The following is a 57,671-nucleotide window of genomic DNA, read 5'->3' on the forward strand; positions in this document are numbered from 1 at the left end:
ACAACCACAAGGGCTGTCTGGGGTTTTTGGCATTTGACATTGTGCACGCTGTTGAGTTCTCAAGGATCGGACACCATAAAACCAGGCCGTCAGGCCGCCGTTCCAGGCAACTTCTCTACCCTAGCACTTGCTTTCGGGCTGTCAAATCGACGCGCCCAGCTCGTGGAAGGGGTTTAATCCTACGCCTCTGCTTCGGAGTCTTCAAGAGACTCATCGAAGCTGATGGAGGATTGATGTCCCGCTTGAGGCCGGTAAGCTCTTCCGCTTTCCGCACCTGTGGGGTGACGTGTAGAAACATTACGGGCAGGTTTCCGACAGGGCAAATCCCGCTGAACACCCGGGCGTGTCGCCCCGGAATCCCGCGGGATTCAGCCGATCAGCTCGACGACCAGCGGCAGACCGGGGGCGTAGTCGTCGGCCTCGCCGATCTCCCAGGCACCCTCGACGGCTTCCAGCGCCCGAGCGAAGCGCTCGGGCTCATCGGCTGAGAGCGTGAAGAGGGGCTGCCCCGCCGTGACCGAGTCTCCGGGCTTCGCGTGCAGGTCGATGCCGGCGGCGTGCTGCACGGCATCCTGCGCTCGGGCACGTCCGGCCCCGAGTCGCCAGGCCGCGATGCCGAAGGGCAGTGCGTCCTGTCGGAGGAGCGTGCCGGAGCGCGGCGCGAGGATCGTCTCGGTCTCGCGGGCCGTCGGAAGCGGCGCCTCCGGGTCTCCACCCTGGGCGCGGATGACCCGGTTCCAGGTGTCCATGGCGCGACCGTCCCGGAGTGCTTCCGCCACATCCGCGTCGGGCCGGCCCGCCAGGCGGAGCATCTCAGTGGCCAGCGCGATGGTGAGTTCGACCACGTCGGCCGGGCCGCCACCGGCGAGCACCTCCACCGATTCGCGCACCTCGTTGGCGTTGCCGATCGCGAGCCCCAACGGCACGTTCATGTTCGTGAGCAACGCGGTAGTGCGTACCCCGGCGTCATTGCCCAGGTCCACCATGGTGCGGGCGAGCTCCCTCGAACGCTCGATGTCCTGCATGAAGGCACCCGAGCCGAACTTCACGTCGAGCACCAGCGAGTCGGTGCCCTCGGCGATCTTCTTCGACATGATCGACGAGGCGATCAGCGGGATGGCCTCGACCGTGCCCGTGATGTCACGGAGCGCATAGAGCTTCTTGTCGGCCGGAGCGAGCCCGGACCCGGCTGCGCAGATCACGCCGCCCTCGTCACGCAACTGCGCGAACATCTCCTCGTTCGACAGTGAGGCGCGCCATCCGGGAATCGACTCCAGCTTGTCGAGCGTTCCGCCCGTGTGCCCGAGTCCGCGACCCGAGAGCTGCGGCACGGCCACCCCGAAGGTGGCCACCAGCGGCATCAGCGGGAGAGTGATCTTGTCGCCCACTCCCCCGGTGGAGTGCTTGTCGACGGTCGGCTTGCCGAGGCCGGCGAAGTCCATCCGCTCGCCCGACGCGATCATCGCCAGCGTGAGGTCGCGGATCTCGTCGCGCGACATCCCGTTCAGCAGAATGGCCATCGCGAGCGCCGACATCTGCTCGTCGGCCACGTAGCCTCGCGTGTAGGCGTCGATCAGCCAGTCGATCTCCGGGGTGGAGAGGGTGCCGTGGTCGCGCTTGGTGCGGATGAGGTCGACGACGTCGAACTGCTCGGTGGCCATGGGGTGGTTCCTAACTCGTGCCGCCTGGTCGGCGAAGGGCTCGTTACTCGGCGAGGGTCTCGGCGCGGTACTCCACGAGCGTCCGGGGACCGAACGCATCCGGGATGACCTCGTCGATGGTCTTGATGCCCGACACCGTCTCGAGCAGCATGCCCTCGGCGGAGTGCTCGAACAGCAGCTGCCGGCACCGGCCGCACGGCATGAGCGCACCGCCGTGCCCGTCGACGCACGTGAAGGCGACGAGTTTGCCGCCGCCCGTCATGTGCAGCGACGACACCAGGGCGCATTCCGCGCAGAGCGTGAGCCCGTAGGAGGCGTTCTCGACGTTGCAGCCCGAGATCACCCGGCCGTCGTCGACGATGGCCGCGACCCCGACGGGGAACTTCGAGTACGGCACGTAGGCCTTCTCCATCGCCTCGAGGGCGACGGCTCGGAGGGCGTCCCAGTCGATGGCGCCGGCGGCATCCGTCGTCTTCTGTGCATCGGTCAGCTGTGCATCCGTCATCTGTGCATCCGTCATCGGGGCCACCTCACGATCCCACATAGGGTTTGCCGGATGCCGCGGGCCCGCGCACCCGGCCGACGAGGCCGGCGACCGCGAAGATCGTGACCACATACGGCAGCATCAGCATGAACTCGCTCGGCACGGGCGAGCCGATGATGCCGAGCACGTTCTGCAGGTTCGACGCGAATCCGAACAGCAGTGCCGCGAGTGTGGCACGGATGGGGTCCCATCGGCCGAAGATCACGGCTGCCAGGGCGATGAAGCCGGCGCCGGCCGTCATCTCCTTGTTGAACGCTCCGACCGAGCCGAGCGTGAAGTACGCGCCACCGAGACCGGCGATCGCGCCGGCGAGCGACACGTTCCAGAACCGGGTGCGGTTGACCTTGATGCCCACGGTGTCGGCAGCCTGCGGATGCTCGCCCACGGCCCGCACGCGCAGGCCCCACTTCGTCTTGAACAGACCCCAGAACACCAGCGCCACGGCGATGTACATCAGGTACACCACGATGGTCTGCCGGAACAGGGTGGGCCCGATCACCGGGATCTCGCTGAGCAGCGGGATGGGGATGCGGTCGAACCGGGGCGGGGAGTTGAGCACGTCGGGGTTGGCCGTGAGCACCTGCGAATACAGGAAGCTGGTGAGACCGGTGACGAGCACGTTGAGCACCACGCCCACGATCACCTGGTCGACCAGGTACTTGATCGAGAAGGCCGCCAGCACGAACGACACGAGGGTTCCGGCGATCACCGCTCCGACGAGACCGATGAACGGGTTGCCGGTGACCGAGGCCACGACGGCCGACACGAAGGCTCCGGCGAGCAGCTGGCCCTCGATGGCGACGTTCACCACGCCGACGCGCTCGGAGATCACTCCGCCGAGGGCACCGAAGATGAGCGGCACGCTGAGCGACACCGTGCCGATCAGCAGGCCCGGCACCGGGATGGTCTGGCCGGCCGCGGCCCAGGTGAGGAAGGCGATGAGGAACAGCACCGCGAACACGGCCATCAGCCACAGCCGCACCTTGCGGCCGGAGGCGACCAGCCACGCCGAGAGCGCGGCCAGGGCGACGAGCAGCACGGTGACCACGATGCCGGTGGCCCTCGTGGGCAGCAGCACATCGGGCAGCTGGATGAGGTCGGAGTCGGTGGACAAGCGGAACGTGCTCTCGCCGTCACGGCCGAAGACCACGAAGAGGATCAGGGCCACCAGCGCGAAGACACCGAACGCGATCGGGGCCTTCCAGCTCTTCACGAGCACCACCTGCAGCGCCTTGCCCGAGGTGTCCGGGTGGTTGTGCTCGGTGGGCGGCACCCCGCCGCTGGACGCGAGGTTGTTGGTCGACACGTTCTGGCTCATTTCGACGCCACCGCCTCACGGGACTGGACCACCGGCAGCTTGGGGGCCTTCGGCTTCTTGGGCTTCGACGGGTCGGGCAGGCGGAACACCGTGCGGATGAGCGGCGGGGCCGCGATGAACAACACGATGAGCGACTGCACGACGAGCACGATGTCGATCGGAATGCCCTCGGACGCCTGCATGGCGAAGCCACCCGCCTTGAACGCCCCGAACAGGATGCCGGCCACGAAGATGCCCCACGGCTTCGAGCGGCCGAGCAGCGCCACGGTGATGGCATCGAAGCCGATTCCCGCATCGATGCCCGAGCTGAAGCCGGTGGTGACCGTGCCGAGCACCTGCGAGACGCCGGCGAGGCCGACCAGACCGCCAGAGATGACCATGGCGTAGACGTACATGTTCTTGACGTTGATGCCGGCCACGCGGGCCGCGTTGGGGTTGAGCCCCACGGCACGGAACTTGAAGCCGAGCGATGAACGGTTCAGCAGCCACCAGACGAACACCGTGGCCACGATCACCAGGATGAAGCCGAAGTGCAGGTTGAACTGCGGCCCGAGGATGTCGGGGAACACGGCGGTCGGGTCGATCGGCGGCGACTTGGGGTTGTTGGACCCGGGCGCCTGGAGCACCGGCGTGCGGAGGAGATAGGACACCAGGTAGAACGCCACGTAGTTGAGCATGATCGTGATGATCACCTCGTGGGCGCCGGTGCGGGCCTTGAGGAAGCCGGCGATGCCGCCCCAGATTCCACCGCCGACGAGACCGGCCACGACCGCGAGGGCCATGTGCAGCCCGAACGGCAGGTGCAGGGTGAAGCCCACCCAGCCGGCGCACGCGGCGGCGATCAGCATCTGGCCGCGGCCACCGATGTTGAACATGCCGACGCGGAACGCCAGCCCCACGCCGAGACCGGCCGCGATGAGCGGGGTGGCGAAGGTGAGGGTCTCGGTGAGCGGCTTGATCTGCTGCACGAAGTCGTCACGCTTGGGGTTGAAGATCGCCCCCTGGAAGAGCGAGACGTAGGCGCCGGAGACGGCCTTCCAGATCTCGGCGAGGGTGTCACCGGGGCGGGCGAAGAAGTATCCGGCCGCCTTCTGCACGTTCTCGTCGGTGAGGGCGATCAGGATGCCGCCGGCGATCATCGCCAGCACCACCGCGAGGATCGAGATCATCACGCTGCCGCCGATGATCTCGTTGAAGGTGGATCGCCAGCGTGACGGCGGCTCCGCCGCGGGGACGCCGGGTGCCGGCGCCGCGGAGGACGCGGGAGCGACGGGCTGGTTGACGGGCGCGTCGCTCACGCGGCAGCTCCTTCGGGGGTGGAGGTCGAGGGGGTGGGAGTAGGGGCGACGGGGGTGCCCGCGGGCACCTCGCCGGCCATCATCAGGCCGAGCACGTCGCGCGAGGTCGTGCCGGGCACGATGCCGACGATGGCGCCGCGGTACATCACGGCGATGCGGTCGGCGAGCGCGACGACCTCGTCGAGCTCGGTCGACACGACCACCACCGGGATGCCCTGGTCGCGGGTGGCGACGATGCGCTTGTGCACGAATTCGATCGAGCCCACGTCGATGCCACGGGTGGGCTGGGCCGCCACGAACAGGCGCAGCTCCCGGCTGAGCTCGCGAGCCAGCACGACCTTCTGCTGGTTTCCGCCGGAGAGCCGGCCGACCTCGGTCTCGATGCCCTGCGACCGCACGTCGAACTCCCTCGACTTGTCCTCGGCGAAGGTGCGCAGATAGGACAGCTGCAGGCCTCCGGCCTTGACGAACGGCTCGCTCTCGGACCGGTCGAGCATCAGGTTCTCGGCGATCGTGAACTCGCCCACCAGGCCGTCTTCTTTACGGTCTTCGGGAACGAAGCCCACACCGGAGTCGAGCACCTTGCGCACGCTCAGGCCGCGCAGGCTCCGGCCGTCGAGCGTGACGTCTCCGGTGACGCGCTCCTGCAACCCCATCAGCGCCTCGGTGAGTTCTGTCTGGCCGTTGCCCTGCACGCCGGCGATCGCGAGGATCTCCCCCGCCTTGACGTCGAAGGACACATTGTCGACCACGACCTGGCCGCGGGGGTCGATGACCGACAGTCCCTCCACCACGAGCGCGGCGGCACCGGGCTGCGCCGGCTCCTTGTGAACCGTCAGCTCGACAGCACGGCCCACCATGAGCGAGGCGAGCTCGGCGTTGGTGGCGGTGGGGGATGCCTCACCCACGACCTTTCCCAGCCGGATGACCGTGATGCGGTCGGCCACCTCGCGCACCTCGCGCAGCTTGTGGGTGATGAAGACGATGGAGGTTCCGCGCTCCTTCAGGAGGCGCATGATCTGCATGAGCTCGTCGGTCTCCTGCGGCGTCAGCACCGCGGTGGGCTCGTCGAACACGAGCACCTTGGCGTCGCGGGAGAGGGCCTTGATGATCTCGACCCGCTGCTGCACGCCGACGGGCAGGTCGTCGACCAGCGCATCCGGATCGACGTCGAAACCGAACTGGTCGCTGATCTCGCGCACCCGCTTGCGGGCGGCGGCGAGGTCGAGCCGGCCGGCGAACCCGGTCTGCTCGTGGCCGAGCATGACGTTCTCGGCCACCGTGAACACGGGGATGAGCATGAAGTGCTGGTGCACCATGCCGATGCCGGCGTTCATGGCGTCGCCGGGGCCGGAGAAGTGCTGGACGACGTCGTCGAGCACGATCTCGCCCTCGTCGGCCTGGTAGAGGCCGTAGAGCACGTTCATGAGGGTGGACTTGCCGGCGCCGTTCTCGCCGAGCAGACAGTGGATCTCGCCCGGCTCGACCGTGAGGTCGATGTGGTCGTTGGCAGTGAGGGCACCGAAACGTTTCGTGATGCCCCGGAGTTCGAGCTTCATGGGTTCAATCTACCTACTCCCCAGGCGGGGTCCGGTCGGCGACTCTGTTAAGTGAAGCGGCCGGGGGGCCAGCAGTGCTGGCTCCCCCGACCGGATGCGTTCGGAGAACGCGGGGTGTTACTCGGCCGACTTCGGCGTGGACGGCGACTCGACCGTGATCGAGCCGTCGATGATGCCGGCCTTGATGGTGTCGAGCTCACCCTGCAGGTCGGGCGAGACCTTGCTCTCGAAGTCGTGGAACGGGGCGATGTCGACGCCCTCGTTCTCCAGCGTGCCGACGAACGGGGTGGCGTCGAAGTTTCCTGCGGCGGCGGTGTCGACCACGTCGACCACACCGGCCTTGACGCCCTTCAGCACCGAGGTGAGGAAGAGGTCCTTCAGGTCGGCCGCGGTCTCGTAGTTGTCGGAGTCGACGCCCACGAGGGCGATCTCCTTGCCGGAGTCGCGGATGGCCTCACCGGCGGAGAGGAAGATCGGGCCACCGACGGGGAGGATGACGTCGGCACCCTGGTCGATCAGGCCCTGGGCCGCGGTCTTGGCCTCGACGCCGGCAGCGAAGCCACCGGTGAACGAGCCGGTCTGGGCGGCGACGTCCCAGCCGATGGCCTTGACGGAGGTGCCCTTCTGCTCGTTGTAGTAGTTCACGCCGTCGACGAAGCCGTCCATGAAGATGGTGACCGACGGGATCTGCATTCCGCCGAAGGTGCCGACGGTGCCCGACTTGCTGTAGCTGGCCGAGGCGTAGCCGGCCAGGAACGCGGCCTGCGCGGTGTCGAAGACGATGGGCTTGACGTTGGGGAGGTCGATCGACGAGTCGTCGATGATCGAGAACTCGGTGTCGGGGTTCGCCTCGGCCGCGGCCTTGGTGGCGTCGGCCAGGAGGAAGCCGACCGAGATGATCAGGTTGCAGTCCTGCGAGACGAGGTTGTCGATGTTCGGCGCGAAGTCGGTGTCGGCGGCCGACTCGACCGCGTTCGGCTCGACGTTGAGTGCCTTCGCGGCCTCGTTCAGGCCCTCGTAACCGGCCTGGTTGAACGACTTGTCGTCGAATCCGCCCGAGTCGGAGACCATGCAGGGGATGAAGTCGCTCGCGGCGTCTCCGCCCGAGGTGGACGCGGTGTCCGACGGGGCGGACGCGCAGCCGGCGAGAAGGGCAGCCACGCCCAGGGTGGCGAAGCCGGCCACTCCGGCGCGACGCAGGTTGATGCTCAAGATGTCCTCCAAGATGCTGCCCTGCCAAGACGCGCAGGGGCTGTGTGAGGGACACGTTACCGAAAGTTACGGGTCGCGACAGATGGTGGACGCCTTCGGCGCGCAAGCGTTACAAAGCCGCGACCACGCCGAAATCTCCGCGAAATGTCCACGCGGCGCCGGTGGGTCGTCAGGGGGTGGAGGGCGAGTCCACGGCCACGGAACCGGCGACGATCTGCGACTTCAGGTCGTTCAGCTCGGTGGCGAGTTCGGACGGCACCGCCGATTCCAGGTCGTGGAAGGGCGCGAGCCCGACGCCCTCGTTCTCGAGCGTGCCGACGAAGGGTTCGTTGGTGAAGTCGCCGTCGATGTCGTCGCCGACGATCTCGACCACGGCGTCGCCGGTGTTCTTCATCACGCTCGTGAGCAGGATCGGACGGTACTCCTCGGGCAGCGTGTCGTAGCCGTCGTTGTCGACCCAGATGAGCGACACCCCGCCGGCCTCGAGCGCCGCCGCGGCCGCGCCCTCGCCGACCTGGCCGGCAACGGGCAGGATGACGTCGGCGCCCTGGTCGAAGAAGCCCTGCGTCACGGTCTTGCCCTTGTTGATGTCTTCGAAGTCGCCGGTGAACACCCCGTCCTGGCTCGCCTTGCTCCAGCCGAGGGCCTGCACCTGGGTGCCGTGCACCTCGTTGTACTTGGCCACGCCGTCGACGAAGCCGTCCATGAACAGGGTGACGGGCGGCTGGTTGCCGCCGCCGAAGGTGGCCACCTTGCCCGTCTTGCTGACGCCGGCTGCCAGGTAGCCGGCGAGGTACGAGGCCTGGGCGGTGTCGAACAGGATGGGCTTGACGTTCGGGGCGTCGACCGTCTCGTCGACGATGGCGAAGTGCGTCTCCGGGTTGGCGCCGGCCTCGGCCAGCGTGGCGTCGGCGAGCTCGTACCCGACCGTGAGCACGAACGGGCATCCGCTCTGCACCGCCTGGGTGACGTTCGGGGCCAGGTCGGTCTCGCCCGTGGAGACGAGCACCTGGGCGTCGATGCCGAACTGCTGCTGGGCCTGCTCGAGACCCTCCCAGCTCGACTGGTTGAACGAGCGGTCGTCGAGGCCGCCGGAGTTGGTGACCATGCGGGCGCAGTAGTCGCTCGCCTGAGCGGTGCCGGTCGAGTCGTCGCTCGGAGCCGGAGGGGCGGCGCACCCGGCGAGGGTGAGCGCGAGCGCTCCGAGGACGACGGCGGAACGGACGAGTGCGGTGGATCTCATGGTCGGGCTCCTGCGGCTGCCGGGAAGTAGGAAGGAAGGGTGCGGGTCAGAGCACGTCGCCGGAGCCGCCGGCGCGGAGTGCGTCGACGACCGACTTGACCCGCTGGGCGTGCTCGCTGGTGGTCACCAGCAGCGCATCCGGAGTGTCGACGACGATGATGTCGGTCACGCCGATGAGGCTGATGACCCGCTTCGACTGCGAGACCACGATGCCGCTGGAGGAGTCGGCCAGCACCCGGGCGTTCTTGCCCAGGATGGCCAGGTCGGTGCCGCGGCCGGCGCTGTGCAGCTTGGCGATGGAGGCGAAGTCGCCCACGTCGTCCCAGTCGAAGTCGCTCGGGATGACGGCGAGGGCCCCGGCGGCCGCGGCGGGCTCGGCGACGGAGTAGTCGATGGCGATCTTCTTCAGCGTGGGCCACACGCGGTCGACGACCTCGCCGCGGCGCGGGGTGTCCCAGGCCTCGGCGAGCTCCATGATGCCGGCGAGGAGCTCGGGCTCCGAGGCGCCGAGGTGCTCGAGCAGCTTGTCGGCACGGGCGATGAACATGCCCGCGTTCCAGAGGTAGTTGCCCGCTTTGAGGTAGCGGCGGGCCGTGGCCAGGTCGGGCTTCTCGACGAAGCGGTCGACGGTGAGCGCCGCGGGGGCGCCCTCGATCTCCAGCGAGCCGAGCGTACGGATGTAGCCGAAACCGACGGCCGGGTCGGTGGGCGTGATGCCGATGGTGGCGATGTAGCCGGCGTCGGCGACCTGCACCGCCTGGGCCACGGCGGCCCGGAACCGGTCGGGGCTGGTGATGACGTGGTCGGCGGCGAACGAGCCGATGATGACCCCGGGCTCGCGGCGCTCGAGGATGGCGGCGGCCAGGCAGATGGCGGCGGTGGAGTCGCGCGGCTCCGACTCGAGCACCACGTTGTGGTCTTCCAGGGTGGTGAGCTGCTCCTCGACGGCGGCGCGGTGGGCGCGGCCGGTGACAACCATGATGCGCTGCTCGCCCGACAGGGGCGCGAGGCGGTCCCAGGTGTCGCGCAAGAGGCTCTGACCCGAACCGCTGAGGTCGTGCAGGAACTTCGGCGCGTCGGCCCGCGACAGCGGCCAGAGTCTCGAGCCGATCCCGCCGGCCGGAATGACGCTGTAGAGCCGGTCGAGAGCGGAAGAGGTTGAGTTCATGACGCACAGCCTATACAGCGCCCGCGCGAGCCATCCGCTGCTCACCGGCCCGCCACTGCGCGGCCACCGGCGGGCAACCTGCTGCTCGTAGCGTCGATGACGTGGCCGGTCGGCCGCTCTGGCCCGCGGAGGCATGTCATGCGCGTTGCGATCATCAGCGAGAGTTTTCTTCCCACCGTCAACGGAGTCACCAACAGCGTCTGCAAGGTGCTCGATCACCTGGCCGCGAACGGGCACGAGGCGATCGTGATCGCCCCGGCCGCCGGCTCCCCCGCCACCTATCGCGGTTTCGCCGTGCACCAGGTGCCGGCCGTGGCCTATCGGCAGTTCCCGGTGGGCATCCCGAATGCTCAGGTGGCCCGCCTGATCGCGGGCTTCGCGCCCGACGTGGTGCACGCGGCGTCGCCCTTCCTGCTGGGAGCACAGGGCATCGCGGCGGCCAATCGGCTCGGGGTTCCCTCGGTGGCGATCTTCCAGACGGATGTCGCGGGGTACGCCCGCCGCAACAAGCTCGGCTCGGCGTCCCGACTCGCCTGGCGGGTTGTGAAGTGGATCCACGACGGCGCCGACCTCACCCTCGTTCCCTCCAGCGCCTCACAGCACGACCTCGAACAGGCCGGCATCGGGCGGCTCGCCCGCTGGGGCCGCGGCGTCGACCTCGTGCGCTACCACCCGAACAACCGGCTGCGCCCCTCGGCCCAGGCACTCTCCGCACTGCTCTCCCGGGGCGGCCGCGACACCGTGGTGGGTTACGTGGGCCGCGTGGCGCCCGAGAAGGGTCTCGAGCGCCTGGCCGCCCTCCGCGGGATGCCCGGGCTCCACCTCGCGATCGTGGGCGACGGGCCGAGCGACGACCTCATCCGGCGCCAGCTGCACGGCATGCCCGCCACCTTCCTCGGCCGGCTCTCGGGCCAGGACCTGGCCGACGCCTACGCGAGCTTCGACGTGTTCGCCCACACCGGCACCGAGGAGACCTTCGGGCAGACCCTCCAGGAGGCGCACTCCGCCGGCCTGCCGGTGGTGGCTCCCGCGGCCGGCGGCCCGATCGACCTCGTGCGGCACGGCGAGGACGGATACCTCTTCGATCCCGACGACGTGCGGGACTTCCGGATGCGCGTGCAGTCGCTCGTGGCCGACCCGGCGCTGCGCCTGCGGATGGGCGAGGCCGGCCGCCGCGCGGTGATCGGCACCTCGTGGGAATCGGTGTGCGACGAACTCCTCGGCCACTACCGCACGGTGATGGGCGCGCGCACGGCCACCGCGGCGCGCACGGGCGCCAAGCGCACTCGCGTCGGCTCACACGCCTGAATACACCAGGGTATGCGCGGCCCGTCGTTCCCAGCGCTGCCGCGGCTCTGTCCGCGGAGGGGCGCTGTATACAACTAAGGTCGCCCTAATACCCCGCGAGCGCGAAACCGACATAGACTGTGAGCGGTCGACGACCGGATTCGCATCATTCGCATGCGGGCGTTCTCGGCCCCGACTGAAGCCAAGGAGGGTTAGTCCGTGGCCATAAATACGGCAGGGACGATGACACCGAAGCGGCCGGCCGGCACTCTCTACCGCGGCCGTGAAGGCATGTGGTCGTGGGTGCTGCACCGCATCACGGGCGTCGCGATTTTCTTCTTCCTACTCGTGCACATCCTGGACACCTCGATGGTGAGGGTCGCTCCTGAGGCGTACAACGCGGTCATCTCGACGTACCAGAACCCGATCATGGGTCTCGGCGAGACGGCGCTCGTCGCCGCGATCGTGTACCACGCGTTCAACGGCATCCGGATCATCCTGATCGACCTGTGGTCGAAGGGCACGAAGTACCAGCGCGTGATGTTCTGGGTGGTGATCGGCCTCTGGGTCGTCACCATGCTCGGCTTCGCGCCGCGCCACCTGATCAACGTGTTCAGCCATGTCGGAGGTGCCTGATGGCCACGACCATCGAGTCTCCCCGGGCCCCGCACACCGTCCGCCGCAGCCGCGGCGTGAACTGGGAGAAGTGGGGCTGGATCTACATGCGCGCCTCGGGCGTCGTGCTGATCGTGCTGATCTTCGGCCACCTGTTCGTGAACCTGCTCGTGGGAGACGGCATCAAGGCCATCGACTTCGCGTTCGTGGGCGGCAAGTGGTCCGACCCGTTCTGGCAGGTGTGGGACACGCTGATGCTGTGGCTCGCAATGATCCACGGCGGCAACGGCATGCGCACGATCGTGAACGACTACGCCACCAAGGCGGTGACGCGCCGCGTGCTGCAGGGCGCCATCCTCGTGGCCGTCGTGTCGATGATCGTGCTCGGCACGCTGGTGGTCTACACCTTCGACCCCTGCCCCGCAGGTTCGCCGGCAGATCTCCTGCCGTCGTTCTGCGCCACCCGCTAACCACGCCGACGACCCCGGTGCGAGCGATCGTGCCGACCCAACCCGCAGAGTGAGCTCCCCCGTGACAGAGTACGAAGACGGCGCCGTCGTAGACGGCGTTCACTACCACCAGTTCGACATCGTGATCGTGGGCGCCGGTGGCGCCGGCATGAGGGCCGCCATCGAGGCGGGCCCCAAGGCCAAGACCGCGGTCATCTCCAAGCTCTACCCGACGCGTTCCCACACGGGCGCGGCGCAGGGTGGCATGGCGGCCGCCCTCGCGAACGTCGAGGAGGACAACTGGGAATGGCACACCTTCGACACGGTGAAGGGCGGCGACTACCTCGTCGACCAGGATGCCGCCGAGATCCTCGCGAAGGAGGCCATCGACGCGGTCATCGACCTCGAGAACATGGGCCTGCCGTTCAACCGCACGCCCGAGGGCAAAATCGACCAGCGGCGCTTCGGCGGCCACACCCGTGACCACGGCAAGGCGCCCGTGCGCCGCGCCTGTTACGCGGCCGACCGCACCGGCCACATGATCCTGCAGACCCTGTTCCAGAACTGCGTCAAGCTCGGCATCAACTTCTTCAACGAGTACTACGTGCTCGACCTCGTGATGACGAAGGTCGACGGGGTCGACAAGCCCTCGGGCGTCGTGGCGTTCGAGCTGTCGACCGGCGAGATCCACGTCTTCCAGGCGAAGGCCGTGATCTTCGCCACCGGCGGATTCGGCAAGATCTACAAGACCACCTCGAACGCGCACACCCTCACCGGTGACGGCGTGGGCATCATCTGGCGCAAGGGACTGCCGCTGGAGGACATGGAGTTCTTCCAGTTCCACCCCACCGGCCTGGCAGGGCTCGGCATCCTGCTCACCGAGGGCGCGCGAGGCGAGGGCGCGATCCTCCGCAACGCCTCGGGCGAGCGGTTCATGGAGCGCTACGCCCCCACCATCAAAGACCTCGCGCCCCGCGACATCGTGGCGCGCTGCATGGTGCAGGAGGTGGCCGAAGGCCGCGGTGCCGGGCCGCACAAGGACTACGTGCTGCTGGACTGCACGCACCTCGGCGCCGAGGTGCTCGAGACCAAGCTGCCCGACATCACCGAGTTCGCCCGCACCTACCTCGGCGTCGACCCCGTGGTCGAACCGGTGCCCGTGATGCCGACTGCCCACTACGCGATGGGCGGCATCCCCACCAATATCAAGGCCGAGGTGCTCAGCGACAACGACACCGTGGTGCCCGGGCTGTACGCGGCCGGCGAGTGCGCCTGCGTGTCGGTGCACGGCTCGAACCGGCTCGGCACCAACTCGCTGCTCGACATCAACGTGTTCGGCAAGCGCAGCGGCAACAACGCCGCCGACTACGTGCAGACGGTGGACTTCACGCCGCTGCCGCCCGAGCCTGCCAAGGCCATCGTCGAACTCGTCGCGTCGCTGCGGGCCGGAACGGGTACCGAGCGCATCTCGGCCATCCGCAAGGAGCTGCAGGACGAGATGGACAAGAACGCCCAGGTGTTCCGCACCGACGAGTCGCTCGCCTCGGTCACGAAGACCATCCACGGGCTGCGCGAGCGGTACCGCAACATCCAGGTGCAGGACAAGGGCAAGCGGTTCAACACCGACCTGCTCGAGGCGATCGAGCTCGGCTTCCTGCTCGACCTGGCGGAGGTGGTCGTGTACTCGGCGCGCAACCGCCAGGAGAGCCGCGGCGGCCACATGCGCGACGACTACCCCAAGCGCGACGACGACGCGTACATGAAGCACACCATGGCGTATCTCTCGGGAGACCCCCTCTCGAGCGACGCCGCAGACCACATCCGGCTCGACTGGAAGCCCGTCGTCGTGACGCGCTACCAGCCGATGGAGAGGAAGTACTGATGACGCTCGTAGCCGACGCACCCGCTTCGGGCCCCGCGCCCGAGGCCCCGATCGAGGCCTTCACGGTCACGCTGATCATCCGTCGCTTCGACCCCGACGTCGACGACGAGCCGCGCTGGCAGGACTTCGACGTGCAGATGTTCGCGACCGACCGCATCCTGGACGCGCTGCACAAGATCAAGTGGGAGCAGGACGGGTCGCTGACCTTCCGTCGCTCGTGCGCGCACGGCATCTGCGGTTCGGATGCGATGCGCATCAACGGCCGCAACCGCCTGGCCTGCAAGACGCTGATCAAAGACCTCGACATCACCAAGCCCATCTACGTGGAGGCCATCAAGGGTCTGCCGCTGGAGAAGGACCTGATCGTCGACATGGAGCCGTTCTTCGCCTCGTACCGCGAGGTGCAGCCGTTCCTGGTGTCGAACACCGAGCCGCCGAAAGACAAGGAGCGCATCCAGTCGGTGGCCGACCGCGCTCGCTTCGACGACACCACGAAGTGCATCCTGTGCGCGGCGTGCACCTCGTCGTGCCCCGTGTTCTGGACCGACGGGCAGTACTTCGGCCCCGCAGCGATCGTGAACGCGCACCGCTTCATCTTCGACTCGCGTGACGAGGCTGCTGCCACCCGGTTGGACATCCTGAACGACAAAGAGGGCGTGTGGCGCTGCCGCACCACCTTCAACTGCACGGATGCCTGCCCCCGCGGCATCCAGGTGACGCAGGCGATCGCCGAGGTCAAGCAGGCGATCATGCGCGGCAAGCCGTAGGGCGCTGCCCCCGGCCGCCTTGCGGCTTACGACGGAGCCTCAGCCCCCTTTCGGGCTGAGGCTCCGTCGTTTGCGAGATGGGTGCCGATTCTCCGTCGCCATCCTGTCCTGCACGGTGCGGGGCGGCTGGGGGCTCTCCACAGGGTGGGACGCTCCGGCCGTGGTCGGGCGGCCTTCGGGCAGGGTCGGGGGCGTGCAGCAGGTTTCTCTCCTTCGACTTCCCGAGTTCTCGAGCGCCGCGTCGCTGCGACGGCGGGGGCTGACTTCGCATGCCGTGCAGGGGCTGCTGCGGGAGGGACGGCTCATCCGGGTGCGGCGAGGGCGCTACGCGCGACCGGATGCCCGTTCCGAGCTGGTGCGCGCGGTGCGGCTCGGTGGGCGGCTGACCTCGTTCTCGGCGTTGCGTGCCCACGGGGTGTGGTGCCCGCCGGGCGATGAACGTCTGCATGTGTCGGTCGATCCGCACGCGCGGGCGCTGCGGGACCCCGACACGGGGGATCCGCTCCACGTCGGCCGGCGCGATGTCGTCGTGCACTGAACGGTGGCGAGGAGACCTCCGACGTCGAGGGAGTGGTGCCGGTGACGCGGGCGATCCGGCATCTGCCGGGCGACCTCGACGTCGCGTGCCTCGTGGCCGTGCTCGATTCGGCTGTACGGGAGCGCGTGTGCACGAGCCGGCAGCTCGCGGGCGAACTCGGAACCGTGCCGCGGCTGGGGCGGGTGATGCGTCGGATGGATCCGCGGGCGGAGTCGGGCACCGAGTCGGTGGCCCGGGTGAGGTTGATCGACGCCGGGCTCGAGGTGGAACCGCAGGTGCGCATCCCGCCGTACCGCGCGGACCTCGTGCTCCCCGGGCGGCTGGTGGTGGAGGTCGACGGGCGGGAGTTCCACGACACGGCGTCATCGTTCGAGAGCGACCGCCGGCGCGACGCGGAACTCGCGCGGCGTGGCTACCGAGTGCTCCGGTTGAGCTACGCGCAGGTGCTCTACGACTGGCCTACGTGTCTGGCGGCGGTGCTCGCCGCGCTCTGACGGGCCGCGGCGCAACGCGGGCCGGCGCGGCGCGGACGACGGAGGTTCGGGCTCACGACGGACCCCGCATCCGTCGTTCTCGCGTAGGGGCCCGGAACTCCGTCGTTGCGCGGTGGGGGTGGGAAGGGGGTGCGGGCGCGGGGTGGGGGGCGCGGGGTGGGGGGCTCCATGCCAGGATTTCGGTATGAGCGACAAGCGGGGCGGCGGGGCAGCGAACAGCGCTGTGAAGGGCGATCGGGCGACCACCGAGACCGATTCGGTGGGCAAGCCCGGGGTCGAGATCGAGGAGAAGACCTCCACCGACGCTCCTCCGACCGGGATCGCGGCGCTGATCGCCAAGGTCATGGCGCTGAAGCCGGTGCGGGTGTTCCTGCGGTTCGGCGCCGGCGGCGGCGAGATCATGGCGTCGGGGATGTCGTTCCAGGCCGTTTTCGCGATCTTCGCGGGCATCTGGGTGGGCTTCTCGATCTTCGGTATCGTGCTGGCGGGCAATGCCGATCTGATGGCTGCAGTCGTGGCCCAGCTGAGCAACGCCATTCCCGGGCTGATCGGCGAGGGCGGCGCCATCGATCCCGAGGCCCTCGCCGAGGCGCGCATCCTGGGCTGGACGGGCGCGATCGCCCTAGTCGGCCTGGTGCTCACCGCAGTGGGCTGGCTCGCCTCCACCCGCGACTCGATCCGCCGGCTGTTCAAGCTCGATCCGCCGACGACCAACTTCGTCATCCTCAAGCTGAAGGACTTCGGTCTCGCGCTGGCCTTCGGCATCGCGATCGTGCTCTCGTCGGCCGCGAGCCTGATCAGCAACCAGGGGCTGTCACTGGTGTTCGACCTCCTCGGCATCGACACGCAGTCGCCGTTCGCGCTCGTGGTCGCGTGGCTGGTGGGAGTGCTGGTGGTGTTCGTCTTCGACAGCTTCGTGCTGGCCGCGGCCTTCCGGGTGCTCTCCGGGGTCAGGATCCCGATGCGGCGCCTCCTCGCCGGAGCCGCGATCGGCGGCGCCGCCCTCGGCGTCCTGAAGATCCTGGGCAGCCAGCTGCTGGGCGGTGCCACCACCAACCCGCTGCTGGCATCCTTCGCGGTGATCATCGGCATCATGATCTTCCTGAACCTCGTCTGTCGCGTCATCCTCATCTCGGCCACCTGGATCGCCGTGGGCATGGAGGACGCCGGACTCGACCCCCGCGCCCTCTCTCCCGAGCAACTGGAGATCGAGCGGCAGCGACGCGTGGCCGAGGCGCGGGACACCCTGGTGTCGGCCGAGCGAGAGCGACTGCAGAGCCAGCTGGAGACGCTGCACGGACTGGCGCGGCGCCGGGTGCGCAAGAAGCTGGAGCGACTCGACGCGCTCGATCACGCCGACGCGGTGAAGCTCGTCGAGAAGCGCTGAGGCCGGGCTGAGCGACCCCGCGCTGTCGGGGGCCGCCAGTACAGTAGATGCATGCCAGACAAGCCCCTCCGCATCGCCTCCGTGAACGTGAACGGCGTGCGCGCCGCCTTCCGCAAGGGCATGGGCGAGTGGCTCGAGGCTCGCGACGTCGACATCCTGGCGCTGCAGGAGGTTCGAGCGGAGACGAGCGATCTCGAGAACCTCCTCGGCCCGGACTGGAACATCCTGCACGACGCCGCCACGGCCAAGGGCCGCGCGGGGGTTGCGATCGCGAGCCGCGACCGCGCCAACATCCACCGCGTCGCCTTCGGCCCCGACGACTTCGACAGCGCCGGCCGTTGGCTGGAGGCCGACTACGAGTGGGGCGATCGCATCGTCACGGTGGTGTCGACCTACGTGCACTCCGGTGAGGTGGGTACGCCCAAACAGGTGGAGAAGTTCCGCTTCCTCGACGGCATGCTCGAACACCTCCCGCTGCTGCAGCGGCACTCGCCGCTGGCCGTGGTGGTGGGCGACCTCAACGTGGGCCACCGCACCATCGACATCAAGAACTGGCGCGGCAACCAGAAGAAGGCGGGCTTCCTGCCCGAGGAGCGCGCGTACTTCGACCGGTTCGTGGGTGCCGAGGGCGACCCCGACTACAACAACGGGGCCGGCCTCGGCTGGATCGACCTCGGCCGCCGGTTCGCCGGCGAGGTGGAGGGCCCATACACCTGGTGGTCGCAGCGCGGGCACGCGTTCGACAACGACACCGGCTGGCGCATCGACTACCAGCTCGCCACCCCCGAACTCGCCGCGGCCGCCATCTCGGTGACCGTCGACCGCGCCGAGTCGCACGACGCCCGGTGGAGCGATCACGCTCCCGTGGTGGTCGACTACCAGCTGTGACCGTCCATGTTGAATGAAAGACCTGTGATGACCGACTCCACTCTCAAGCCCCGACTGCTGTCGGGCATGCAGCCCTCGGCCGACTCCCTCCACCTCGGCAACTACATCGGCGCGCTGCTGAGCTGGAAGGCACTGCAAGAGACCCACGACGCCTTCTTCTTCCTCGCCGACCTGCACGCCATCACGGTTCCGCAAGACCCGGAGCGTCTGCGCGAGAACACCCGTCGAACCGCGGCCCAGTACATCGCCGCCGGTATCGACCCCGAGCGCTCGACGCTGTTCGTGCAGTCGCACGTTCCCGCGCACGCCGAACTGGCCTGGGTGCTCAACACCATCACCGGTTTCGGTGAAGCCGCCCGCATGACGCAGTTCAAGGACAAGTCGACCAAACAGGGCCAGGACTCGGCCTCGGTGGGCCTGTTCACGTACCCGATCCTGCAGGCCGGCGACATCCTGCTCTACCAGGCGGCGGATGTGCCGGTGGGCGAAGACCAGCGGCAGCACGTCGAGCTCACCCGCGACCTCGCCACCCGCTTCAACTCACGGTTCGGCGACACCTTCACCGTGCCCAAGCCCTACATCCTGAAGGAGTCGGCGAAGGTCTACGACCTGCAGAACCCCGGTTCGAAGATGTCGAAGTCGGCCGAGTCGGCCTCGGGGCTGATCTGGCTGCTCGACGAGCCGAAGGTCTCGGTGAAGAAGATCATGCGCGCGGTGACGGATGCCGACGGCGAGGTGCGCTTCGACCAGGCCGCGAAGCCGGGCCTGGCGAATCTGCTCACCGTCTTCGCCATCCTCGGCAACCGGTCGATCGACTCGGTGGTCGAGGAGTTCGCGGGTGGGGGCTACGGCACCTTGAAGAAGGCTCTCGCCGAGCTGGTGGTGGAGACGGTCGAGCCGATCCGCACCCGCACGCTCGAGCTGATGGACGACCCGGCAGAGCTCGACCGCATCCTCTCGGCGAACGCCGACCGCGCCGACGAGGTGGCCTCGGCCACCCTGGAGACCGTGTACGACCGAGTGGGCTTCCTGCCGCGTCGCCGCTGACCGGAGCCGGGCGCGCTGGACGCCGCTGACGGCGGGTGCGCGACGTGCGCGCCGCACCCGCCGTCAGCGCAGGTCGGCCGACGCGCCCACGATCTCCTCGCGCACGCGGCGGAGGTCTTCCAGCAGCGAGCCGATCAGGATCCAGTGCTGCACGTCGGGCACGAAGGCCTGCAACGGCGCCGTGAGCGCGGGTTCTTGTTCGAGGGACTCGGTGCCGTGCACCGGCTCGACGTGCTCGAGCACGAGCCGCAGATCGTGGGCCGCCCGGCGCAGCTCCTCGGCGATGGCGAGCGAGGTCGCGTCATCCGGGAGCGACGCATCGAAGTGATCGATCAGCGCCCTCGCCATGCCGAGCACCCGGTTGGTGACCACCCCGAGCCGGGTGAGCAGCTCGTCGTCGGTCGCGAGCGCCTCGCGGTTGGCCGAACGGCGCGGGTTGAAGCGCAGGCTCTCGTCGGCCGCTTCGACGGCCTTCTGGGCCTTGGCCTGCATGGGCCGGAGCAGCCTGGCCTCCACGAGCATGCCGGTGCGGAAGGCCTCGTCGGTGGGAGCGCTCAGCACGGTCGCGAGCGAGTCCATGGTGGCGGCGATCTCACGCCCCAGCGCGGTGACGGCATCGTGCGCCGGCTGCAGCGCGACGGGAGGGACGATGACCCAGTTCACCACCACGCCGATCACGGCACCGATGATGGTCTCGACGATGCGCTCGAACGCGTACCCGGGGGTCTGCGCCCCGATCGAGAGCACGAGCATGGCGCTGATAGGGATCTGCACCGTGGACGACTGGGGGAACCGCAGGGCCCAGCCGACCAGCAGTGACAGCACGATGGCGAGCAGGATGAGCCAGCTCGGCGCCCCGAAGACCAGCGACACCAGGTAGGCGACCACCACGCCCACGATCACGCCGATCGACCGCTCGACGGCCCGGCTCAGCGACTGGTTGACGCTCGGCTGCACCACGATGATGGCCGCGATGGCACCGAACACCGGTGGCTCGTCGGCCGCCACCAGGCTGCACACGATCCAGGCGACGACGGCGGCCGCCGCCGTCTTCAGCACCTGCAGCAACGGGGTGCGGGCGGAGGCCTGGAAGGCCCGCGCCGGTGCGAGGGATGCCCGGGCCGCGGCGGCCCAGCGGCCGGTACGGGGCTGGTCGGCAGTCACCCTCTCACAGTAGCCGGAGCATCCGGAGCCCGATGATCGAGCGGATGCCGCCGACTCAGAACGCGGTCGGCACGCTGCCGGTGGGCACGTTCTTCGCCGGGTCGACGACCTTCACGGCCACCGGGGTGCGCTGGCGGTGCTCGCCGAAGACCCAGACGCGGTAGAGCACGAACCGGAAGAGCGAGCCGAGCGCGAGGCCGATCACGTTGCCGGAGATGTTGTCGGCCAGCAGCGAGGTGAAGCCCATGAGGTAGTGCGAGACCCACAGGCAGGCCAGGCCGATGCCCGTGCCGATGACGCTGACGACGAAGAACTCGACGCTCTCGCGCAGCATGTCGGCGCGGCGGCGGTGGCGGAACGTCCAGTAGCGGTTGCCCAGCCAGTTCACCATGATGGCCAACGACGCCGAGATGAGCTTGGCGATGATGGGGCCCTCGTGCACGTTCGAGGAGTTCAGGACGGTGACCACGAGCAGGTTGAACACGGTCAGATCGACGACGAAGCCGAGTCCGCCCACCATGCCGAAGCGGAGGAACTCCATCATGAGCGTTCGAAGCTTCGAACGCGCGTCGGGGGTGCTGCTCATGGAAGATCTACCGTTTCTGATGTTCGTTGACCGAAGAGAACATTCTGTATCTTCCGGGCCAATGCTGAGCGTAACTGGGGAAAATGAACGGAAAGCGACGATACGCTTCTGAGCGCTCCCTCCAGGTGGGGCCCGATTGATTGAAGGACCTGTGGCCAAAACCATCGTCGTGATACCGACATACAACGAGATCGCCTCCATCGAACGCGTGATCGAGCGCATCCACGCGACCGTCTCCGACGGCCACGTCCTGGTGGTGGACGACAACTCCCCCGACGGCACCGGCCGCCTCGCGGACCGGCTCGCCGCCGCCGATTCCCGTGTGCACGTGCTGCACCGTACGGAGAAGAACGGCCTCGGGGCCGCCTACGGCGCGGGCTTCAGCTGGGCGCTGGAGAACGGCTACGACTACATCGTCGAGATGGACGCCGACGGCTCGCACCAGCCCGAGGAGCTGCCACGCCTGATCGGCCTCCTCGACAGCGGCGACGACATGGCGATCGGCACACGCTGGGTCGAGGGCGGCACCATCGTGAACTGGCCGCTGCACCGCAAGCTCATCTCGAAGGCGGGCACCTTCTACTCCCGCATCATGCTCCGCTCGCGCCTGCACGACCTCACCAGCGGCTACCGCGGTTTCCGTGCCGACGCCCTGCGAACGGTCGACTTCACCAGTGTGAACTCTCAGGGTTACTGCTTCCAGATCGAGATGGCGTGGCAGTTCGAGCGCTCGGGCGGCCGTATCGGCGAGTTCCCGATCACCTTCATCGAGCGCGCCGAGGGCGTGTCGAAGATGTCGACCGGCATCGTGGTCGAGGCGCTCACCAAGGTGACGCTCTGGGGTCTGTCGGGCGTCGTGGGCCGCGCCCCCGCCCGGCTGCCGCTGGCCGCCACCGCGGGCCGCTGAGCAGGATCCGCGAACGGGCCCCGACGGGGCCGCTGAACGGAATATCCGTCGCGCCCAGGCGTTGATGGTAGAACTAACACAAGTAACGTGCTCCGGGGTCAGTGAGATTCTGAACCGGCGGTGACAGTCCGCGAACTCCGAGGTCGCTCGAAAGGCGGCGTCGGGGTTGATCCGGTGGAATTCCGGAACCGACGGTGATGGCGAGGTCGTAAGGCCCCGTCTAGTCCGGATGAGAGGCAGCACGGGCGGTTCGCGATGCGCGCCGCCGGCGCTTCGCGCGCATCCCCGGAGACCGTCAGACGACGAGGACCGGATGAGCGAAGCCCCGAACACGCAGAGCGCCGAGAGCGCTGCGATGCGTCGCGCCCTCAGTCTCGCGCTCGGCGGTCCGCGGCACGGCGTGAACCCGCAGGTGGGCTGCGTCCTGCTCGACGCCGACGGCACCGTGCTGGCCGAGGGCCGGCACGAGGGCGCGGGCACGCCGCACGCCGAAGTGGCGGCGCTCACCGCCCTCGCGGGCTCCCACGGAGCCTCGGCCGCCCGCGGGGCCACCGCGGTGGTCACCCTCGAGCCCTGCGACCACCAGGGCCGCACCGGCCCCTGCAGCACCGCGCTGATCGAAGCGGGCGTCAGCCGCGTGGTGTACGCCGTGGCCGACCCCGGGGTCGCGTCGGCGGGCGGCGGCGAACGGATGCGCGCGGCCGGCATCGAGGTCGTCAGCGGCATCGAGGCCCCGGCCGTCGAAGAGGCCATCCGCCCGTGGCTCACGGCGATGCGCCTGCGCCGCCCGTTCGTGACGGTGAAGTGGGCCGCGAGCCTGGACGGTCGTGCCGCCGCCGAAGACGGCACCAGCCAGTGGATCACCGGGCCGGCCGCCCGCGCCGACGTGCACCTCAGGCGGAGCGAGGCCGACGCCATCGTGGTGGGCACGGGAACCGTGCTCGCCGACGATCCGGCGTTGACCGCCCGCGACGCCGGCGGCGGGTTGCTGCCGCATCAGCCCGCACCGGTGGTGCTGGGCCGCCGGGCCGTGCCCGACGATGCGCGCGTGCTCGCGCATCCGCTCGCCCTGCGCCGCTACGACGGCCCGGATCTCGACGCCGTGCTCGCCGACCTGTTCGCCCACGAGGTGCGGTCGGTGTTCGTGGAGGGCGGCCCGGCCCTCGCGAGCTCGTTCGTGGCCGCCGGCCTCGCCGACGAGCTGGTGGTATACCTCGCGCCCACCCTGCTCGGCGGCCCGCACCTCGCACTGGGCGAGGTCGGCGTGGGCACCATCGGGGCCCAGCGGCGGCTCGACCTCATCGACATCACCCGGCTCGGCGACGATCTGCGCATCGTCGCCCGCCCGCAGGACACCACGGCGGCCGCCAGCGGCGCCACGAAGGAGTAGACCGATGTTCACCGGAATCATCGAGGAACTGGGCGAGATCACCGCCCTGGAGCACACCAGCGACGCCGCCGTGATCACCGTGCGCGCACCGCTCGCCGTGAGCGACGCGAAGCACGGCGACTCGATCTCTGTGTCGGGGGTGTGCCTGACCGTGATCGACCGCACCGCCGACGGCTTCCGGGCCGACGTGATGGCGCAGACCCTGCGGATGAGCACCCTCGGCGACCTCGAGGCCGGCGCCCGGGTGAACCTGGAGCGGGCCGCCCGCGTGGGCGACCGCCTCGGCGGCCACATCGTTCAGGGACACGTGGACGGGACCGCCGAGGTGCTCGCCGTGACCCCCGGCGAGGCCTGGAGCGTGCTGCGGTTCTCGCTGCCCGACGATCTCGCCGCGCTGGTGGTGGACAAGGGCTCCATCTCGGTGTCGGGCGTCTCACTGACCGTGTCGTCGGTGTCGCCGCCCGGGGCGACGGAGGCCTGGTTCGAGGTGTCGCTCATTCCCGAGACGCTCAGCGCCACCACACTGGGCGCCCTCGCCGTGGGCGACCGGGTGAACCTCGAGACCGACGTGCTCGCCCGCCACGTCGAACGCCTGGTGGCCGTCGGACGGAGCGCATCATGACCATCTCGTTCTCCCCCATGGACGAGGTGCTCGCGGCACTCCGTGAGGGCAAGCCGGTCATCGTCTCCGACGCCGCCGACCGCGAGAACGAGGGCGACGCCATCATGTCGGCCGCCCACGCCTCCCCGGAGTGGATCGCCTGGATGGTGCGCAGCACCTCCGGGTACCTCTGCGCCCCCATGCCGGGTGCGCTCGCCGACCGGCTCGCGCTGCCCCTGATGGTGGTGAACAACGAGGACACCCGGCGCACGGCCTACACGATCACGGTCGACGCCGCCTCGGGCATCACCACCGGCATCGACGCGCACGACCGGGCACGCACGCTCAACCTGCTCGCCGACCCGGCGTCCACGCCCGCCAGCTTCATCCGGCCGGGCCACGTCGTGCCGCTCCGCGCGGTCGACGGCGGGGTGCGGCAGCGTCCGGGCCACACCGAGGCCGCGGTGGATCTGATGCGCCTGGCCGGGCTGGCTCCGGTGGGCGTGATCGGCGAGATGATGTCGCACGACGGCTCCGCCATGAAACTGCTCGAGCTGCACGAGGTGGCCGAGCGCGACGGGCTGCCCATCACCACCATCGCCCTGCTGGTCGAGCACCTGAACGGGCTCGACCGCAGCGAGCAGACTCCGGATGCCCCGCCGCTCCGCGTCACCCCGGATGCCCCGCCGCTGCGCGTCGAGGAGGCCGCGCGGGTCGACCTCGTGCCGGGTGCCGACGAGACCCCGCGGGTGCAGTTCGAGGTGGAGACCACGGTGCCCACCACCCACGGCTCGCTGCGGATGCGCGCGTACCGCGACCTCCTCACCGGCGCCGACCACGTGGCCATCGTGTCGGGCGACCTCGCCGACCCGCGGGGTCCGATCGTTCGGGTGCACTCGGAGTGCCTCACGGGCGAGGCGTTCGGCTCGCTCAAGTGCGAGTGCGGGCCCCAGCTCGACGCCGCCCTGGACCGGATCGCCGTGGACGGCGGCGCCGTGATCTACCTGCGCGGCCACGAGGGACGCGGGATCGGGCTGATCAACAAGCTCCGCGCCTACCGGCTGCAGGAGGACGGGTTGGACACCCTCGACGCCAACGTGGCCCTCGGCCTGCCCGCGGATGCACGGGACTACGGGGCCGCTGTGGCGATCCTGGGCGACCTGGGGGCTCCGCGCATCCGGTTGCTCACGAACAACCCCGACAAGGTCGCCCAGCTCGAGGCGCACGGCATCGAGGTGGCCGAGCGCGAGCCGCTGATCGTGGGCGTCGGCGACTTCAACCAGAACTACCTTGACACCAAACGCGACCGAATGGGACACGTGCTGCCCTCGGTCGGCCACTGACCGACGCCAACCGAACCACCCGAGAGGACACGCCATGAGCGGAGCAGGAGCACCCGAAGCGAACCACGAGCTCGACGGATCGGGGCTGAAGATCACCATCGTCGCGGGCACCTGGCACACCGAGATCACCGACGGCCTGCTGGCCGGGGCGCGCGCGACCCTCGAGCGGGCCGGCGTGACGGTGAGCGAGGTGCGCGTGCCCGGCAGCTTCGAGCTGCCCGTGGTGACGAAGGCCGTGCTGGAGGCGGGAGCCGACGCGGTGGTGGCGCTCGGCGTGATCATCCGCGGCGGCACTCCGCACTTCGAGTACGTGTCGGATGCGGCCACCTCGGGGCTGACCCAGGTGAGCATCCTCACCGGCAAGCCCGTGGGGTTCGGGCTGCTCACCCTCGACGACGAGCAGCAGGGCCTCGACCGGGCCGGGCTCCCCGGCTCGAAGGAGGACAAGGGCACCGAGGCCGCCGAGGCCGCCATCGTGACCGCGCTGGCCCTGAGGGCCATCCGGGGATAGCTGTACTGCTAGGGGGTGGGCTGGGCGCCGACCCAGGAGACCGAGGCGGCGGCGGCCGCCGAGGCCCCCTGCATGGCGGCCTCGGCCTCGAGACCGGCGGCGAGCGCCGCGGCCAGCGTGCCGCAGTAGCAGTCACCGGCGCCCGTGGTGTCGACCACCGCGGCGACCGGGGCGGCGGCGACCTCCACGTCGCCCCAGCGCGAGCCGCGCGACCCCAGCGTCACCAGTACCGAACGGGGTTCGCGCCCGTCGGCCGCGAGCTGCTCGTTCTCGTGCTCGTTCACCACCACGGGGTCGGCGAGGTCGAGCACGTCGGCCGGCAGCGTGGCGTAGGGCGCCAGGTTCAGGATGACGCGGGCCCCGCGGGCGGCGGCGAGGCGCACGGCCTCGGCCACCACCTCGAGTGACACCTCGAGCGACACCAGCAGCACGTCGCCGGGTGCCAGGGAGTGCAGGGGGGCCAGATCGGCGACGGCCACGCGCGCGTTCGCACCGGGCGACACGATGATGGTGTTCTCGCCCCGGGCGTCGACCGCGATGGCAGCATGCCCCGTGGACACGCCCGCGGTGCGCGCCACGTGGGTGGTGTCGATGTCGAACTCGGCGAGGCGGCGCAGGTACGAGTCGCCGGCGGCGTCGTCGCCCACCCGGCCCACGAAGCCCACCCGCGCACCCGCGCGGGCCGCGGCGACGGCCTGGTTCGCGCCCTTGCCGCCGAAGTGCTCGACGAGGTCTCCCCCGAGCAGCGTCTCGCCCGGCCGGGGGTGACGCTCGACCTCGACGGTCGAGTCGATGTTCAGCGAACCGAGAACCAGCACTGCGCCCACGCGGGCCTCCTTCACAAGACGTACCCCAGCATCCTATTCGCGGCGTAAAATGGCCCTTCGCGAGCGAACCTCGCCCCCTGCCGACGTCGGTCCTGCAGCGCCCGACCGGCGCTCGCTCCGGGCCTAGAAAACTCCACAGCCTTCTGAGAGACCTCCATGTCATCCACCACACTCGACGCGCCCAGCGCAACGCCTGCGAACACGAGGGGCCGCGTCATCCTGGCGAGCCTCATCGGCACGTCGATCGAGTTCTACGACTTCTACGTCTACGCCACTGCAGCGGTGCTGGTGTTCCCGACGTTGTTCTTCGCCAACTCCGACCCCACCATCTCGCTCCTGTCGTCGTTCGCCGTGTTCGGGGTGGCCTTCGTGGCCCGCCCCGTGGGTTCGATCGTGTTCGGCCACTTCGGCGACCGCATCGGCCGCAAGCGCACCCTCGTGGCGTCGCTGCTCACGATGGGCATCGCCACCGTGCTGATCGGCGCACTGCCCACCGGCCAGACGCCGGGCTGGGAGATCCTGGCCCCCGGGTTCCTGGTGCTGTTCCGCTTCTGTCAGGGCCTCGGTCTCGGTGGCGAGTGGTCGGGAGCAGCCCTGCTCGCCACCGAGAACGCCCCGGCCGGCCGACGCGCGATCTACGGCACCTTCCCGCAGCTCGGCGCCCCGATCGGGTTCATCATCGCGAACGTGGTGTTCCTCATCCTGAGCACCACGCTCTCGACGGAGGCCTTCCTCGCCTGGGGCTGGCGCGTGCCGTTCCTCGCGAGCGCCGTGCTGGTGATCATCGGCCTGTACGTGCGGTTCAAGCTCGTCGAGACGCCGTCGTTCCAGAAGGTGGTGGAGAAGGGCGAGGTGGCGAAGCTGCCCCTGGCCCGCGTGTTCAAGTCGAGCTGGCGGCCGCTCATCCTCGGCACGTTCATCATGCTCGCCACCTACGTGCTGTTCTACCTGATGACCACGTTCACGCTCACCTTCGGCACCACCGCCTCGTCGGTCGCGAACGCCCAGGCTGCGGCCGAAGCCGCCGGCAAGCCGTTCGACGCCGCGAACTTCGTGCCCGGGCTCGGTTACGGGCGCAACGAGTTCCTCATCATGCTCGTGGTCGGCTGCGTGTTCTTCGGCATCTTCACCCTGGTCTCCGGCCCCTTGGCCGAGCGTTTCGGCCGCCGCATGACCCTCATCTGGACCACCATCGCCATCGCCGCCTTCGGCCTGCTCTTCGTGCCGCTGTTCGCCGGCGGCTTCGTGGGCGTGATGACCCTGCTCATCGTGGGCTTCACCCTGATGGGCCTCACCTTCGGCCCGATGGGATCGCAGCTGCCGGAGCTCTTCCCGGCGAACGTGCGCTACACCGGCTCGGCCATCAGCTACAACGTCGCCTCGATCCTCGGTGCCGCGGTGGCGCCGTTCATCGCGGTGGCGCTCTGGCAGGCCGCCGACGGCTCTCCCGCCCTCGTGGGCAACTACCTCTCGCTGATGGCGCTGATCACCCTCGGTGCGCTCATCATCAGCACGGAGACCCGCGACAAGGAGTTCGACACTCGCCTCAGCTGAGACGGGGCGGGGAATCAGGCGGGGGAACGCTCCGGCGCCCTCAGCGGGCGTGCGGCGAACACGGATAGAAAGAAGACCATGTCCCGAACCTCCTCCGCGCGCGGTCGCGGCCGCAGCCGCACGCCCGACGACGGGCCCCGAGCCCGCTTCAGTCAGTTACTGCCGTTCCTGCTGGAGCACAAGAAGGTGCTCGGCGTCGTGGTGGCCCTGAGCATCGTGGGCGCGGCCGCGAGCCTCGCCCAGCCGCTGCTGGTGAGCCAGGTGATCACCGTGGTGCAGGACGGCCGCTCGCTGGACATGCTGGTGTGGGCCCTGATCGGGCTCGTCGTGGTGTCGGGGCTGATCAGCGGCTTCCAGCACTACCTGCTGCAGCGCACCGGTACCTCGGTGGTGCTCTCGGCCCGCCGTCAGCTGGTGCGCCGGATGCTGCGCCTGCCGATCAGCGAGTTCGACACCCGGCGCACCGGCGACCTGGTGTCGCGCGTCGGCTCCGACACCACGCTGCTCTACGCGGTGATCACCCAGGGCCTCGTCGATGCGGTCGGCGGCTCGCTGGTGTTCGTGGGCGCCCTGATCGCCATGCTCATCATCGACCCGGTGCTGCTCGGGCTGACCGTGCTCGTCATCGCCGCATCCGTCGTCACGGTGGTGTCGATCTCGGGCCGCGTGCGGGTGGCCAGCCGCAAGCAGCAGGAGAAGGTGGGCGACCTGGCGGCGGCCGTGGAGCGCTCGATCAGCGCCATCCGCACGGTGCGCGCCTCGAACGCCACCGAGCGCGAGATCGCGGCCGTGGAGAAGGATGCGCAGGGCGCCTGGGAGATGGGCGTCAAGGTCGCGAAGATCTCGGCTCTCGTGGTGCCGATCGCCGGCATCGCGCTGCAGGTGTCGTTCCTCGTGGTGCTCGGGGTGGGCGGGTTCCGGGTGGCGTCGGGGGCGATCACCATCGCGAGCCTGGTGTCGTTCATCCTGTTCCTGTTCATGATGATCATGCCGTTGGGGCAGGCCTTCGGGGCCATCAACTCGGTGAACCAGGCACTCGGTGCACTCGGCCGCATCCAGGAGATCGTCGACCTGCCGGTCGAGGGGCAGGACGACCGGGCCCTCGCCGCGAAGGCCGCTCCGGGGGCGGCCTCGGCCGACGCACCCGCCATCGAGTTCGACGACGTGCACTTCGCCTACGCGGCGGCACGGCCCGTGGAGCCGGCTCAGGCGGTGGCAGCCGGTGACGACGCGGCCGCAGCCGCATCAGCTGCCGGCGCTGCCGGCGCGGTCGACCCCGTCACCGACGGCCCCGCCGCCGTGCCCGGGGTGCTGCACGGCGTGTCCTTCGCCGCCGAGCGCGGCCGTCGCACCGCCATCGTCGGCCCCTCCGGGGCCGGCAAGTCCACGATCCTCGCACTGATCGAGCGGTTCTACGACCCGGCGTCCGGCGCCGTGCGCTTCGGCGGCGTCGACGTGCGCCGTCTCGATCGCGACGAGCTGCGCGCCCAGATCGGCTACGTGGAGCAGGACGCTCCCGTGCTCGCCGGAACCCTGCGGCAGAACCTGTTGCTCGCCACCCCCGACGCCACCGACGAGCAGTGCATCCGGGTGCTGCACGAGGTGAACCTCGGCGAGGTGCTCGAGCGGTCTCCCGAGGGTCTCGACGCAGCGGTGGGCGAAGACGGCGTGATGCTCTCGGGCGGCGAACGCCAACGGCTGGCCATCGCGCGCGCACTGCTCGCAGCTCCCCCGGTGCTGCTCCTGGACGAGTCGACCTCGTCGCTCGACGGCCTGAACGAGCAGATGCTGCGTGAGGCCATCGACGCCGTGGCCGAGAACCGCACGCTGATCGTGATCGCGCACCGGTTGTCGACGGTGGTCGACTCCGACCAGATCGTGGTGGTCGACCACGGCCGTGTGATCGGCGTCGGCACGCACTCCGAACTCGTGGCCTCGACGCCGCTCTACCGCGACCTCGCGAAGCACCAGCTGCTGGTCTGACCCCCGCCTGCCGGCTGCTCAGCGGCGCCGGTAGGCGGACCGGGGCGCGTCGAGTCCGAGCCCCTGCTCTTCGAAGGCGTGCACGATGGTGCCGTCGGGGTCGAACTGCCAGCCGATGATCCGCCACCCCCGGGTGCTCACCGTCACCGTCACGTCGCCCACGGTGCCGGTGCTCGGGAGATCGACGGGGCCCTCGAAGTACCAGCAGACCGCGTCGCGGAGTTCTTCAGGGGTGGAGATGACGAGCCCATCGGTGGTTCGGTATTCGAACGAGTCGATGGGTCGGTCATCGAAGATGCGACGCTTGTCGCCGAAGAGAACCGCTCGGTAGGGTGCGAGTTCGTCTGCGCTCTGCTGACTCGCTCTGGTGAGCATCCCGGAAGCGGCAGCGAACAGGGTGGCCATCCTCGCGCCGAGATCTCGCACGGTGATCGGCGCACCGTCGAGGATCAGCACGTGGCCCGACGCGGTTTCGGGCACCGATGCGTGCAGGTCGTCGTAGCCGCCCTTCTCTCTGAGGAGTGCCTCAGCGGCCATGACCTGGCTCTGGTCGAACGGCGCCTGGGCGGTGACGACGTCGTCTTCCCAGGTCATGATGAGCCGCTCGGCGCGATCGAGGAACGCGGTGAGCTTCGCTGTCGCCTCGGGGTCGAGCGCTGCGGCGTCGGGTTCCGGCGGTTCGGTTCGGAGCGCATAGACGTGATCGATCGTCAGCTCGTTCGCGGCCGAGACGGGATCGCCGTACACGGGCGCGGTGACGGCGCCGTGGGGGCCGTCGAGGTCACCGTCGATGATGGCCTCGGTCGGGATGGCCGAGCCGGTCCACGGGTCTGCTTCCACGACCTCGGGCGCGACGATCCGGCCCGCGTGGATCGTGAGGGGGACGGTCCTGGTCACGACGTTGTCTCGGACGAGCTTGATCTCGTAGGGGCCGTCGTGAGCATCCAGCAGGTACCAGTCACCGCCCCACCCGCTGGCGGCGAGGTTGTTCCACCCGCGGACGACGTCGAACGTGGCGACGATGACGTGGCCGACGACGGTCCCGTCGTTGGCGGTGAACGCTTGGCGGCTCTCGACCAGGGAGGCGCGAGCGATGCGGGTGCCGTCGTGGAAGCAGTGGGCCTCGAGCCGATGGACGTCGACGTCTCCCTTGAGGTAGGTCGTGATGACCAGCGGAGGGGCGTCGGGTTCGTCGATCGTGTCGAGACTGATCAGAGCTCGGGTGAGGCGCCAATCTTCATTCACGGCGAACCGGTGGTCGCCGTCGAGCTGGGTGACCGCCAGGGCGCCCTCGTGCAGCAGCACCCCCACTCCGTCGAGCTCGGAGACCAGCCGCAGCGTGAACGGCGCCGTACCTGCCACATCGATGTCGTCGTCGATCTGGCGACGCAGCTCGACGGTGGCGGTCTGCCCCTCGGTCAACTCGGGTGCCTGGGTGCGTTCTTCGAACCACGCTGCACCGTCGGGTCTGGCCATGGCCCAGACCACGTCGGCGCCGGCAGGGGCCGGACCGGACAGCACCACGGTCAGCCGAGGGCTCCACCCCTCGGGCCGGTAACCGCCGGCCGTGCCGACCCCTGCTCTGAGCTCATGTTTGATGATCGTCACCATTGAGCAATCGTCATCTATCGCGGGGCTGGGCGCAAGTGCTCGTCAGCCCTTCGGGGTCGACCGCCGCAGTACCAGGAACCCGACCACCGCGGCCACGAGGGTGGGAACCAGGCTCCAGGCGGCGATGCCGACCGCCCCGGTGTCGGCGAGCCAGGTGCCGACCAGCGGCCAGCTGTCGGTGAGCGTGACCAGCGCGACCGCTCCGAGCAGCACGAGGGTGAGCCCCGCGAAGAACACGAGCATGCCGTTCACGCGCCAGCGCTGGTAGATGGTCGCCACCGCCGCCCCGACGAAGAAGCAGAACAGGAACACCGCGAAGAAGACCAGGAATCTCTGGAACCACGGCGCATCCTCACCGCCGAAGTAGAGCACGGTGAACATGCGGCCGCCCAGACCCCAGCCGTCGGTCGCCTGCTCGATCATCGCGAGCACCGTGATGAACGCACTGTAGAGAGCCGACAGGCCCACGAAGGCGAGCGCGGAGCCCAGCCAGAAGTCGCGCCGGGTGACGCTCATGCCGAGCGCGTAGGGGAACGCGAACGCCACCGCCTGGGCACCGAGGACGATGGCGTAGACGAACACGTAGAACGACGCGCCGCTGTACTGCAGGCCCTCGAGGGTGTCGGCCCGGTCGGCCGGGTCGGTGACGGCGCGGAGGATGAGCCACCAGATCACCAGGTTCACGAACAGGATGAACAGCAGGATGGCCGCGGGGATGATGAAGACCTGCAGCCGGTTGACCACGTGCAGCCGGGCGACCGGCACGATGCGGCCACGGCCTGCGGCGCCGGGGCCGGCCGGCCGGGTGGTGGGGGTGTCGACGGCGGTCATGCGCTCTGCTCGATTCCGGTGAGGGCGCCGGTCTTCTGCACGACCAGCTGTTGAAGGGATACGGGGGCGAGTTCGAGTCCGAGCTCGGAGGCCTCACGGCGTTCGGCCGGGTCGAGCCGGCCCACGGTGACCGAGGCGAGACCGCCGAGTTGATCGCGGTGCAGCACCTCCCGTGCGGCGACGAAGGAGTCGACGGCGGCGCGGGTGCCCACCACCGTGGTGGCCGACCCGCGCAGGTTCTCGGCGTCGTCGTCGACGATGATGCGGCCCTGATCGATCACGAGCACGTGCTCGAGCAGGTTGGCGACCTCGTCGATCAGGTGCGTCGAGAGCACGACGGTGCGCGGATGCTCGGCGTAGTCCTCGAGGAGGCGGTCGTAGAAGATCTGCCGGGCCACCGCATCCAGCCCCAGGTACGGCTCGTCGAAGAACGTGAGCGGTGCCCGGCCGGCGAGCCCCACGATCACGCCCACCGACGAGAGCTGCCCGCGGGAGAGCTTCTTGATGCGCCGGTTGGTGGGCAGCCGGAAGTCGTCGATCAGCCGCTCGGCGAACGCCTGATCCCAGTTCGGGAAGAACCAGGGTGCGGTGGTGAAGACGTGCTTCGGCTTGAAGTCGTCCGGGTAGCGCTGGCTCTCCTTGATGAAGCTCAGCCGCTCGAGCACGCGGGCGTTCTCCAGCGGGTTCTCGCCGAACACCCGGATGCTGCCGCGGGTGGGGAACTCCTGCCCCGTGAGCAGCTGCATCAGCGTCGTCTTGCCGGCGCCGTTGCGGCCGAGGAGCCCCGTGATGGTGTTCTCCTCGATGGCGAACGAGACGTCGGCCACCGCGTCGACGGATCGATAGTGCTTGTGGAGGCCCTCGACCTCGATGACGGCGGTCATTCGCTGCTCCCCTCGCGGATCATCTGCACGAGCTGCGCCTGGGTGATGCCGAGCTTCCCGGCTTCGGCCACCAGCGGCTGCACGTACTCGTTCTGGAACTGGCGGCGCCGCTCGGCGATCAGCCGATCACGTGCACCCTGTGCGACGAACATCCCGATTCCCCTTTTCTTGTAGAGGATGCCCCCGTCGACCAGGAGGTTCACCCCTTTGCCCGCCGTCGCCGGATTGATGCGATGGAAGGCCGCGAACTCGTTGGTCGACGGAACCTGCGTCTCTTCGGGCAGGGTGCCGGCGACGATGTCGTTCTCGATCAGCTCGGCGATCTGCACGAAGATGGGCCGCGAGTCATCCACGACCGCTCCTCGTTGGTTCATTACTCATGTAACTAACCAACCAGGTGCGGATGCCCGTGTCAAGACCTCCGTGCAGCAGCGGCCCCTCAGGGAGCGCAGTCGTAGAGGTCGTTCACGTCGACCTGCGACGACGTGACCGTGCTGCAGTTCGCCTCGACCCACTGCTCGATCTCGCTGGACGCCGTGGTGGAGACGCCGGCGCCCTGCGCGCCCTGGCCGCCGAAACCGCCCTGGCCGCCGATGGCGGTGGTGGCGAGCACGTAGCGCAGGTCGCCGTCGGCGACGAGCTGCTGGAACTGCGCGAGCGTGGGCACGGGGTCGAGGCCGTTGAAGCCGCCCACGGGCAGCACCGAACCGCCGTCGGTGGCGGTGATGATGCTCGCCGCCGCCTGGGCTCCGAAGGTGGCCACGAGGTACCGGGCCGAGCCCTGGTTCTGCTGCAGCCACGCGAGGGTGGTGGCGTCGAGCGAGCCGCCGAAGCCGCCCACACCGGATGGCCGGGCCGTGGGGGCTGCGGCACCCGGCCGCCCGCCACCGTCGCCAACCGCGCCCTCGGCCCCCGCGCCGCCGCCCCCGGGCCGCGCGCCGCCGAAGCCGCCGGCCGCGCCACCCCCGAAACCGCCGCCCCCGAAGGAGGAACCAGCGCCGGCGATCGGATTGATGGAGTTCTCGTGGTTCATCGCATCCAGCGACCACGCGGCGGGCGTGAGCACGAGGGCGGCCGCGGTCACCACGGCGAGCCAGCGCGCATCCGGAACACGGGCCCCCGCACGACGGCGACGCCGCACCACCAGCAGCACGCTCACGGCGACCGCCAGCACCGCCTGCCCCACCGCGACGGGGTAGAGGTAGGCGGGCTGGTAGAGCCCCACGGCGAGCGCCGTGGCCGAGGCGGTGAGCACGAGCGCAACCTGCGGCCAGACGAGGCCCGCCCGGCGTGCGGAGGCGAAGGCCAGCCCCACCAGCAGCGCGAGGGGCACTGCGAGCGCGGCCGTGTAGAACTGGTGCATCCCGGCGACCGCCGAGAACATCGCGAGGAAGGTGATCAGCCACGCGCCGAGCAGCACGGTGAGCGCCCGCGTGCGGCGCTCGACGAGCCACAGCACCACCACGGCCACGAGCGCCGCCGGGATGAGCCAGGCCACCTGCGGAGCCACCTCGGCGTTGAAGAGCCGGAGGGCACCGGCGTCGCCCGAGAAGGGCGGCGTGAACGAGCGGTAGGCGTCGGAGTCGGAGGTGGCCGAGAAGCGCCCGAGGCCGTTGTAGCCGAACACCATCTCGAACGGGTTGTTGCTCTCGGTGCCCCCGATGTACGGGCGGCTGCCGGCCGGCACGAGCCAGACGATCACGATCCACACCAGCGAGAGCGCCAGGCTGATCGCGCCGGCCACCCCCACGTGCAGCAGCTTGCGGCCCCAGGGCTGCCGCGTGCAGAGGTACCCCGCGGCCAGCGCCGGCCACACCGCCCACGACTCGAGCATGTAGAACTGGAACCCGAGTGCCACGAGGGCGCCCGCCACCACCAGCCAGGCACCGGATGCGCGTTGCACCGCCTTGGTCGCCGCCCACGCCACGAGAGCCAGCGCCAGCACGAAGAACGACTCGGGCTGGTTGCTGCGGGCCACCGCCGCCACGATGGGCGTGGACGCGACCACCGCGCCCGCCACCAGCCCGGCCCCGGGGCCGAGCAGGCGCTTGGCCGTGAACGCCACGACGAGCACCGCGGCCACCGTGGCGATGGCGTTCGGTGCGTTCACCGACCAGGTCGAGAAGCCGAAGAGCTTGACGAAGGCAGCCGGAATCCAGAACGAGCCGGGGATCTTGTCGAGGGTGACGGTGCCCGCCGGGTCGAAGGCGCCGAAGAAGAAGTTCGACCAGCTGCGGCTCATCGACAGCGCGATGGCGGCGTAGTACTCGCTGCGCTGGCCGGCCTGCAGGGCCCAGAGGGTGATGAAGCCCGAGGCCGCGGTGAGTGCGGCAAGGCCCAGGGCCCACGGGGTGAGGAGTCGGCTGCGCAGGGCTTTCACGTCGGGAGACGCTACGCCGCTGCGCTGAACCGGTGCCCGGGGGAGCCTATGGCGCCGCTATGAGCGGCATCCCGCTCCCCCAGGCCCGACCGGTCAGCCGTTCGGGATGAGGGTGTACTTCGTGGAGAGGTACTCGTGGATGCCCTCGAAGCCGCCCTCGCGACCGAGGCCGGACTGCTTGACGCCGCCGAACGGGGCGGCGGCGTTCGAGAGCACGCCCACGTTCAGCCCCATCATGCCCGTGTCGAGCTTCTGGATCATGCGCTGACCGCGGGCCAGGCTCTCGGTGAACACGTAGCTCACCAGGCCGTACTCGGTGTCGTTGGCGAGCCGCACGGCCTCGTCCTCGTCGTCGAACTCCACCACGCTCACGACCGGGCCGAAGATCTCCTCGCGCAGGATCTCGCTGTCGAAGGGCACCCCGGTGACCACCGTCGGCTCGTAGAAGCTGCCCGGGCCGTCGACCCGATGCCCGCCGGCGACCAGGGTCGCACCCCGGCCCACGGCATCCTGAACCAGCGCGTCGGCCTTGTCGACCGCCTTGTCGTCGATGAGCGGGCCGATGCCCACTCCTTCCTCGGTGCCGCGGCCGATCCGCAGGGCCCCGACCTTCTCGGCCACCCGGCGCGAGAACTCCGCCGCCACGCTCGAGTGCACGATGAACCGGTTGGCCGCGGTGCACGCCTGGCCGATGTTGCGGAACTTCGCCGCCATGGCGCCGTCGACCGCCTTGTCGAGGTCGGCGTCGCCGAACACCACGAACGGGGCGTTGCCGCCGAGCTCCATCGAGGTGCGGAGCACGTTCTCGGATGCCTGCTTCATGAGCGTGCGGCCCACCGGCGTCGAGCCCGTGAAGCTGAGCTTGCGCAGCCGCGGGTCGGCGATGATGGGCTCGGAGACCGCGCTGGAGTGCGAGGTGGTGACGATGTTCAGCACACCGGCGGGAAGGCCCGCCTCCTCCAGCAGGCGCGCGACGAACAGCGTGGTGAGGGGCGTCAGGGCCGCCGGCTTCACGACCGCGGTGCACCCGGCCGCGAGCGCCGGCGCGATCTTGCGCGTGGCCATCGCGAGCGGGAAGTTCCACGGGGTGATGAGGTAGCACGGCCCCACGGGGCGCTGCGAGACGATCATCTGGCCGGTGCCCTCGGGGTTCGACCCGTAGCGGCCGGTGATGCGCACCGCCTCCTCGGAGAACCAGCGCAGGAACTCACCGCCGTAGGTCACCTCGCCCTGCGCCTCGGCGAGCGGCTTGCCCATCTCGAGGGTCATCAGGAGCGCGAGGTCGTCGCGGCGCTGCTGCATCAGGTCGAAGGCACCGCGGAGGATCTCGCCGCGCTGGCGGGGCGCCGTGGCGGCCCACTCCTCGGCCACGGCCACCGCCGCGTCGAGGGCGGCCATGCCGTCTTCGGGCGTGGCGTCGGCGATCGACTTAATCACGGCGCCCGTGGCGGGGTCGCGCACGTCGAGGGTGTCGCCGGAGCTGCTCGCCACCCAGGAGCCGCCGATGAAGAGGCGGTCGGGCACACCGGCCAGAAGTTCGGTCTCGTTCGTCACTGGAGTACTCCCTTGTCGTGGTTCGTCGTTCTCATCATGCTCCCGCCTGCTGCAGGGCCGCCGCCACCACGTCGAGCCCGTCGGCGATGAGCTCGTCGGAGATGGTGAGCGGGGGCAGGAAGCGGATGACGTTGCCGTAGGTGCCGCAGGTGAGCAGCACCACGCCGGCCGCGTGCGAGGCGGATGCGATGCGCGCGGCGAGCACCGCATCCGGTTCGCCCGTGGCCGGGTCGACCAGTTCGATCGCGATCATCGCCCCGCGGCCGCGCACGTCGCCGATGCGCGCATCCGTCGCCTGCAGAGAACGCAGCCGGCCGAGGAACAGGTCGCCGATGGCCCGGGCGCGCTCGACGAGCCCGTCGGCCTCGAAGCTGTGGATGGTGGCGAGCGCCGCCGCGCAGGCGATCGGGTTGCCGCCGTAGGTGCCGCCGAGGCCGCCCGCGTGGGAGGACTCCATGATCTCGGCCCGGCCGGTGACGGCCGAGAGCGGAAGACCGCCGGCGATGCCCTTCGCGGTGACGATGAGATCGGGTTCGACACCCTCGTGCTCGCACGCGAAGAAGTCGCCGGTGCGGGCGAAGCCGGTCTGCACCTCGTCGGCGATGAACACCACGCCGTTCGCGCGGGCCCACTCGGCGAGCGTCGGGAGGAACCCTTCGGCCGGCACCACGAAGCCGCCCTCGCCCTGGATGGGCTCGATCACGATGGCGGCGAGGTTCGCGGCGCCGATCTGCTTCTCGATCTGCAGGATGGCGCGGCGGGCGGCCGCGGCACCGTCGCCGGCCACCTCGGCACCGCTGAGCAGCCCGTCGCGGTAGGGGTACGACATCGGCGCCCGGTACACCTCGGGGGCGAACGGGCCGAAGCCGCTCTTGTAGGGCATCGACTTGGCCGTGAGCGCCATGGTGAGGTTCGTGCGGCCGTGGTACCCGTGGTCGAAGGCCACCACGGCCTGCTTGCCGGTGAAGTGCCGGGCGATCTTCACGGCGTTCTCCACGGCCTCGGCGCCCGAGTTGAACAGGGCGGTGCGCTTGTCGAAGTCGCCCGGGGTGAGGCGGTTCAGCGCCTCGGCCACCGCCACGTAGCCCTCGTACCCGGTGATGGTGAAGCAGGTGTGGGTGAACTGAGCCACCTGCGCCGTGACGGCGTCGACCACGGCGGGGGCGCTGTTGCCCACCCCGGTGACCGCGATACCCGAGCCGAAGTCGATCAGCGTGTTGCCGTCGACGTCGCGCAGCACTCCCCCGCCCGCCGCCTCGACGAAGATCGGCAGGGTGAGTCCGACGCCCTTGGGCACCGCGGCCGACTTGCGCGCGAGCAGCTCGGTGGAGCGCGGCCCCGGGATCGCCGTGACCAGCTCGCGCTGCTGCCGCAGGGTGGGACCGCCGACGATCGGGTTCTCGGGAGGTGCGATGGTCATGGGCGATCCTTCCAGGCGTTTCGACGACGCTATCCGGTACCCGACGCGCTCTGCGCTGCCAGATCGGCAGATCGGTTCCCAGCTGCTGCCAGAACGGCGGCTATGGTGAGGTGTGCCCACCGATCTCGCCGCCATCCTGAAGCTGCCCGAGCTCGCCCTCGAACTCGTGACGGATGCCGGCTCCCCACTGCCGGCTGTGGACTGGGCGCACGGCTCCGACCTCGACGACCCGTCTCCGTTCCTCGCGCCCGGCCACCTGCTGCTCACCACCGGCCGGCAGTTCGACGGGTACACCCCCCTCGACTACGCGGCCTATGTCGGCCGGGTGGCCAGGGCCGGCGTGGTGGCCATCGGCTTCGGCACCGAGGTGCTCCGCGAGGGCACGCCCCCCGAGCTGGCCGACGCGTGCCGGGATGCGGGGCTGCCGCTCATCCTGGTTCCGTATCGCACGCCGTTCATCGCCGTGTCACGGGCGATCGCCGATCGCGAGGCCGCTTCCGCGCGGGCGAGGGTGGAATGGGCGCTCTCGGCCCAGGACGCCGTGGCGCGGGCCGTCGGCCGCGGTGGTCTGAGCGCCGCAGTCGATGCTGCGGCCGGCCTGCTCGACGCCGAGATCTGGGTGCTCGACGCCGACGCCGCGGTTCTCGAGCACGCGGGATCGACCGACCACGGTGGCGCGGTCGACCCCTCCGGGGAGGTCACCGAAGCGGCTGCGGAGCTGCTGCGGCAGAGGCGCCGGGCGCGGATCGCGCACGCACACGGTCCGGCGACCCTGCGACTGCAGACCCTCGGCTCGTCAGGCCGCCATCAGGGCGTGCTCGGGCTCGCCCGGGTCGACGCCCTCGACGCCGCCGACGAGTCGGTGGTGACCACTCTCACCGCTCTCGCCGAGCTCGCTCTCGAGCACGCCGACGACCTGAGGCTCGGCCACCGCTCGATCATGGAGCAGCTGTTCCAGCTGCTGCGCGACGGCCGGGTCGACCTGGTGCGCCGTGCCGCCGAGGTGCTGCGGATCGACCTGCCCGCCGAGTCGTTCGTGGTGATCGCGGCCGAGTCGTCGGCGGTCTCAGCACCGTTCCGCGACTCGCTGGAACGGCGGTCGTCGGGGCGCGGCGGCCGGTTCGTGGTCGCGGCCGGGCCGCACCTCCACCTGATCGTCGACGAGTCGGCCGCCGCGGCCGACCGCCTCCTGTTCGACGCCCGCTCGGTGTCGGCCGGAGTCTCGGAGCCCTCGCGCTGGAGCGAGCTCGACGTGGCGGTGACCCAGGCCGTTCGGGCGCTGGACGGCGCCCCGGCCGGCCGCTCGGCCGACTTCTCGGCGCTCGTCAGCCGCAGCTTCTTCGGGTTGCTCGCCACCAGCCCGGTGGCCGAGGTCGCCCGCGCCCGCCTGGCCCGGGTGCGCGGGATGCCCGACGGCGACGACCGGCTCCGGGCCGCCGAGGTGTGGCTGCGGCACAACGGGCACTGGGAGCCGGCGGCCCGCGAGCTGGGCCTGCACCGGCACAGCCTGCGCCTGCGGATGGAGTCGCTCGGCGACGACCTGGGTCTCGCCCTCGACGGCTTCCAGGGCCGCGCCGAGCTCTGGGCGCTGCTCGCCGCCACCGATCTCGACGACAGGCCGCCGGGAGCGGCCGCTACTTCTCGACGTGGTCGGACGTGATGAGATCGGCGCCCGCGTGCGCGAGCTCCGCGATCGCCGCACGCGACGCATCCGGTGACACCCCGGCCACCAGGTCGGTGATGATGCGCACCTTCCGGCCGTGCTCGATCGCGTCGAGGGCCGAGGCCCGCACGCAGTAGTCGGTGGCCAGGCCCGCCACGTCGATCTCGGTGACCCCGTTGGCGTCGAGCAGGTCGTGCACGGTGCCGCCCTCTTCGGTGGTGCCCTCGTAGATGGAGTAGGCCGGCTCGCCCATGCCCTTGCGCACGTGGTAGTCGATGGCGCGGGTGGTGAGCTCGTCGTGGTACTCGGCGCCGTGGGTGCCGGCCACGCAGTGCACCGGCCAGGTGGTCTCGAAGTCGGGCTCGCCGTCGGCGAAGTGCCCGCCGTTGTCGTTGTCGGGGTCGTGCCAGTCGCGCGAGGCGATCACGAGCTCGTACGCATCCGGATGCTCGGCCAGCATGCGCGAGATGCCGTTCGCCACCGCGGTGCCGCCCTCGACCCCGAGCGCACCGCCCTCGATGAAGTCGTTCTGCACGTCGATGATGAACAGCGCCTTGGCCATCGCCCGCCTCCCGCTCGTGGGTATGTGGGGCCAGTTTAGGTGTTGGCCAGGTTGCCGCCGCACTCGTAGACACCCGTGACGAGCGCGTCGATCGCGGTCTTCGCGCTGTCGCCCACGTCGTCGAGCGCGAACACGGCGAAGGTGAGCACGGTGCCGTCGGCCGCTTCGACGATACCCGAGAGAGTGTAGCCGGTGTCGATCCAGCCGGTCTTGGCGATCACGTGGCCGGCCGCGGGCGAATCACCGTAGCGCCCCGCGAGGGTGCCGCTCCGGCCGGCCACCGGCAGGCCGTCGCGGATGACGCCGAGCGAGCCCTCGCGGTTCTGGATCTTCACGAACAGCTGGGTGAGGAAGGCAGGTGACACCCCGTTGAGGTCGCTCAGACCGGAGCCGTCGACGATCGTGAGCCCGGCGGTGTCGAGCCCGTAGCCCGCCAGCGCCTGGGGGATGGCGGTGTTCAGCGCGGCGAAGTCGTTGCCCACGCCGAGCTTCACGGCCACCAGCCGGGCGAGCATCTCGGCCTCGGTGTTGTCGGAGCGCAGCAGCGCATCCGGGATCATCGTCGACACCGGGGCCGAGAGCACCTGGCCGAGTTGCGGTGCACCGGCCGGGGCCACGCCCTCGGCGAGGTTCGCCTGCGGAGCGCCGAGCGCGAGGGCGAAGGCCTGCCCGGCGCGCAGCACGGCGTTCTCGCTGCGGGCCGACACGTTGGCCGAGGGGTCGGCGCGGTCGCCGTCGACCTGCAGCCCGGTGACCTCGGAGGAGTAGCCGTCGTAGAGCTCCTTGCGGTTCCAGCTCGACTGCCAGCGGTCGCCCGAGAACACCGAGGCGTCCAGCACGATGCTCGTGATGGAGGTGCCCGCGGTGGCCGGGTCGGCATTCCAGGCGGCCAGCGTCTGGGCAGCGAGGTCGGGCAGGCTTGCCGCATCGGTGTAGATGTTCGAGCCCTGGCTGGCCAGGGTGATGTCGCCGCCGCCCACCAGCACGACCTGGCCGGGCACGCTGCCGCGCACCACGGTGGTGGGCACCCGGTGGTCGGGGCCGAGCACGGCCAGGGCTGCGGCGCTGGAGAGCACCTTCATCACGCTGGCGGTGCGGGCGAAGGTGCTCGCACCTCGGTCGAACAGGAGCTCTCCGGTGGTCGCGTCGCGCACGGCGCCGAGCATGGTGCCGAGCCTCGGGTCGGCGGCGAGGTCGGCCACCGAGCAGGTGCGCACCGGGGCCGGGGCTGCGACGGCCTGCGGCACCGCGCGGGGGTCGGCGGTGGGCGTGGGTGTCGCCGCGGGCTCCGGCGTCTCGGTGGGGGTGACGGATGTCGCGGGCGCCACGGCTGCGGCCTCGGGGCGTTGCGCGGCCCCCACGGCCGCTCCGGCACCGAACGCTCCACCACCGAGCAGTGCGAGCGCGACCGCGGCGGCCCCGACCGCCCAGGCCGTGGGGCGGCGACGGATGCGGTCGCGGAGGGTCACTCGGGCGGCAGCCGGGGCGGCGGCGGGGCTGGCCGGGGGGCTGGCGGGGGCGGCGGCCTGATGGCCGGCCGCGGCTGCCGCGGCGGCTTCGGCCGCAGCGCGGGCCTCGCGGCGCGTCGACGGCACCTCGGGATCGGGCATCCCGCCATGCTACCCCCGAGCGGGTGGCAGGGCCCGGAAACAGGCTCCGCGCTACTCGCCCGGGTAGGCGAGGCCGATCTGGCGGCGCACCTCGTCGAGCACGCCCATGATGGCCACCGACTGGGCCACCGGGAGCAGGGGGCTCTCGAGCTCGCCGGCCGCGAGCATCCGCTCGAATTCCAGCGCCTGGTACTGCATGCCGCGCGAGGCCACCGGCTGCTCGAAGCGCTCGAGCACCTCGCCCGAGGCGCTCGTGACGGTGAAGGATGTGGGCTCGTACCAGGTGCGGTCGAGCTCGATGCGCGCTTCGGTGCCGATCACGGCCGCCGTCACGGGGCCCGCGGCGTCGATGGCACTGTGCGTGACCGACTGGCGGCCGCCCTCGTGCTCGAAGATGATGGCGGTCTGCTGGTCGACGCCGGTGTCGCCCAGGGTGGCGCTCGCCAGCACGCGCGTGGGAACACCCAGCACGTCGATGGCGAACGACACCGGGTAGATGGCGAGGTCGAGCAGGGCGCCACCGCCGAGCGCCGGGTTCTTGATGCGGTGCGCCGGGTCGGCGGGCAGCTTCTGGTTGTGGTCGGCCAGCACGGTGCGCACGTCGCCGATGGTGCCGGCGGCGATGATCTCGCGTAGCCGCACCATGTGGGGCAGGAACCGCGTCCACATGGCCTCGAGCACCGCGACGCCCGCCGCCTGGCCGGCCTCCTGGATGCTGCGCGCCTCACGGGCGTTGATGGTGAAGGCCTTCTCGACCAGCACGTGCTTGCCGGCTCCGATGGCCAGCAGGGCATTCTCGGCGTGGAAGGTGTGCGGCGTGGCGATGTACACCACGTCGACTTCGGGGTCGGCCACCAGCGCCTCGTAGCTCGCGTGAGCGTTCGGGATGCCGAACCGGGTGGCGAAGCCGTCGGCCGACTCCTGGCTGCGCGAACCGACGGCGGTGACGGTGAGGCCGGCGGCCTGCAGATCGGTGGTGAACGACTGGGCGATACCGCCCGTGCCCAGGATGCCCCAGCGAACCTTCTCCGACATCGTCGTCTCCGCTCTCCGAGTCACCCCGTAACGGGCAGAAGCCCGGATCTCCGGGCTTCTGGGGGTGATACGAGGGCCGCCTCCGGGAATCGAACCCGGGACCTATTCATTACGAGTGAATCGCTCTGCCGACTGAGCTAAGGCGGCCTGGCCTCGCTGACGCGCGAGGCACAGCAACAAAGCATAGCCGATCCCGAACCACCCCGCGCACCGGCCGTGTGGCCGCCGATGGCTCAGCGCGCGGTGCCGGCCGCCGGCTCGGTCATGCCTGCTGGCACTGTCACCGGTGACTGCTCGAGCGTTCCCGCCACGACACCCCGCGCCAGGTCGAGCGTGCGCCGCAGCACCCTCGGCAGCGGTTCGTCATCGGGATGCGCCAGCCACTCCACCCAGGCCGCCCGGGCGAGCGACAGCACCAGCACCCCGTACAGGCGGGCGCGCTGCTGCAGCTCGGCCTCGGCAGGGGCGCCTGCGGAAGCCTCGTGCCCGGCGGCCCGCGCATCCGCCTGCAGCCGGCGCAGCACCGACTCGGCGATCTCGGTCTCGAACGAGCGGATGCGATCCATCCGCAGGGCCGAGATCTCGGGGTACTGATGGATCAGCGATCGTCGCAGCTGATGCAGTTCGGGGTCGAGCGTGCCGTCGGCCTCGGTCTGCGCCGCCATGATCTCGATCAGATCTCCGAGCGGATCGCCGCCCGGCGACGCGGCCTCGAAGCCCCGCGCCACGTCTCCGCTGAGCAGGATCGGCAGGTCGCCGGTGAGCGAGGCCTCCTTCGACGGGAAGTAGTTGAAGAAGGTGCGCGGCGACACCCCCGCCTCACGGCTGATGTCGTCGACCGTCACCTGGTCGAGGCCCTTCTCGGCGGTGAGCCGGAGGGCCGCGACCTGGATGCTGCGGCGGGTGGCCCGGCGCTTCCGCTCACGCAGGCCCGGCTCGGCATCGCTCAGCTGGTGCATTGCGGGTCGTTCGCCGGCACGGTTCCCTGCAGGAAGTAGGCGTCCACCGCATCCGCCACGCAGGTGGAGGAGTTGTAGGCGGTGTGACCGTCGCCCTGGAAGGTGATGAGGTGGCCGTCTTCGAGCTGACCGGCCAGGGCCTCGGCCCACTTGTACGGGGTGGCCGGGTCGCCGGTGGTGCCCACCACGAGGATGGGGCCGGAGCCCGCCGCGGTGACGGGGGCCGGAACGCGGCGGCTGGGGTAGGGCCACTGCGAGCAGGTGACGTCGCCGTAGGTCCAGTACGGGCCGACGGTGGGCGAGGCGGCCACGAGCTCCTTGTTCTGCTCGGCGATCACGGCCGGATCGGTGGCGGCCGGGTAGTCGGCGCAGCTGATGGCGTTGAACGACTCGATCAGGTTGTCGGCGTAGGTGCCGTCGGCGTTGCGGCTGTTGTAGGCGTCGGCCAGCTGGAACGCGACATCCGCCTGCCCGTCGCCCACGCTCTGGAACAGCGTGTCGAGGTAGGGCCAGTTGCCCTTGTTGTAGAGCGGGTAGAAGATCGCGGTGAGCAGGTTGGAGGCACCGAGCTCGCGGCCGTCGGTGGCCCGGATGGGGCTCTCCTCCACCTTGGCGAGCAGCTTCTGGATGCCGGTGAGCGCGTCGTCGGCCGAGCCCGAGAACCAGCAGTCGCTGCGGGAGGCGCAGTCGTCGAGGTAGTTCTTGAGCGCCTGCTCGAACCCGGCCGCCTGCGAGATGGAGATGTCGAAGCCGCTGGACGCCGGGTCTTCGGCGCCGTCGAGAACCATCCGGCCGACCTTGTCGGGGAAGTTCTCGGCGTACTCGGCCCCGAGGAAGGTGCCGTAGGAGTAGCCGAGGTAGTTCAGCTTCGGGTCGCCCACCACGGCGCGCAGCATGTCGAGATCGCGGGTGGTGCTGTCGGTGTCGATGAACTGCAGCAGCGGCCCGGTGTTCTGGGCGCACTTGTCGGCGAAGCTCTTGGCCGAGGCGGTGTAGGCGGCGAGCCATTCCGCGGAGCCGCGCTCCCCCGGGATGATGTCGTAGAGGTAGGCGTCGCGCTCGGCATCGGTGAGGCAGTGCACCGCGTCGGAGTGACCGGTGCCGCGCGGGTCGTAGCCGATGAGGTCATAGCCCTGCTGGAGGGAGGGATGCGCCGCGTAGTCGGCCGACTGCTGCACGAAGTCGTAGGCCGAGCCGCCTGGGCCACCCGGGTTCACGAACAGCGTGCCGAGCTTGGTGGAACCCGAGGTGGGCTTCTTGATGAGAGCGAGTTTCACGGTGTCGCCCGAGGGGTTCGACCAGTCCAGCGGCGCGGTCGCGTCGGCGCACTGGAAGGCGCCGCCGCACGAGCTCCAGGTGAGGGTCTGGCCGTAGAAGGGCTGGAGATCGGCGGGCACGTCCTCGGCCGTGGGCGTCGACGTGGTGGGCGCGCTCGTCGACCCCGCCGAGCCGCCGCCCGTGAGGCCGTCGGTGAACCAGGTGCTGCAGCCCGACAGGGCCACGAGCGCAGCGGTGGCGATGGCCACCAGCGCGGTGGCGCGGCGAGCGGAGCGGGAACGGAGGGGACGACTCACGGAGAGACCTTTCGTGCGGAGGCGCGGCCGGCATCGGCCAGCGTGATGAGCATGGCCTCGAGGGAGAGGGCCGGAGCGACGTTCGCCGCAATCCTCCGCCGGGCGGCGGCGATCGCGTCCATCGACGCGAGAGTCGATGAGGAATCGTTACCGGCCGCGACCTCGCGCACCCGGCCGACGATCGATTCGTTCACGAGCTCGACCGTGCCGGGCGCGCCCAGCTGAACGAGCAGGATGTCGCGGTAGAGCGAGAGCAGATCGGTGAGGATGCGGTCGATGCCGTCGCGGAGACTGCGGGTCGCCCGCCGCTTCTGGTCGTCCTCGAGCGCCTTCAGCTGGCCGCGGAGGGCCGGCGGCACCGCCTGACCGGGCTCCACGCCGAGCGAGCGCAGGGCGCCCGCGCGCTCCTCGGCGTCGCGCTCCTCGGTGATGGCCTGGGCGTCGGCGCCGGCGATCTCGAGCAGGCGGGCGGCGGCGCGAACGGCGTCGCCGACGGAGTGCACCCCGAGGGCGAGGTCGAGCGTCTCCGCGCGCCGCGCGCGCGCCTCGTCGTTGGTGGCGAGCCGGTGGGCCATTCCGATGTGGCTCTGCGACTCACGGGCGGCGCGTTCGGCCGTGGCCAGGTCGACCCCGTCGCGCTTGACGAGCAACGCCGCGACATCGGCGGTGGTGGGTACCCTGAGGCGCACCGAACGCACCCGGGAGCGGATCGTGGGCAGCAGATCGGCCTCGCTCGGCGCGCACAGGATCCACACCGTGCGCTCAGGCGGCTCCTCGAGAGCCTTCAGCAGCACGTTCGAGGTGCGCTCCTGCATGCGGTCGGCGTCTTCGATCACCACCACTCGGAAGCGGGCCACCGAGGGCGAGAACTGCGAGGCCGACACCAGCCGGCGCACCTCGTCGATCGAGATGATGACCCGTTCGGTGGCGAGCACCGCGAGATCGGGATGTGTGCGGGCCGCCACCAGCGTGCAGTCGGAGCACACTCCGCAGCCCCCGAAACGGCAGAGCAGAGCCGACGCGAAGGCGTAGGCGAGGTTGGAGCGGCCGGAGCCGGGCGGGCCGGTGATGAGCCACGAGTGCGTCATCGAATCGACGGAGCCGCTGGCCGGGCCCGCCTTCGTGGTGCTCTCGGCGGCCGCGCGGAACACCTCGATGGCGGCCCCTTGGCCGGTGAGGTCGTCCCAAACGGTCATGGCACCAATCTATCGGCCGCCCCTGACAGCTCGGTTCGAGCTCTCGCCGGCTCGGCGCGGCCGGCCTGTGGCCCGCGTCAGAGCAGGTCGGTGACGCGATCCCGGATGAGGGCGGCGATCGTCTCCGGCTCGGCTGTGGCGTCCAGCACGATGAAGCGCTCCGGTTCCCGCTCGGCCAGGGCGAGGAACGCGGACCGCACGCGGGCGTGGAACTCGCCCTTCTCGGCCTCGAGCCGGTCGAAGCGCTTGTTGGCCCCGTCGAGCCGATCGCGCGCGGCCTGCTCGTCGAGGTCGAGCAGGATGGTGAGGTCGGGCAGCAGCCCCTCGGCCGCCCAGAGCGACAGCTCGCGGATCTCCTCACCGTCGAGCACCCGCCCGGCGCCCTGGTAGGCGACCGAGGAGTCGAGGTACCGGTCCTGCACCACCACCTCGCCGCGCTCGAGGGCCGGGCGCACCTTGGTCTGGATGTGCTGGGCGCGGTCGGCCGCGTAGAGCAGCGCCTCGGCCCGCGGGGCGATGTGCCCCCGGCTGTGCAGCACGATCTCACGCACCTCGGCGCCGAAGTCGGTGCCGCCCGGCTCACGGGTGCGCACGACCGTACGCCCCTGCTCGTGCAGCCACCGCTCGAGCACGGCCGCCTGAGTCGTCTTGCCCGAGCCGTCGCCGCCCTCGAGCGTGATGAACAGCCCGGTCACGACGCGGGGGTGGCCTTCGCCCGGGCCGCCGCGGTGGTCTTGGCTGCCGTCGTCTTCGCGGCCGTGGTCTTGGCCGCCGTCGTCTTGGCCGCCGTGGTCTTGGCCGTCGTGGTCTTGGCCGCCGTGGTCTTGGCCGCCGTCGTCTTTGCAGTGGTGGCCTTGGCCGCCGGCTTCTTCGCAGCGGTCGCCTTGGCGGCGGGCTTCTTGGCAGCAGGCTTCCTGGCCGGAGCCTTGGCACGCGGCTTCGCCGGCCCCTTCGCCCGCTTGTCGGCGAGCAGCTGCACGGCCCGGTCGAAGTCGACCTCCTCCACCGTCTCGCCGCGCGGGATGGTGGCGTTGGTCTCGCCGTCGGTGACGTAGGGGCCGAAACGCCCGTCCTTCACCCGGATGGGCTTGCCGCTCACGGGGTCGGCTTCGAACTCCTTCAACGCACTGGAGGCGCGTCGAGCACCGTACTTGGGCTGCGCGAACAGTTCGAGGGCCTTGGGCAGGTCGATCTCGAAGATCAGGTCTTCGTTCTCGAGCGATCGGGTGTCGGTGCCCTTCTTCAGGTACGGGCCGAACTTGCCGCCCTGGGCGGTGATCGGCTCGCCCGATTCGGGGTCGTCTCCCACGGTGCGAGGCAGGTTGAGCAGGCGGAGGGCGGTGTCGAGGTCGATGCTCGCGAGATCCATCGACTTGAACAGCGACGCGGTGCGCGGCTTCGCCGCTGCGGTCTTCTTGGCCGGGGCCTTCTTGGGGGGCGCCTTCGTGCCGGCGGCGGCGGGGGCTGCCGCATCCGTCGACGGCGTGGCCGCATCCGGAGCCGGCTCGGGATCGAGCTCGGTGACGTAGGGGCCGAAGCGGCCGTCCTTCGCCACGATCTGCTTGCCGTTGTCGGGGTTGATGCCGATGACCCGGTCGGTCACCACGGGCGCGTCGACGAGTTCTTGCGCCTTCTCGGGGGTGAGCTCGTCGGGCGCGAGGTCTTGCGGCAGGTTCACCCGGCGCGGCGGGGCTTCGATGTCGCCCGAGGGGTCGAGCACCTCGAGGTAGGGGCCGTACTTGCCGATGCGCAGGGTGATGTCGTCGGTGATGGCCACCGAGTTCACCGCCCGGGCGTCGATCTCGCCCAGGTTGTCGATGACGCTTCGGAGGCCGGGGTGGCCCTCGCTGCCGAAGTAGAAGCTCTTCAGCCAGTCGACGCGGTCTTCTTCGCCGTCGGCGATCTTGTCGAGGTCGGCCTCCAGTGCGGCGGTGAAGTCGTAGTCGACGAGCTCGGAGAAGAAGTCCTCCAGCAGTCGCACCACCGAGAACGCCGTCCAGCTCGGCACCAGGGCCTGGCCACGCGGGGTGACGTAACCGCGGTCGACGATCGTGGAGATGATCGAGGCGTAGGTGGAGGGGCGGCCGATGCCGAGCTCGTCGAGCGCCTTCACCAGGCTGGCCTCGGTGTAGCGCGGCGGCGGCGTGGTGTCGTGGCCGGCGGCGGAGAGGTCGACGGCGGCGAGCACCTGACCTTCCGTGAGCTGCGGCAGCTTCGCCTCGGTGGGCTCGCTCGGCGCGTTGCGCTCCTCGTCGCGGCTCTCCTCGTAGGCGTGCAGGAAGCCGCGGAAGGTGATGACGGTGCCGGAGGCCGAGAACTCGGCCGTGGTGGGGCCGCCCAGTTCGGCGACCTCGACGGGGCCCGCCGCGATGGTGACGGAGGCCGTGGAACCCTTCGCGTCGGCCATCTGCGAGGCGACCGTGCGCTTCCAGATGAGGTCGTAGAGCTTGAAGTCGTTGCCGCGGAGGGAGCCCGACACCTCGGACGGGGTCTTGAAGACCTCGCCGGCGGGGCGGATGGCCTCGTGGGCCTCCTGCGCGTTCTTGCCCTTGCCGCTGTAAAGACGGGGCTTGTCGGGGATGGTCTCGGCCCCGTAGAGCTGGGTGGCCTGGGCACGGGCGGCGTTGATGGCCTGCTGCGACAGCGACGGGGAGTCGGTTCGCATGTAGGTGATGTAGCCGTTCTCGTAGAGCGACTGGGCGACGCTCATGGTCTGCCGGGCCGAGAAGCGGAGCTTGCGGGCCGCCTCCTGCTGCAGGGTCGAGGTGGTGAACGGGGCCGCCGGACGGCGGGTGTACGGCTTGCTCTCCACCGAGGTGACGCGGATGTCGACGCCGTCGGCCTCGAGGGCCGTCTTGAGCGCCGTGGCCGCGGCCTCGCCGAGGGGGATGGCCTTGCCCTTGATGGAGCCCGACTCGTCGTAGTCGCGACCGCTGGCCACGCGTTCGCCGTTCAGGCGCACCAGGCGGGCGTCGAAGGCGTCTTTCTCGGGAGCGGTCTCGGCGGTCTCACCGGGGGCGAGGGTGGCCGTCAAGTCCCAGTAGTTGGCGCTCGTGAAGGCCAGGCGCTCGCGCTCGCGGTCGACCACGAGACGGGTGGCCGCCGACTGCACTCGGCCGGCGGAGAGGCCGGGGCCGACCTTGCGCCAGAGCACGGGGCTGACCTCGTAGCCGTAGAGACGGTCGAGGATGCGGCGGGTCTCCTGCGCGTCGACCAGGGCGTCGTCGATCTGGCGGGTGTTGTCGCGGGCGGCTTCGATGGCCTCGCGGGTGATCTCGTGGAAGACCATGCGGTGCACGGGCACCTTCGGCTTCAGCACCTGCAGCAGGTGCCACGCGATGGCCTCGCCCTCGCGGTCTTCATCAGTTGCGAGATAGAGCTCGTCGGCGGAGGCCAGCGCCTTCTTCAGCTCGGCGACCGTCTTCTTCTTCGCATCCGACACGACGTAGTAGGGCTCGAAGCCGTTGTCGACGTCGACGGAGAACTTGCCGAGAGAGCCCTTCTTGAGCTCGGCGGGGAGGTTCTTGGGTTCGACCAGGTCGCGGATGTGACCGACCGAGGCAAGCACATCGAAGCCGTCGCCGAGGTACTGGGCGATCGACTTCACCTTCGTCGGGGACTCGACGATGACGAGCTTTCTCGGGCTGGGCACTGTTTCTCCTTATATATGCGATCTGTCAGGCACACCATACACACCCCTGACCGTGAGCCGCCTAATCGGTGGCCCGGTCTCAACCCGAACCGACCGGTGGGCTCGCTGATTCCCGGCTGAGCGCTGTCTCGGCGTTGCGTTGCGGCGGAGCGCGGCGGGTGGACAATGGAGATCGACCACTTCAATGACGAAAGGGCAGAGCATCATGTCGCCTGTCGACAAGGGCAGCTACACCGCCAAATTCACCGACGGCCCCCTCGAGGGCAAGACCATTCGAACCGACTTCACGGATGCGGGCGAGCCTCAGGCCCGGCTGAGCATCCCGGCCGCGTCGAGCACCAAGCAGTACCTGTACCGGCGGGCCTCCGGGCTCGAGTTCGCCGATTCCGACCGGCCGAGCGCGGTGGACTACCGCTACGTGGAGGCGGTCGTCTCCTGATCGTCGCCCGGTGACCTGCGGCCCTTCCCGACCTCGGGAGGGGCCGCAGCTGTCTGTACCCGCGGTCGCGGCCACGCGGCCGCCTCGGCGTGGGGAGCCGGTGGGCCGGCCCTCGCCTGCGCCGAGACCCCGAGGCCGGCGATGGATGTCGAGACCGTCACCGTCACCGTGCCGTCACCGGCCACCTCACACGAGCCCAGGTCGACCGCGAGCGCGGCGGCCACCGCTTCGGCCGCCTCACAGGGCACTCCCGGCAGCCGGCCCGACGAGGTGTCGGCGGCGGCGAGCGCCGCCGCATCCGCCGCGCCCTGCAGCCGCTGGTGGGCGGCGAGCGCTGCGCCGAACGGCGCGAACCCCACCACCGCGGCGCACATTGCCAGCACGAGGGCTACCCCGAGCACCGACCCGCCGCCGTCTTCGGTGGCCAGCCCCACCCGCGCCGTGCCCCGGTGTCGGCCTACTCCGCCGGCAGCGAGTGCGGGTCTGTCGGCGCGCACCCCGCGACTCATGGTGGTGGCGTGGCGGTGTCGTCGAGGGCGCAGCCTCGGCCCTCGAGGGCGAAGGCCGCTCCGACGCCGGTCGGCGAGGCCAGTGCCGACACCGTCACGCACACCAGCGGTCCGAGGTGAGCAGTAGCCGAGGTCGCACCCGGATGCGCGGCGGCCACCCGGGCCCCCGCGTCCTGCCCGCGGGCCACGAGCCGGGCGGCGTCGGCCGCGGCATCCGTGAGACGCACCTGCACCGTACCGAGCTGCAGCAGACCCAGCCCCAGCACGAGCACCATCGCGACCGCCGGCAGCAGCACCGCGAACTCCGCGGTCACCGACCCGTCCTCGCGGCGCACCCCGCCCCGCCACGACTCCTCCGGTGATGACAGAGCGCCGAACTCCTGGCGATCGGGAGTCGACCGCCCCTGCCCCGGCACGCGCCCCGGCAGGAACCACAGGTCAACCCGCTGTCGTGAGGGCACGGTGCACGAGATCGGTGAGCATTCCGCGCACGTCGTCGCCGCGGAGGATGACGAGCAGCAGCCCGGCGAACCCTACCGCCGCCAGCAGGATGACCGCGTACTCAGCGGTCGCGGCCCCGGCCTCGTCGCGGAGCGCTACCGCGACGCGATGCGCGCGACCCCGTCGGCCGCCGGCGGGAATCACGTACCTCGGGTCGAGCCCGGGGTCGAGGGCGGAGCGCCTCGATCGTGACGGCATCGCAGACGGGGCGAGGCCGGAGAGGTTCTGGTCGGTCATGGTGATCCTTTCGTTAGATATGAGAGAAGGGAGATCGGAGAGGGAGGTCACGGCGGACGTGCGGGGGGCTCAGATGACGCACGGTAGCGGGGAAGCGAATCAGGCGAGGAAGGCCGTGGGCAGAACACTCAGAAGAAGGGGCACGACCGCCAGGAGCACGAATGCCGGTAGCACGCACAACCCGAGCGGCAGCATGAGCCAGACGCCCAGCGCCGCCGTTCGGCGATGCGCCTCGGCCACCGCGTCGCGGCGGAGGCGCACGGCCTCTCGGCGCAGCAGCTCCGCCGGCGGGGCACCCGAACGCTCGGCCAGCCGGAGCACCCGGTCGAGCTCGACCGCGCCGTCCCCCGCTCCGGCCCGTGCGTGCCCGCCCGCAGCCCCAGCCGCGCCCGCAGCACCGCCCGCACCCGCAGCACCACCCGCACCCGCCCCTGCACCTTCCGCCCCAGCCCCACCCGCACCCGCACCCGCCAGGGCCGACGGGGCGAAGCGGGTCAGCGCCGCGACGGACATCGCGCGCGCCGCCGCCAAGGAGCCACCACCTGCCACGGCGACGGCGGTCAGGTCCAGAAGCAGCCCGGGGGCCACCGCAGTGCCCGCCCGCTTCACGAGGGCCCGGCTCCACAGCGCGCCCACCGCCGTCAGCAGCCCGCCCATCGCGAGGCACGCGAGCCCTCCGGCGGTGGTGAACAGGATGCGGAGGGTGTCGAGACCGAGCAGGTTGCCCGCCGCTGTGGAGACGATCGGAAGAGCCAGCACGAGGCGTGAGGTGGCGACCGGCGACGCCAAGGCCGCCGACGTCTCGCGTTCGGCCTGAGCGAGATCGCGGAAGGAGTCGGCCAGGTCGTCGAGGCACCGCGCCAGTGGTGCTCCCGCCTCGGTCGCCACCCACCAGGCGGCGGCCAGCAGCGGCCATCCGGCACCCGCCCGGCCCGCCGCTGTGCGCCCGCCTGCGGCGCCCGCCGTTCCCGCCGCACTCGAGTCGCCCGCCGCCGTCCGATCACCCACGCCTGCAGCACCGCGAGCGCCGTGATCGGCAGCCGCCACGGTCGCACGTGCTGCCGAGGCGATCGCCTCCGTCACCGGGGCGTGGTCGTCGAGGCGCGCCACCACGTCGTCGACGAACGGATGCGACGCCGACTCGGCGAGATACCGCCAGGCCTGCGTGGGGGTGACTCCCGCCCCTACGAGCGCCGCGAGACTGTCGACGACCTCTGCCATCCGGTCGGCCTCCGGCCGGCCACGGGCACCACGTCGACCGCTGGATCTCATGCCGGCTCCCTCCTGGTCATCGAGTGGTCGCCTCGGGCCTCGACGGAGACGGCCCTGCGGGCGTGGGCGTGGGCTTGGACGGGGCCGGAGGTCGCCGCGGCTGAACCGGTCGCGACGCCGTGGCGGCCGGCGCGAGCGCGACCTCGCGCACCACGAGCCGATCCCGCGCATCCAGAGCGAGCCGCCCGAAGCCCTCGATCTCCCTCCCTCGATCAGTGCGGCGCAGATGCACCACGAGCCCGATCGCGCTCACGGCCTGCCGGGCGATCGCCGAGGCATCGAGCCCCGCGAGCGCGCCCAGTGCCTCGAGGCGGGCCGGCACGTCGGCGATCGCGTTGGCGTGCAGCGTGCCCGCGCCGCCGTCGTGCCCGGTGTTGAGTGCCGAGAGCAACTCGCGGATCTCCGCACCCCGGCACTCCCCCAGCACCAACCGGTCAGGGCGCATGCGAAGGGCCTGGCGCACGAGCTCGGCCAGCCCGATACCGCCCGCACCCTCGAGGTTGGGCTGCCGCGCCTCGAGGGCCACCACGTGCGGATGTGCGACGCGCAGCTCGGTGACGTCTTCGATGACCACGAGCCGGTCGCGTGGATCGGCCCCCGCGAGCAGCGCTGCGAGAAAGGTGGTCTTGCCGCTGCCACCGGCCCCGGTGACCAGCACGTTCACCCGGTCGCCCACCGCCTGCTCCACGAAACGCCTCGCGGCGACGGCCGACGAGCCTGTGCCGAACACGCCCCGCCGCGCCAACGCGTCGAGGTCGGGCCTGTCGGAGCCGGGCACCCGGACCGAGATCGTGGTGCCACCGGCGGCGATCGGCGGCAGCACGACGTGCACGCGCACTCCCTCGACCTCCACGTCGACGCACGGCGAAGCCTCGTCGATGTGCCGGCCCCCGTGGGCCACCAGTCGCACCGCGAACGCCCGCAGCGCGTCTTCACCCGGGCAGCTCCAGCCGGCCTCGCGCACGGCTCCCCCGCCCCGGTCAACCCAGAGTTGCTCGTGGCCGTTCACGAACAGGTCGGTGACCGCCGGGTCGACGAGATACGGAGCCAGCGGCCCGAACACCCGGGTGGATCGACGCAGCCGCTGCACGTCGGTGCCCGGCGACGACGGAGCGTGCTCGAGGAGAACGGATGCGGAGTGTGGTTCGGTCATGCGCCGACGGTACGCAGGGGTGCGGCACGAGCATCCGGTCGCCGAGGTTTCTGTGCACAACAGCGGCGCGACGCCAGCAGTGGAGAAGAAGACGGAAGAGGGAGCAGTGACGCCGAAACCCGCTTAAGCCACGAACGCCCCGGCCGAAGCCGAGGCGCCCGTAAACAAGAAGGGGCGGCACCCAATGGGGGGAAGGGTGCCGCCGCAGCAACGCTGGATTGGGGGGAATCACTAGTGCGTTGCATCCGGGCACGAGGCCCGGTGATGATGAGTTTACTCGCTCGAAACACAACCTCAAATCGGCCCAGCGAATTCTCAGTGATCGACGCCGAGAAGGCCGGCACCGAGCACGTGCCGACACCAGGTGCAACCCTCCGCAACACCCGTGCAGTATCGTCGGAGACGGCCCGCCGGCCGACTGGTCTTCGCAAAGGAGCGACTCGAGACGATGACTGAGAACACCATCGACAACCTGCTGCACGAGACCCGGCGTTTTCCGCCGGCGCCCGAGTTCGCCGCAAACGCCGTGGCCACCGCCGAGCTCTACCGGCAGGCCGATGACCCCGAGGCGTTCTGGGCCACCCAGGCCCGAGAACTGCTGCACTGGCACAAGCCCTTCAGCGACGAGCGCACGCTCGACTGGTCGAACCCGCCCTTCGCCACCTGGTTCGACGACGGTGAGCTGAACGTGGCCTACAACTGCCTCGACCGCCACGTCGAGGCCGGCAACGGCGACCGGGTCGCGCTGAACTGGGAGGGCGAACCCGGCGACTCGAAGAGCTTCACCTACGCCGAACTCACCACCGAGGTGAAGAAGGCCGCGAACCTGCTGACCGCACTGGGGGTGAAGCAGGGCGACCGGGTGGCCATCTATCTGCCGCTCATCCCCGAGGCCGTCATCGCCATGCTCGCGGTGGCCCGCATCGGTGCGGTGCACTCCGTGGTGTTCGGCGGGTTCAGTGCCGAGAGCCTGCGTGCCCGCATCGACGACGCGAGCGCGGTGCTCGTCATCACGGCCGACGGCGGTTTCCGCAAGGGCAAGGCGTTCCCGCTGAAGCCGACGGTCGACGGAGCGTTGAAGAAGAACTCTGCGGGCGAGGAGAGCACGGTTCAGAACGTGCTCGTCGTGAAGCGCACCGGGGGCGACGTGGAGTGGGAGCAGGGCCGCGACCTCTGGTGGCACGACGAGATCGCCCAGGTCGACTCCGAGCACGTGGCCAAGCCGTTCCCCGCCGAGAATCCGCTCTTCATCCTGTACACCAGCGGCACCACGGGTAAGCCGAAGGGCATCCTGCACACCAGCGGCGGCTACCTCACGCAGGTGGCGTTCACCCACAAGAATGTGTTCGACCTGCATCCCGAGACCGACGTCTACTGGTCGACGGCCGACGTGGGCTGGATCACCGGCCACTCCTACGTGGTCTACGGCCCGCTCGCCAACGGCGCCACCGAGGTGATCTACGAGGGCACGCCCGACACCCCTCACCCCGGGCGCTGGTGGGAGATCATCCAGAAGTACAAGGTCTCCATCCTCTACGCCGCCCCCACGGCCATCCGCACCTTCATGAAGCTGGGCCGGCAGATCCCCGCCGAGTTCGACCTCAGCAGCCTGCGGCTCCTCGGCAGCGTGGGCGAGCCGATCAACCCCGAGGCCTGGGTCTGGTACCGCGACGTCATCGGCGGCGGCGTCACGCCCGTGGTCGACACCTGGTGGCAGACCGAGACGGGCGCCATCATGCTCAGCGCCCTGCCCGGCGTCACCACCCTCAAGCCCGGCAGTGCGCAGGTTCCCGTGCCCGGCACGAGCATCGACGTGGTCGACGACCGCTTCCGCTCCACCGACGCCGACCAGGGCGGTCTGCTCGTCATCACCCAGCCCTGGCCCAGCATGCTGCGCGGTATCTGGGGCGACCCCGAGCGCTTCATCGAGACGTACTGGTCGATGTTCGGCCCCACGACCTACTTCGCCGGCGACGGCGCCCGGCGCGACAAAGACGGCGACATCTGGCTGCTCGGCCGAGTCGACGACGTGATGAACGTGTCGGGCCACCGCCTCAGCACGGCCGAGATCGAATCGGCGCTGGTGTCGCACCCCATGGTGGCCGAGGCGGCCGTCGTCGGCGCCGCCGACGAGACCACCGGCCAGGCCGTCGTCGCCTTCGTCATCACGCGGGCCAGCCAAGCGGATGCCGCAGCAGCCGACGACGCGTCAGCCGTGCTGCGGGCTCACGTGGCCGCCCAGATCGGCGCCATCGCGCGCCCGCGCGAGGTGCACATCGTCACCGAGCTGCCGAAGACCCGCTCGGGCAAGATCATGCGGCGCCTGCTGCGCGACGTGGCCGAGGGTCGCGAGATCGGCGACACCACCACGCTCGCCGACACCATGGTGATGAGCGTGATCAGCAA

Annotated in this window: 51 protein-coding genes, 1 tRNA gene and 1 riboswitch (1 of these 53 running past the window's edge); of the genes, 20 read left to right on the forward strand and 32 right to left on the reverse strand. The window is 70.3% G+C overall.

All coding sequences use genetic code 11. The annotated features are described in order from the left end of the window. Positions 1–368 precede the first annotated feature (368 nt). From ACEXOR_RS05660 to ACEXOR_RS05695, 8 genes are all read right to left on the reverse strand, one after another. Positions 369–1,661 (reverse strand): thymidine phosphorylase, encoded by a 1,293-nt coding sequence (locus ACEXOR_RS05660; protein WP_374848442.1) that lies wholly within the window; start codon positions 1,659–1,661, stop codon positions 369–371. A 43-nt stretch (positions 1,662–1,704) separates the two neighbouring features. Continuing rightward, the gene (locus tag ACEXOR_RS05665; RefSeq protein ID WP_374848620.1) at positions 1,705–2,166 is read right to left on the reverse strand and encodes a cytidine deaminase; all 462 of its coding nucleotides are present in this window, start codon (positions 2,164–2,166) and stop codon (positions 1,705–1,707) included. Between the two features lie 25 nt (positions 2,167–2,191). Further along, on the reverse strand, positions 2,192–3,523 hold the full coding sequence (locus tag ACEXOR_RS05670) for an ABC transporter permease (RefSeq protein ID WP_374848443.1): 1,332 nt from the start codon (positions 3,521–3,523) through the stop codon (positions 2,192–2,194). Continuing rightward, positions 3,520–4,821, reverse strand: a complete 1,302-nt coding sequence (locus ACEXOR_RS05675) for an ABC transporter permease (RefSeq protein WP_374848444.1) — start codon at positions 4,819–4,821, stop codon at positions 3,520–3,522. The genes ACEXOR_RS05670 and ACEXOR_RS05675 overlap by 4 nt, the downstream gene beginning before the upstream one ends. Then, positions 4,818–6,380: an ABC transporter ATP-binding protein gene (locus tag ACEXOR_RS05680; RefSeq protein ID WP_374848445.1), complete on the reverse strand. Its 1,563-nt coding sequence runs from the start codon at positions 6,378–6,380 to the stop codon at positions 4,818–4,820. The genes ACEXOR_RS05675 and ACEXOR_RS05680 overlap by 4 nt, the downstream gene beginning before the upstream one ends. 117 nt (positions 6,381–6,497) lie before the next feature. Beyond that, positions 6,498–7,592 carry a BMP family lipoprotein gene (locus ACEXOR_RS05685; protein ID WP_374848446.1) on the reverse strand — a complete coding sequence of 365 codons (1,095 nt, stop codon included), beginning with the start codon at positions 7,590–7,592 and terminating at the stop codon, positions 6,498–6,500. 169 nt (positions 7,593–7,761) lie between these two features. Then, positions 7,762–8,835: a BMP family lipoprotein gene (locus ACEXOR_RS05690; protein ID WP_374848448.1), complete on the reverse strand. Its 1,074-nt coding sequence runs from the start codon at positions 8,833–8,835 to the stop codon at positions 7,762–7,764. A 46-nt stretch (positions 8,836–8,881) separates the two neighbouring features. Continuing rightward, complete coding sequence (locus ACEXOR_RS05695) at positions 8,882–10,003, reverse strand: mannose-1-phosphate guanylyltransferase (protein WP_374848449.1); 1,122 nt, start codon at positions 10,001–10,003, stop codon at positions 8,882–8,884. Between the two features lie 138 nt (positions 10,004–10,141). Between ACEXOR_RS05695 and ACEXOR_RS05700 the strand changes: the two genes are divergently transcribed. From ACEXOR_RS05700 to trpS, 10 genes are all read left to right on the forward strand, one after another. Continuing rightward, positions 10,142–11,311 (forward strand): glycosyltransferase family 4 protein, encoded by a 1,170-nt coding sequence (locus ACEXOR_RS05700; protein WP_374848450.1) that lies wholly within the window; start codon positions 10,142–10,144, stop codon positions 11,309–11,311. 222 nt (positions 11,312–11,533) lie between these two features. Further along, positions 11,534–11,926: a succinate dehydrogenase, cytochrome b556 subunit gene (gene sdhC, locus ACEXOR_RS05705; RefSeq protein WP_374848451.1), complete on the forward strand. Its 393-nt coding sequence runs from the start codon at positions 11,534–11,536 to the stop codon at positions 11,924–11,926. Beyond that, positions 11,926–12,375 carry a succinate dehydrogenase hydrophobic membrane anchor subunit gene (locus ACEXOR_RS05710; protein ID WP_374848453.1) on the forward strand — a complete coding sequence of 150 codons (450 nt, stop codon included), beginning with the start codon at positions 11,926–11,928 and terminating at the stop codon, positions 12,373–12,375. The genes sdhC and ACEXOR_RS05710 overlap by 1 nt, the downstream gene beginning before the upstream one ends. Positions 12,376–12,436: 61 nt before the next feature. Further along, positions 12,437–14,236 carry a succinate dehydrogenase flavoprotein subunit gene (sdhA, locus tag ACEXOR_RS05715; protein ID WP_374848454.1) on the forward strand — a complete coding sequence of 600 codons (1,800 nt, stop codon included), beginning with the start codon at positions 12,437–12,439 and terminating at the stop codon, positions 14,234–14,236. Beyond that, positions 14,236–15,003 (forward strand): succinate dehydrogenase iron-sulfur subunit, encoded by a 768-nt coding sequence (locus ACEXOR_RS05720; protein ID WP_374848456.1) that lies wholly within the window; start codon positions 14,236–14,238, stop codon positions 15,001–15,003. The genes sdhA and ACEXOR_RS05720 overlap by 1 nt, the downstream gene beginning before the upstream one ends. Positions 15,004–15,277: 274 nt before the next feature. Then, entirely contained in the window at positions 15,278–15,541 is a 264-nt protein-coding gene (locus tag ACEXOR_RS05725) for a hypothetical protein (protein ID WP_374848457.1), read from the forward strand. A 41-nt stretch (positions 15,542–15,582) separates the two neighbouring features. Beyond that, complete coding sequence (locus ACEXOR_RS05730; RefSeq protein WP_374848459.1) at positions 15,583–16,035, forward strand: endonuclease domain-containing protein; 453 nt, start codon at positions 15,583–15,585, stop codon at positions 16,033–16,035. Between the two features lie 184 nt (positions 16,036–16,219). Further along, complete coding sequence (locus tag ACEXOR_RS05735) at positions 16,220–17,422, forward strand: YihY/virulence factor BrkB family protein (RefSeq protein ID WP_374848460.1); 1,203 nt, start codon at positions 16,220–16,222, stop codon at positions 17,420–17,422. Between the two features lie 51 nt (positions 17,423–17,473). Next, the gene (locus ACEXOR_RS05740) at positions 17,474–18,310 is read left to right on the forward strand and encodes an exodeoxyribonuclease III (RefSeq protein ID WP_374848462.1); all 837 of its coding nucleotides are present in this window, start codon (positions 17,474–17,476) and stop codon (positions 18,308–18,310) included. Between the two features lie 27 nt (positions 18,311–18,337). Beyond that, positions 18,338–19,357, forward strand: coding sequence for a tryptophan--tRNA ligase (gene trpS, locus ACEXOR_RS05745; protein WP_374848463.1), 1,020 nt, complete (start codon positions 18,338–18,340; stop codon positions 19,355–19,357). Between the two features lie 63 nt (positions 19,358–19,420). Here trpS and ACEXOR_RS05750 read toward each other — a convergent pair whose 3' ends face one another. Both ACEXOR_RS05750 and ACEXOR_RS05755 read right to left on the reverse strand, forming a co-directional pair. Next, positions 19,421–20,521 carry an FUSC family protein gene (locus ACEXOR_RS05750; protein ID WP_374848464.1) on the reverse strand — a complete coding sequence of 367 codons (1,101 nt, stop codon included), beginning with the start codon at positions 20,519–20,521 and terminating at the stop codon, positions 19,421–19,423. A gap of 55 nt (positions 20,522–20,576) precedes the next feature. Then, complete coding sequence (locus tag ACEXOR_RS05755) at positions 20,577–21,107, reverse strand: GtrA family protein (protein WP_374848465.1); 531 nt, start codon at positions 21,105–21,107, stop codon at positions 20,577–20,579. Positions 21,108–21,258: 151 nt separating this feature from the next. On the opposite strand from ACEXOR_RS05755, the gene ACEXOR_RS05760 reads away from it, so the two are divergent. The 5 genes from ACEXOR_RS05760 (at position 21,259) to ribH (ending at position 25,859) form a co-directional block, all read left to right on the forward strand. After that, positions 21,259–22,014 carry a polyprenol monophosphomannose synthase gene (locus ACEXOR_RS05760; protein WP_374848467.1) on the forward strand — a complete coding sequence of 252 codons (756 nt, stop codon included), beginning with the start codon at positions 21,259–21,261 and terminating at the stop codon, positions 22,012–22,014. An 84-nt stretch (positions 22,015–22,098) separates the two neighbouring features. Then, a riboswitch (FMN riboswitch) is annotated at positions 22,099–22,260 on the forward strand. A gap of 67 nt (positions 22,261–22,327) precedes the next feature. Further along, positions 22,328–23,404: a bifunctional diaminohydroxyphosphoribosylaminopyrimidine deaminase/5-amino-6-(5-phosphoribosylamino)uracil reductase RibD gene (gene ribD / locus ACEXOR_RS05765; RefSeq protein ID WP_374848468.1), complete on the forward strand. Its 1,077-nt coding sequence runs from the start codon at positions 22,328–22,330 to the stop codon at positions 23,402–23,404. Positions 23,405–23,408: 4 nt separating this feature from the next. Continuing rightward, on the forward strand, positions 23,409–24,026 hold the full coding sequence (locus ACEXOR_RS05770; RefSeq protein ID WP_374848469.1) for a riboflavin synthase: 618 nt from the start codon (positions 23,409–23,411) through the stop codon (positions 24,024–24,026). A gap of 2 nt (positions 24,027–24,028) precedes the next feature. Next, complete coding sequence (gene ribA / locus ACEXOR_RS05775; protein WP_374848621.1) at positions 24,029–25,348, forward strand: GTP cyclohydrolase II; 1,320 nt, start codon at positions 24,029–24,031, stop codon at positions 25,346–25,348. A gap of 34 nt (positions 25,349–25,382) precedes the next feature. Beyond that, a complete protein-coding gene (gene ribH, locus ACEXOR_RS05780; protein WP_374848470.1) occupies positions 25,383–25,859 on the forward strand; it encodes a 6,7-dimethyl-8-ribityllumazine synthase in 477 nt (158 codons plus the stop codon). Positions 25,860–25,867: 8 nt separating this feature from the next. Here the strand turns inward: ribH and ACEXOR_RS05785 are convergent, their stop codons facing one another. Beyond that, positions 25,868–26,686, reverse strand: coding sequence for a ribokinase (locus ACEXOR_RS05785; RefSeq protein WP_374848471.1), 819 nt, complete (start codon positions 26,684–26,686; stop codon positions 25,868–25,870). A gap of 156 nt (positions 26,687–26,842) precedes the next feature. On the opposite strand from ACEXOR_RS05785, the gene ACEXOR_RS05790 reads away from it, so the two are divergent. Further along, positions 26,843–28,240, forward strand: coding sequence for an MFS transporter (locus ACEXOR_RS05790; RefSeq protein WP_374848472.1), 1,398 nt, complete (start codon positions 26,843–26,845; stop codon positions 28,238–28,240). A 78-nt stretch (positions 28,241–28,318) separates the two neighbouring features. Then, positions 28,319–30,223: an ABC transporter ATP-binding protein gene (locus ACEXOR_RS05795; protein WP_374848473.1), complete on the forward strand. Its 1,905-nt coding sequence runs from the start codon at positions 28,319–28,321 to the stop codon at positions 30,221–30,223. 18 nt (positions 30,224–30,241) lie between these two features. Here ACEXOR_RS05795 and ACEXOR_RS05800 read toward each other — a convergent pair whose 3' ends face one another. The 7 genes from ACEXOR_RS05800 to gabT form a co-directional block, all read right to left on the reverse strand. Next, positions 30,242–31,834 (reverse strand): hypothetical protein, encoded by a 1,593-nt coding sequence (locus ACEXOR_RS05800; RefSeq protein WP_374848474.1) that lies wholly within the window; start codon positions 31,832–31,834, stop codon positions 30,242–30,244. A gap of 42 nt (positions 31,835–31,876) precedes the next feature. Beyond that, complete coding sequence (locus tag ACEXOR_RS05805) at positions 31,877–32,665, reverse strand: hypothetical protein (protein WP_374848475.1); 789 nt, start codon at positions 32,663–32,665, stop codon at positions 31,877–31,879. Further along, the gene (locus ACEXOR_RS05810) at positions 32,662–33,549 is read right to left on the reverse strand and encodes an ABC transporter ATP-binding protein (protein WP_374848476.1); all 888 of its coding nucleotides are present in this window, start codon (positions 33,547–33,549) and stop codon (positions 32,662–32,664) included. Before ACEXOR_RS05810 ends, ACEXOR_RS05805 begins: the two co-directional genes overlap by 4 nt. Next, positions 33,546–33,923, reverse strand: coding sequence for a GntR family transcriptional regulator (locus tag ACEXOR_RS05815; protein WP_374848477.1), 378 nt, complete (start codon positions 33,921–33,923; stop codon positions 33,546–33,548). The genes ACEXOR_RS05810 and ACEXOR_RS05815 overlap by 4 nt, the downstream gene beginning before the upstream one ends. Positions 33,924–33,988: 65 nt before the next feature. After that, positions 33,989–35,929: an ArnT family glycosyltransferase gene (locus ACEXOR_RS05820; protein ID WP_374848478.1), complete on the reverse strand. Its 1,941-nt coding sequence runs from the start codon at positions 35,927–35,929 to the stop codon at positions 33,989–33,991. 93 nt (positions 35,930–36,022) lie between these two features. Continuing rightward, positions 36,023–37,483, reverse strand: coding sequence for an NAD-dependent succinate-semialdehyde dehydrogenase (locus tag ACEXOR_RS05825; protein ID WP_374848479.1), 1,461 nt, complete (start codon positions 37,481–37,483; stop codon positions 36,023–36,025). Between the two features lie 34 nt (positions 37,484–37,517). Continuing rightward, complete coding sequence (gene gabT, locus ACEXOR_RS05830; RefSeq protein ID WP_374848480.1) at positions 37,518–38,903, reverse strand: 4-aminobutyrate--2-oxoglutarate transaminase; 1,386 nt, start codon at positions 38,901–38,903, stop codon at positions 37,518–37,520. A 112-nt stretch (positions 38,904–39,015) separates the two neighbouring features. Between gabT and ACEXOR_RS05835 the strand changes: the two genes are divergently transcribed. Further along, positions 39,016–40,563, forward strand: a complete 1,548-nt coding sequence (locus ACEXOR_RS05835) for a PucR family transcriptional regulator (RefSeq protein ID WP_374848481.1) — start codon at positions 39,016–39,018, stop codon at positions 40,561–40,563. On the opposite strand, the gene ACEXOR_RS05840 is transcribed toward ACEXOR_RS05835, so the two are convergent. The 9 genes from ACEXOR_RS05840 to topA all read right to left on the reverse strand — a co-directional run bounded on the left by ACEXOR_RS05840 (position 40,538) and on the right by topA (position 51,154). Beyond that, positions 40,538–41,128, reverse strand: coding sequence for an isochorismatase family protein (locus tag ACEXOR_RS05840; RefSeq protein WP_374848482.1), 591 nt, complete (start codon positions 41,126–41,128; stop codon positions 40,538–40,540). The two genes, ACEXOR_RS05835 and ACEXOR_RS05840, sit on opposite strands and share 26 nt — an antisense overlap. Positions 41,129–41,163: 35 nt before the next feature. Beyond that, on the reverse strand, positions 41,164–42,738 hold the full coding sequence (gene dacB / locus ACEXOR_RS05845; RefSeq protein ID WP_374848484.1) for a D-alanyl-D-alanine carboxypeptidase/D-alanyl-D-alanine endopeptidase: 1,575 nt from the start codon (positions 42,736–42,738) through the stop codon (positions 41,164–41,166). Between the two features lie 51 nt (positions 42,739–42,789). Continuing rightward, on the reverse strand, positions 42,790–43,773 hold the full coding sequence (locus ACEXOR_RS05850) for a Gfo/Idh/MocA family protein (RefSeq protein WP_374848485.1): 984 nt from the start codon (positions 43,771–43,773) through the stop codon (positions 42,790–42,792). Positions 43,774–43,847: 74 nt separating this feature from the next. Beyond that, positions 43,848–43,920, reverse strand: a tRNA-Thr gene (locus tag ACEXOR_RS05855). A gap of 86 nt (positions 43,921–44,006) precedes the next feature. After that, positions 44,007–44,732, reverse strand: coding sequence for a TetR family transcriptional regulator (locus tag ACEXOR_RS05860; RefSeq protein WP_374848486.1), 726 nt, complete (start codon positions 44,730–44,732; stop codon positions 44,007–44,009). After that, positions 44,720–46,306: an alpha/beta hydrolase gene (locus tag ACEXOR_RS05865; RefSeq protein ID WP_374848487.1), complete on the reverse strand. Its 1,587-nt coding sequence runs from the start codon at positions 46,304–46,306 to the stop codon at positions 44,720–44,722. Before ACEXOR_RS05865 ends, ACEXOR_RS05860 begins: the two co-directional genes overlap by 13 nt. Beyond that, positions 46,303–47,502, reverse strand: a complete 1,200-nt coding sequence (locus tag ACEXOR_RS05870; protein WP_374848488.1) for a DNA polymerase III subunit delta' — start codon at positions 47,500–47,502, stop codon at positions 46,303–46,305. Before ACEXOR_RS05870 ends, ACEXOR_RS05865 begins: the two co-directional genes overlap by 4 nt. A gap of 77 nt (positions 47,503–47,579) precedes the next feature. Further along, positions 47,580–48,197, reverse strand: coding sequence for a dTMP kinase (gene tmk, locus ACEXOR_RS05875; protein WP_374848490.1), 618 nt, complete (start codon positions 48,195–48,197; stop codon positions 47,580–47,582). Next, on the reverse strand, positions 48,194–51,154 hold the full coding sequence (gene topA, locus ACEXOR_RS05880; protein ID WP_374848491.1) for a type I DNA topoisomerase: 2,961 nt from the start codon (positions 51,152–51,154) through the stop codon (positions 48,194–48,196). Before topA ends, tmk begins: the two co-directional genes overlap by 4 nt. Positions 51,155–51,359: 205 nt before the next feature. Here topA and ACEXOR_RS05885 point away from each other — a divergent pair, with 205 nt between their 5' ends. Continuing rightward, positions 51,360–51,593: a hypothetical protein gene (locus ACEXOR_RS05885; RefSeq protein WP_374848492.1), complete on the forward strand. Its 234-nt coding sequence runs from the start codon at positions 51,360–51,362 to the stop codon at positions 51,591–51,593. Here ACEXOR_RS05885 and ACEXOR_RS05890 read toward each other — a convergent pair. From ACEXOR_RS05890 to ACEXOR_RS05910, 5 genes are all read right to left on the reverse strand, one after another. Continuing rightward, positions 51,569–52,090, reverse strand: a complete 522-nt coding sequence (locus ACEXOR_RS05890) for an Rv3654c family TadE-like protein (protein ID WP_374848494.1) — start codon at positions 52,088–52,090, stop codon at positions 51,569–51,571. The two genes, ACEXOR_RS05885 and ACEXOR_RS05890, sit on opposite strands and share 25 nt — an antisense overlap. 8 nt (positions 52,091–52,098) lie before the next feature. Further along, a complete protein-coding gene (locus tag ACEXOR_RS05895) occupies positions 52,099–52,563 on the reverse strand; it encodes a TadE family type IV pilus minor pilin (RefSeq protein ID WP_374848495.1) in 465 nt (154 codons plus the stop codon). Next, complete coding sequence (locus ACEXOR_RS05900; protein WP_374848496.1) at positions 52,541–52,840, reverse strand: DUF4244 domain-containing protein; 300 nt, start codon at positions 52,838–52,840, stop codon at positions 52,541–52,543. Before ACEXOR_RS05900 ends, ACEXOR_RS05895 begins: the two co-directional genes overlap by 23 nt. A gap of 99 nt (positions 52,841–52,939) precedes the next feature. Beyond that, positions 52,940–54,061, reverse strand: coding sequence for a type II secretion system F family protein (locus ACEXOR_RS05905; RefSeq protein WP_374848497.1), 1,122 nt, complete (start codon positions 54,059–54,061; stop codon positions 52,940–52,942). Positions 54,062–54,128: 67 nt separating this feature from the next. Continuing rightward, positions 54,129–55,265, reverse strand: a complete 1,137-nt coding sequence (locus tag ACEXOR_RS05910) for a TadA family conjugal transfer-associated ATPase (RefSeq protein ID WP_374848498.1) — start codon at positions 55,263–55,265, stop codon at positions 54,129–54,131. A 448-nt stretch (positions 55,266–55,713) separates the two neighbouring features. On the opposite strand from ACEXOR_RS05910, the gene acs reads away from it, so the two are divergent. Continuing rightward, positions 55,714–57,671: the 5' portion of an acetate--CoA ligase gene (gene acs / locus ACEXOR_RS05915; RefSeq protein ID WP_374848499.1), read on the forward strand. The gene runs 13 nt beyond the window's last position; only the first 1,958 of its 1,971 coding nucleotides appear in the window; its start codon is at positions 55,714–55,716; its stop codon lies off the right edge, out of view.

The sequence above is a fragment of the Herbiconiux liangxiaofengii genome (assembly GCF_041927335.1).
GTDB lineage: Bacteria > Actinomycetota > Actinomycetes > Actinomycetales > Microbacteriaceae > Herbiconiux > Herbiconiux liangxiaofengii.

Coding starts and splice junctions, on each gene's coding strand:
- ACEXOR_RS05795 (WP_374848473.1), top strand. CDS start 28,319: ATGTCCCGAACCTCCTCCGCGCGCGGTCGCGGCCGCAGCCGCACGCCC.
- ACEXOR_RS05790 (WP_374848472.1), top strand. CDS start 26,843: ATGTCATCCACCACACTCGACGCGCCCAGCGCAACGCCTGCGAACACG.
- ACEXOR_RS05660 (WP_374848442.1), bottom strand. CDS start 1,661: ATGGCCACCGAGCAGTTCGACGTCGTCGACCTCATCCGCACCAAGCGC.
- ACEXOR_RS05700 (WP_374848450.1), top strand. CDS start 10,142: ATGCGCGTTGCGATCATCAGCGAGAGTTTTCTTCCCACCGTCAACGGA.
- ACEXOR_RS05690 (WP_374848448.1), bottom strand. CDS start 8,835: ATGAGATCCACCGCACTCGTCCGTTCCGCCGTCGTCCTCGGAGCGCTC.
- trpS (WP_374848463.1), top strand. CDS start 18,338: ATGACCGACTCCACTCTCAAGCCCCGACTGCTGTCGGGCATGCAGCCC.
- ACEXOR_RS05905 (WP_374848497.1), bottom strand. CDS start 54,061: ATGGCAGAGGTCGTCGACAGTCTCGCGGCGCTCGTAGGGGCGGGAGTC.
- ribD (WP_374848468.1), top strand. CDS start 22,328: ATGAGCGAAGCCCCGAACACGCAGAGCGCCGAGAGCGCTGCGATGCGT.
- ACEXOR_RS05735 (WP_374848460.1), top strand. CDS start 16,220: ATGAGCGACAAGCGGGGCGGCGGGGCAGCGAACAGCGCTGTGAAGGGC.
- ACEXOR_RS05805 (WP_374848475.1), bottom strand. CDS start 32,665: ATGACCGCCGTCGACACCCCCACCACCCGGCCGGCCGGCCCCGGCGCC.
- ACEXOR_RS05860 (WP_374848486.1), bottom strand. CDS start 44,732: ATGCACCAGCTGAGCGATGCCGAGCCGGGCCTGCGTGAGCGGAAGCGC.
- ACEXOR_RS05900 (WP_374848496.1), bottom strand. CDS start 52,840: ATGACCGACCAGAACCTCTCCGGCCTCGCCCCGTCTGCGATGCCGTCA.
- ACEXOR_RS05815 (WP_374848477.1), bottom strand. CDS start 33,923: ATGAACCAACGAGGAGCGGTCGTGGATGACTCGCGGCCCATCTTCGTG.
- ACEXOR_RS05840 (WP_374848482.1), bottom strand. CDS start 41,128: ATGGCCAAGGCGCTGTTCATCATCGACGTGCAGAACGACTTCATCGAG.
- ACEXOR_RS05665 (WP_374848620.1), bottom strand. CDS start 2,166: ATGACGGATGCACAGCTGACCGATGCACAGAAGACGACGGATGCCGCC.
- ACEXOR_RS05710 (WP_374848453.1), top strand. CDS start 11,926: ATGGCCACGACCATCGAGTCTCCCCGGGCCCCGCACACCGTCCGCCGC.
- ACEXOR_RS05695 (WP_374848449.1), bottom strand. CDS start 10,003: ATGAACTCAACCTCTTCCGCTCTCGACCGGCTCTACAGCGTCATTCCG.
- ACEXOR_RS05885 (WP_374848492.1), top strand. CDS start 51,360: ATGTCGCCTGTCGACAAGGGCAGCTACACCGCCAAATTCACCGACGGC.
- ACEXOR_RS05810 (WP_374848476.1), bottom strand. CDS start 33,549: ATGACCGCCGTCATCGAGGTCGAGGGCCTCCACAAGCACTATCGATCC.
- gabT (WP_374848480.1), bottom strand. CDS start 38,903: ATGACCATCGCACCTCCCGAGAACCCGATCGTCGGCGGTCCCACCCTG.
- ACEXOR_RS05870 (WP_374848488.1), bottom strand. CDS start 47,502: ATGACCGTTTGGGACGACCTCACCGGCCAAGGGGCCGCCATCGAGGTG.
- ACEXOR_RS05770 (WP_374848469.1), top strand. CDS start 23,409: ATGTTCACCGGAATCATCGAGGAACTGGGCGAGATCACCGCCCTGGAG.
- dacB (WP_374848484.1), bottom strand. CDS start 42,738: ATGCCCGATCCCGAGGTGCCGTCGACGCGCCGCGAGGCCCGCGCTGCG.
- ACEXOR_RS05720 (WP_374848456.1), top strand. CDS start 14,236: ATGACGCTCGTAGCCGACGCACCCGCTTCGGGCCCCGCGCCCGAGGCC.
- ACEXOR_RS05680 (WP_374848445.1), bottom strand. CDS start 6,380: ATGAAGCTCGAACTCCGGGGCATCACGAAACGTTTCGGTGCCCTCACT.
- ACEXOR_RS05670 (WP_374848443.1), bottom strand. CDS start 3,523: ATGAGCCAGAACGTGTCGACCAACAACCTCGCGTCCAGCGGCGGGGTG.
- ACEXOR_RS05800 (WP_374848474.1), bottom strand. CDS start 31,834: ATGGTGACGATCATCAAACATGAGCTCAGAGCAGGGGTCGGCACGGCC.
- sdhC (WP_374848451.1), top strand. CDS start 11,534: ATGACACCGAAGCGGCCGGCCGGCACTCTCTACCGCGGCCGTGAAGGC.
- ribH (WP_374848470.1), top strand. CDS start 25,383: ATGAGCGGAGCAGGAGCACCCGAAGCGAACCACGAGCTCGACGGATCG.
- ACEXOR_RS05850 (WP_374848485.1), bottom strand. CDS start 43,773: ATGTCGGAGAAGGTTCGCTGGGGCATCCTGGGCACGGGCGGTATCGCC.
- ACEXOR_RS05740 (WP_374848462.1), top strand. CDS start 17,474: ATGCCAGACAAGCCCCTCCGCATCGCCTCCGTGAACGTGAACGGCGTG.
- ACEXOR_RS05910 (WP_374848498.1), bottom strand. CDS start 55,265: ATGACCGAACCACACTCCGCATCCGTTCTCCTCGAGCACGCTCCGTCG.
- ACEXOR_RS05755 (WP_374848465.1), bottom strand. CDS start 21,107: ATGAGCAGCACCCCCGACGCGCGTTCGAAGCTTCGAACGCTCATGATG.